Source organism: Hymenobacter tenuis (assembly GCF_054780495.1).
Map to the genome: position 1 here is coordinate 624,727 of NZ_BAAGWF010000004.1, position 57,671 is coordinate 682,397.

General features: G+C 57.1%; 39 protein-coding genes and 2 tRNA genes (2 of these 41 only partly in view). 10 read left to right on the plus strand and 31 right to left on the minus strand.

The window, feature by feature from the left end; all coding sequences use genetic code 11:
• From ACYVGU_RS16265 to ACYVGU_RS16275, 3 genes are all read right to left on the minus strand, one after another.
• On the minus strand, nucleotides 1–425 hold the 5' portion of the coding sequence (locus tag ACYVGU_RS16265; protein WP_460622930.1) for a hypothetical protein. Its footprint begins 4 nt before the window's first position; the window shows 425 of its 429 coding nt (coding positions 1–425); it begins with the start codon at nucleotides 423–425; the stop codon falls past the left edge of the window.
• 105 nt (nucleotides 426–530) lie between these two features.
• A complete protein-coding gene (locus tag ACYVGU_RS16270; protein WP_460622931.1) occupies nucleotides 531–3,233 on the minus strand; it encodes a T9SS-dependent M36 family metallopeptidase in 2,703 nt (900 codons plus the stop codon).
• A 149-nt stretch (nucleotides 3,234–3,382) separates the two neighbouring features.
• The gene (locus ACYVGU_RS16275; protein WP_460622932.1) at nucleotides 3,383–3,934 is read right to left on the minus strand and encodes an RNA methyltransferase; all 552 of its coding nucleotides are present in this window, start codon (nucleotides 3,932–3,934) and stop codon (nucleotides 3,383–3,385) included.
• Nucleotides 3,935–4,197: 263 nt separating this feature from the next.
• Between ACYVGU_RS16275 and mutS the strand changes: the two genes are divergently transcribed.
• From mutS to ACYVGU_RS16290, 3 genes are all read left to right on the plus strand, one after another.
• Nucleotides 4,198–6,909, plus strand: a complete 2,712-nt coding sequence (gene mutS / locus ACYVGU_RS16280) for a DNA mismatch repair protein MutS (RefSeq protein ID WP_460623402.1) — start codon at nucleotides 4,198–4,200, stop codon at nucleotides 6,907–6,909.
• 274 nt (nucleotides 6,910–7,183) lie between these two features.
• Nucleotides 7,184–7,259, plus strand: a tRNA-Gly gene (locus ACYVGU_RS16285).
• A gap of 229 nt (nucleotides 7,260–7,488) precedes the next feature.
• A tRNA-Leu gene (locus ACYVGU_RS16290) sits at nucleotides 7,489–7,571 on the plus strand.
• Nucleotides 7,572–7,644: 73 nt separating this feature from the next.
• Here ACYVGU_RS16290 and ACYVGU_RS16295 read toward each other — a convergent pair.
• Nucleotides 7,645–9,288: a T9SS type A sorting domain-containing protein gene (locus tag ACYVGU_RS16295; RefSeq protein ID WP_460622933.1), complete on the minus strand. Its 1,644-nt coding sequence runs from the start codon at nucleotides 9,286–9,288 to the stop codon at nucleotides 7,645–7,647.
• Between the two features lie 352 nt (nucleotides 9,289–9,640).
• Between ACYVGU_RS16295 and ACYVGU_RS16300 the strand changes: the two genes are divergently transcribed.
• Complete coding sequence (locus ACYVGU_RS16300; RefSeq protein WP_460613693.1) at nucleotides 9,641–10,624, plus strand: AAA family ATPase; 984 nt, start codon at nucleotides 9,641–9,643, stop codon at nucleotides 10,622–10,624.
• An 18-nt stretch (nucleotides 10,625–10,642) separates the two neighbouring features.
• On the opposite strand, the gene ACYVGU_RS16305 is transcribed toward ACYVGU_RS16300, so the two are convergent.
• On the minus strand, nucleotides 10,643–11,914 hold the full coding sequence (locus ACYVGU_RS16305) for a lipopolysaccharide biosynthesis protein (RefSeq protein ID WP_460622934.1): 1,272 nt from the start codon (nucleotides 11,912–11,914) through the stop codon (nucleotides 10,643–10,645).
• Between the two features lie 22 nt (nucleotides 11,915–11,936).
• Nucleotides 11,937–13,148 (minus strand): glycosyltransferase family protein, encoded by a 1,212-nt coding sequence (locus tag ACYVGU_RS16310; protein ID WP_460622935.1) that lies wholly within the window; start codon nucleotides 13,146–13,148, stop codon nucleotides 11,937–11,939.
• 422 nt (nucleotides 13,149–13,570) lie between these two features.
• On the opposite strand from ACYVGU_RS16310, the gene ACYVGU_RS16315 reads away from it, so the two are divergent.
• Entirely contained in the window at nucleotides 13,571–14,467 is an 897-nt protein-coding gene (locus tag ACYVGU_RS16315; protein ID WP_460622936.1) for a YicC/YloC family endoribonuclease, read from the plus strand.
• A gap of 337 nt (nucleotides 14,468–14,804) precedes the next feature.
• The gene (locus tag ACYVGU_RS16320) at nucleotides 14,805–15,350 is read left to right on the plus strand and encodes a hypothetical protein (RefSeq protein ID WP_460613697.1); all 546 of its coding nucleotides are present in this window, start codon (nucleotides 14,805–14,807) and stop codon (nucleotides 15,348–15,350) included.
• Between the two features lie 363 nt (nucleotides 15,351–15,713).
• On the opposite strand, the gene ACYVGU_RS16325 is transcribed toward ACYVGU_RS16320, so the two are convergent.
• The 12 genes from ACYVGU_RS16325 to ACYVGU_RS16380 form a co-directional block, all read right to left on the minus strand.
• The gene (locus ACYVGU_RS16325; protein ID WP_460622937.1) at nucleotides 15,714–16,982 is read right to left on the minus strand and encodes a M28 family metallopeptidase; all 1,269 of its coding nucleotides are present in this window, start codon (nucleotides 16,980–16,982) and stop codon (nucleotides 15,714–15,716) included.
• Between the two features lie 92 nt (nucleotides 16,983–17,074).
• Nucleotides 17,075–17,482 (minus strand): VanZ family protein, encoded by a 408-nt coding sequence (locus ACYVGU_RS16330; RefSeq protein ID WP_460622938.1) that lies wholly within the window; start codon nucleotides 17,480–17,482, stop codon nucleotides 17,075–17,077.
• Between the two features lie 26 nt (nucleotides 17,483–17,508).
• A complete protein-coding gene (gene gcvH, locus ACYVGU_RS16335; RefSeq protein WP_460613700.1) occupies nucleotides 17,509–17,889 on the minus strand; it encodes a glycine cleavage system protein H in 381 nt (126 codons plus the stop codon).
• 170 nt (nucleotides 17,890–18,059) lie between these two features.
• Nucleotides 18,060–25,541 (minus strand): cell surface protein SprA, encoded by a 7,482-nt coding sequence (sov, locus tag ACYVGU_RS16340; RefSeq protein ID WP_460622939.1) that lies wholly within the window; start codon nucleotides 25,539–25,541, stop codon nucleotides 18,060–18,062.
• Between the two features lie 136 nt (nucleotides 25,542–25,677).
• Nucleotides 25,678–26,283: a Holliday junction branch migration protein RuvA gene (ruvA, locus tag ACYVGU_RS16345; protein ID WP_460613702.1), complete on the minus strand. Its 606-nt coding sequence runs from the start codon at nucleotides 26,281–26,283 to the stop codon at nucleotides 25,678–25,680.
• A 292-nt stretch (nucleotides 26,284–26,575) separates the two neighbouring features.
• Nucleotides 26,576–27,139 carry a Riean_0653 family protein gene (locus ACYVGU_RS16350; protein WP_460622940.1) on the minus strand — a complete coding sequence of 188 codons (564 nt, stop codon included), beginning with the start codon at nucleotides 27,137–27,139 and terminating at the stop codon, nucleotides 26,576–26,578.
• 315 nt (nucleotides 27,140–27,454) lie between these two features.
• Nucleotides 27,455–29,731 (minus strand): NADP-dependent malic enzyme, encoded by a 2,277-nt coding sequence (locus ACYVGU_RS16355; RefSeq protein ID WP_460622941.1) that lies wholly within the window; start codon nucleotides 29,729–29,731, stop codon nucleotides 27,455–27,457.
• A gap of 174 nt (nucleotides 29,732–29,905) precedes the next feature.
• Nucleotides 29,906–30,508, minus strand: coding sequence for a hypothetical protein (locus tag ACYVGU_RS16360; protein ID WP_460622942.1), 603 nt, complete (start codon nucleotides 30,506–30,508; stop codon nucleotides 29,906–29,908).
• A 163-nt stretch (nucleotides 30,509–30,671) separates the two neighbouring features.
• Nucleotides 30,672–32,672, minus strand: coding sequence for a LysM peptidoglycan-binding domain-containing protein (locus ACYVGU_RS16365; RefSeq protein ID WP_460622943.1), 2,001 nt, complete (start codon nucleotides 32,670–32,672; stop codon nucleotides 30,672–30,674).
• Nucleotides 32,673–32,885: 213 nt separating this feature from the next.
• Nucleotides 32,886–34,325, minus strand: a complete 1,440-nt coding sequence (gatA, locus tag ACYVGU_RS16370) for an amidase (protein ID WP_460622944.1) — start codon at nucleotides 34,323–34,325, stop codon at nucleotides 32,886–32,888.
• A gap of 12 nt (nucleotides 34,326–34,337) precedes the next feature.
• Nucleotides 34,338–34,706 (minus strand): Sec-independent protein translocase subunit TatA/TatB, encoded by a 369-nt coding sequence (locus tag ACYVGU_RS16375; protein ID WP_460613709.1) that lies wholly within the window; start codon nucleotides 34,704–34,706, stop codon nucleotides 34,338–34,340.
• Between the two features lie 12 nt (nucleotides 34,707–34,718).
• Entirely contained in the window at nucleotides 34,719–34,943 is a 225-nt protein-coding gene (locus ACYVGU_RS16380; RefSeq protein ID WP_125435627.1) for a Sec-independent protein translocase subunit TatA/TatB, read from the minus strand.
• Nucleotides 34,944–35,278: 335 nt separating this feature from the next.
• Here ACYVGU_RS16380 and ACYVGU_RS16385 point away from each other — a divergent pair, with 335 nt between their 5' ends.
• Nucleotides 35,279–36,235 carry a GAF domain-containing DNA-binding protein gene (locus tag ACYVGU_RS16385; RefSeq protein ID WP_460613710.1) on the plus strand — a complete coding sequence of 319 codons (957 nt, stop codon included), beginning with the start codon at nucleotides 35,279–35,281 and terminating at the stop codon, nucleotides 36,233–36,235.
• Nucleotides 36,236–36,474: 239 nt separating this feature from the next.
• On the opposite strand, the gene ACYVGU_RS16390 is transcribed toward ACYVGU_RS16385, so the two are convergent.
• The 7 genes from ACYVGU_RS16390 to ACYVGU_RS16420 form a co-directional block, all read right to left on the minus strand.
• On the minus strand, nucleotides 36,475–37,842 hold the full coding sequence (locus ACYVGU_RS16390) for a murein hydrolase activator EnvC family protein (protein ID WP_460622945.1): 1,368 nt from the start codon (nucleotides 37,840–37,842) through the stop codon (nucleotides 36,475–36,477).
• Complete coding sequence (locus ACYVGU_RS16395) at nucleotides 37,826–38,599, minus strand: DUF4292 domain-containing protein (protein ID WP_460613712.1); 774 nt, start codon at nucleotides 38,597–38,599, stop codon at nucleotides 37,826–37,828. The genes ACYVGU_RS16390 and ACYVGU_RS16395 overlap by 17 nt, the downstream gene beginning before the upstream one ends.
• A complete protein-coding gene (locus tag ACYVGU_RS16400) occupies nucleotides 38,592–40,397 on the minus strand; it encodes a tetratricopeptide repeat protein (protein ID WP_460622946.1) in 1,806 nt (601 codons plus the stop codon). Before ACYVGU_RS16400 ends, ACYVGU_RS16395 begins: the two co-directional genes overlap by 8 nt.
• Before the next feature lie 115 nt (nucleotides 40,398–40,512).
• Nucleotides 40,513–41,523, minus strand: a complete 1,011-nt coding sequence (locus ACYVGU_RS16405; protein ID WP_460622947.1) for a sugar phosphate nucleotidyltransferase — start codon at nucleotides 41,521–41,523, stop codon at nucleotides 40,513–40,515.
• Between the two features lie 112 nt (nucleotides 41,524–41,635).
• Nucleotides 41,636–42,070 (minus strand): dUTP diphosphatase, encoded by a 435-nt coding sequence (dut, locus tag ACYVGU_RS16410; RefSeq protein ID WP_460613715.1) that lies wholly within the window; start codon nucleotides 42,068–42,070, stop codon nucleotides 41,636–41,638.
• Nucleotides 42,071–42,241: 171 nt separating this feature from the next.
• Nucleotides 42,242–43,741 (minus strand): lipopolysaccharide biosynthesis protein, encoded by a 1,500-nt coding sequence (locus ACYVGU_RS16415; protein ID WP_460622948.1) that lies wholly within the window; start codon nucleotides 43,739–43,741, stop codon nucleotides 42,242–42,244.
• Between the two features lie 113 nt (nucleotides 43,742–43,854).
• The gene (locus tag ACYVGU_RS16420) at nucleotides 43,855–44,643 is read right to left on the minus strand and encodes an enoyl-CoA hydratase/isomerase family protein (RefSeq protein ID WP_460622949.1); all 789 of its coding nucleotides are present in this window, start codon (nucleotides 44,641–44,643) and stop codon (nucleotides 43,855–43,857) included.
• Nucleotides 44,644–44,875: 232 nt separating this feature from the next.
• Here ACYVGU_RS16420 and mscL point away from each other — a divergent pair, with 232 nt between their 5' ends.
• The 3 genes from mscL (at nucleotide 44,876) to ACYVGU_RS16435 (ending at nucleotide 46,958) form a co-directional block, all read left to right on the plus strand.
• On the plus strand, nucleotides 44,876–45,298 hold the full coding sequence (gene mscL / locus ACYVGU_RS16425) for an MscL family protein (RefSeq protein WP_460622950.1): 423 nt from the start codon (nucleotides 44,876–44,878) through the stop codon (nucleotides 45,296–45,298).
• A gap of 84 nt (nucleotides 45,299–45,382) precedes the next feature.
• Nucleotides 45,383–46,384, plus strand: coding sequence for a DUF3078 domain-containing protein (locus ACYVGU_RS16430; RefSeq protein ID WP_460622951.1), 1,002 nt, complete (start codon nucleotides 45,383–45,385; stop codon nucleotides 46,382–46,384).
• A gap of 109 nt (nucleotides 46,385–46,493) precedes the next feature.
• Complete coding sequence (locus ACYVGU_RS16435) at nucleotides 46,494–46,958, plus strand: hypothetical protein (RefSeq protein WP_460622952.1); 465 nt, start codon at nucleotides 46,494–46,496, stop codon at nucleotides 46,956–46,958.
• 108 nt (nucleotides 46,959–47,066) lie between these two features.
• Here ACYVGU_RS16435 and ACYVGU_RS16440 read toward each other — a convergent pair whose 3' ends face one another.
• The 6 genes from ACYVGU_RS16440 to ACYVGU_RS16465 form a co-directional block, all read right to left on the minus strand.
• Entirely contained in the window at nucleotides 47,067–47,678 is a 612-nt protein-coding gene (locus tag ACYVGU_RS16440; protein ID WP_460622953.1) for a hypothetical protein, read from the minus strand.
• Nucleotides 47,679–47,877: 199 nt separating this feature from the next.
• The gene (gene infB, locus ACYVGU_RS16445) at nucleotides 47,878–51,012 is read right to left on the minus strand and encodes a translation initiation factor IF-2 (RefSeq protein WP_460622954.1); all 3,135 of its coding nucleotides are present in this window, start codon (nucleotides 51,010–51,012) and stop codon (nucleotides 47,878–47,880) included.
• Nucleotides 51,013–51,136: 124 nt separating this feature from the next.
• On the minus strand, nucleotides 51,137–52,423 hold the full coding sequence (nusA, locus tag ACYVGU_RS16450) for a transcription termination/antitermination protein NusA (protein ID WP_460613723.1): 1,287 nt from the start codon (nucleotides 52,421–52,423) through the stop codon (nucleotides 51,137–51,139).
• 96 nt (nucleotides 52,424–52,519) lie between these two features.
• Nucleotides 52,520–52,993, minus strand: coding sequence for a ribosome maturation factor RimP (locus ACYVGU_RS16455; RefSeq protein ID WP_460613724.1), 474 nt, complete (start codon nucleotides 52,991–52,993; stop codon nucleotides 52,520–52,522).
• A 113-nt stretch (nucleotides 52,994–53,106) separates the two neighbouring features.
• Nucleotides 53,107–57,009, minus strand: a complete 3,903-nt coding sequence (locus tag ACYVGU_RS16460) for a DUF7948 domain-containing protein (protein ID WP_460622955.1) — start codon at nucleotides 57,007–57,009, stop codon at nucleotides 53,107–53,109.
• Between the two features lie 88 nt (nucleotides 57,010–57,097).
• Nucleotides 57,098–57,671, minus strand: part of the annotated coding region (locus tag ACYVGU_RS16465) for a T9SS type B sorting domain-containing protein (RefSeq protein WP_460622956.1) (this coding region is incomplete at its 5' end). The annotated region continues 1,108 nt past the right edge of the window; 574 of its 1,682 annotated nt are in view.

The window sequence follows — 57,671 nt, forward strand, 5'->3', positions numbered from 1 at the left end:
ATAGTTGGCAGAAGAGATGCTATGGCGGGCGTCTGGTCCTGGGCCCGCCGAATGGCCAGCTCCAGTAACCTGCGGTTCAGCTCCGCACGGTTCGCCCGGTAAAAGATAGTTTCTTCTTCGGTAAACAGGCCCACCATCAGCCCAATAATAGTATAGCGCAGCTTGGTATTGCGGCTTAAAAGCTCGGCTACCAGGCGCTGCTGCTCCGTAACGGATGCCCCGGCGTACGGTACGTGGTGGTCAGCAAGGAAATCGGCGAGGGTAGCAAGCAGGAGCTGGTTTTGCAGTTTTAGCACGGGCCGCAGCGTATGGTGCAGAAACGCGCCCACGGTATCAGCCGCATCAAGAGGTTGGGCCAGGGTGATAACGGGGCGCAGGGCTAGCAAAGCGGCATCGGCCGCCGAAAGGGTAGAAGGGTCAGACATGCCTAGATAACCCGCAGCCGGGCAAATCGGTGTAAAAAATGCCCGCCCAGCTTTCGCCGGGCGGGCAGAACGCCAGTGCAGAGGCGGTTGGGCGCACGCCAGAGCCTAGTGCTGCACTACTACTTTCTTGGTGATGATGCCCTCAGAGGTTGTCAGGCGAACAATGTAAATGCCCGCGCGCAAGGCCGCCGTGTTGATGGCAGTGCCTTCCTGCTGCAGGCGCGCCGAGCTAACCGTTTGCGTGCTTACCCGCTGGCCCAGCAACGATACTAGTTCCACCTGTACCGGCACCGCGCTGCTTACCTGCGTCCGGACCACTACTTGGCTGTTGGCTGGGTTCGGGTACACTTCCAGCAAGGCTTCGCTGAGCTGCTTGCGGTTGCTCAGAATAGCCGGCAGATCATACGCAATGGTTTGATCGGTGAGCTTATTGGCGTCGCCTTGCTTGGCGCTGAAACCCATGCCGCGCCGAGCAAATGCGCGCCAGATCAGGGCAGAGTTGGCGGCCTTATTGTTGATGGAGTCGGCCTTAAGAATGGCGTTGCGGCCGTCAATAAAGCCGGGGTTGCATTTCTGCAGTTTGCAGCCATCAATTACCAGCTGCAGAGCCAGGTTATTGCCGCCAGTGGCGGCCGTTAGGTCGGGGTTGTAGCCGTGCTTTTCAATCAGGGCCCAGTTCATGTCCCAGAGCGTAGAGGCCCAGATGTAGCCGATGTTGTGCACCTGTACGCGGGTCACATTTTCGGCGTCTTCGTAGGTGTTGTAGTTGCCGGTGCCTACCAGGGCATACGTGGCATCATTCACTTGGAAATTGGTGCTGTAAGGCTTGGGCCGGATGCCGCCGCCGGTGGTGGGCTGGAACGTGGCATATGTACCGATGCCGCGCGGGGTAGTGCCTACGTCGCCGGGCTTGGTAGTCATCCAGAGAGCAAAGAAATCACTCCAGCCTTCGCCCATTTGTTCGGCACTGGTCAGGCAGTTGGCGTTGCTGGCCCCACCTGTCAGGCGGCTCGAAATACCGTGTCCGTATTCGTGGGCGACAATGCCGTTATCGAAATCACCATCGCGCAGGTAGTAGTTACCGGCGGCGTTTATGGAAACCGTCTGGCCAGCCTGTAAAGCTGTTTTCAATCGGTCGCCATCGCTCTTGGAAATAAAAATAGACGGGATACGCAGGCCAACGGTGTCAGTGCCACCCATCGTAATCAGGGGCGCATTGGCCAAGTTATCCATCACGACCACCATTTTTGCCCCGGCGTTTTGAGCATTCCTGATTTTTACGGCAAAGCCACAGGGCGTGCCGCCGCCGCGTTCAACCAAAGCAATGTTGTTGCGAACATCCGCAGCGTTGGTAAAGGCGTTGCAGGCTAACGTAGGGGTAGCCGTGCCGTCGTTTGCCAGTACTAAGTTACCGGTGATGGGGCCTACGGCTGCCAATTTCTTGCCCAGGCTTCCCTCGCGAGCATTTAGCTTTCCGGCCAAGCTAGCCGGAGCAACAACGTTAATGACCAACTCGGAGAAATCCCAGAGGTACATCTGCATGCGGGGGCGCGCTCCTTCGGCAGGGGTAGCGAAGTTGGCATTGTTCAGGTTCACGGCTGAGGCCGACATGGAAGCGTCTTGCGCTTCGGCCTGCACGTCATCGTTGCCGGTGCCGCGTCCGGAGTAGTTTTTCACCTGAAAGTTGCCACTAGCCTCATCGAAGCCTTTAACCGCCATCACATCGTGCATGATGTTGTTCCAGTAGAACAAGTTCACGACGGCAGCCGGCAGGTTTTCGTTGGGGGAAGCGCTCAGGCTGGCGTTGAAGGGGTAATTAAAGATCAACTCAGGGCCGCCGCTGGGGCTGATGCTGGAGGCGCTGTATTTGTTGGCATTGCCCCGGTCGTCGTAGGCCTGCACGTTGTTGCCCCGCGTCAGGTTCGATTCGGCTCCGGCCACGCCATTGGTATCATGCCAGCCAAACGGCGAAACGCGGGCATCGGCCGGATTGGTTACTACTTGGCGGGCTCCATGAATGGGGCTCTCCACCGTAATCGGCCAAACGTTATAGGAGTTGGTAGCAGTTAGCTTGTTGGCCGTGGTAGACGTAGGCGTTGGTGCATCGGCGGAGGCGAGCCGGGCAATGGGCTGCGTTAGCTCCGACATGCTGAAGCTGTCGTGGATGGTGTAGTCGGTTTTGTCCAGCAGCTCGCCGGTGGCCGCATCAACCCGTGCACTCCAATAATGCTCTGCTGAGGTCGGGGCTATGGTAACATCCCACACCAGGCGCAACTCGCCATCGGGCATGGGCAGGTACATGAGCTTTACCGGAATGTTTTCCAGCGAAATGCCACCATGGCTGAACTCCATACCCTCGGCAGCAGTGCCGGCTTTTACTACTTGTAAGTTGCCGGGAGCCGGTAAGCGCAGGGCGCGGGCGGCCGCCGCTACGGCCTTTTCGGGGCTTAGAGAAGGAGTGGCAGCCCGGGCGGCTGTGGCTACGTTTGTGCGAAAGCTGCTGTGCAAGTCGGCTACCTTGCCTGCCTGGTTTACGTGCACATCAGCTACGGCTCCAAATACTTCCACGCCTTGGTGGCGCTGGCGCAGATAGATGTGCGTAATGCCCGTATGCTCGTCGGTATGCTGACTGGTGACGGCAGGTTCAGCTACATCTGTGGCCAGCAAACCCAGGCTGGTACGCTTCGCGCTTAAGGCCCCAAGTGCCCGCTCTAGCGGCGCATTCTGAGCGGCTGCCAGGCCCGGAACGGCCAGTAAAGCAGCAACCGCCAATGACCGCGCCGCAGAAGTAGTAAAAGGTGCTCTCATTCAAGGAAATCTAGAGGTGGGCAGGAAGCAGACTACAAAAACTAGCCACGGATTGTTCTGGTGGCTCGTTTCAAATTTACACAACAAACGACGGCTTTGGTTCCAAAAATGCTGGCTAAGTGTCGAGTTTGTTGCCAGGTTGTCATTTACTAGCCCTCATCGGATGCCAAACCCCAACCCATTTTGCTGATAAAATCCCAGAGTACCACTCCAGCCGCTACGCTCACATTGAGGCTGTGCTTGGTGCCAAACTGCGGAATTTCTACGGCCGCGTCGCAGTAAGCCAGCACCTCGTCTTCTACCCCAAACACCTCGTTGCCCATCACCAGCGCATACGGCCGGCCGGTTTCGGGCCGAAAGGAGGGTAGGGGCTGACTGCCCGTGGTTTGCTCCACGGCCACCAGTACGTAGCCGGCGGCTTTCAGCTGTTGCAAGGCCTCGAGGGTAGTAGGCGCATATTCCCAGGTTACCGACTCGGTGGAGCCTAGGGCCGTTTTCGTGATTTCGCGCTGGGGCGGGCGGCCCGTGATGCCGCACAGCCAGATTTTCTCGATGGCAAAGGCATCGGCGGTGCGGAAAGCAGCGCCCACATTGTGGAGGCTACGCACATTGTCGAGCACTAGGGTAAGGGGGAATTTTCGCGTATTTTTGAAGTCTGCCACCGTCAGTCGGTTCAGCTCTTCCATGGAGAGTTTGCGCATCCTGCAAAGGTAGGAACGCGCCCGGTTGCGGCTGATGTTGGGCGTACACGAACCACCGGAAAACAGCGCGAAGCTCCAGCTTCGTGCATTAGGGCGCACCACCACCCGTGCCCCAATGCCCGCCTCGGTGGTTCCCCTCTGTGCCAAGCTGGAGCTTTGCGCCACATGATCTGCTAGTGAAAACGAAAGTCGTCGACCCCAATAAAAAGCCCATCCGCACGCATGGCTCCCTCGGGCCCGCTCCCGTAGTTGATACGCCGCTGATGAAGCAGTATTATCAGCTGAAGCAGGCCCACCCCGGCGCCGTGCTCCTGTTCCGCGTGGGCGACTTCTACGAAACCTTTGGCGAAGATGCCGTTACGGCCTCCCGCATTCTGGATATCACGCTTACCAAGCGCGGCGCGGGCACTTCGTCGGAGACTCCGCTGGCGGGCTTTCCGCACCATGCCCTCGATAACTACCTGCCCAAACTGGTGCGGGCCGGGCAGCGCGTAGCCATCTGCGACCAACTCGAAGACCCTAAGCAAGCCAAGGGGCTAGTAAAACGCGGCATTACGGAGCTGGTAACACCCGGCGTGAGCCTGCACGACAACGTGCTGGACCGCCGCTCCAACAACTACCTCTGCGCCGTGCACTTCGGCAAGCACGAGGCCGGAATCAGCTTTCTGGATATCAGCACTGGCGAGTTTCTGGTGGCGCAGGGCACCATTGAGTACCTGGGCAAACTGCTCCAGAATTTTCAGCCCGCCGAGGTGCTATTTTGCAAGAAAAGCCGCCAGGAGTTTGAAAGCCACTTCGGCCCCGACTATTGCCATTTTGCCCTCGATGAGTGGGTATTCGGGTTTGATTACGGCCACGACACGCTTACGCGCCACTTTAACACCACCTCGCTGAAAGGCTTTGGTATTGACGGACTGCGCGAAGGAATTACGGCCGCCGGCTGCATTCTGCACTACCTCGCCGAAACCAAGCATACCGACGTGGGCCACATCGGCAGCATCGGACGCCTGGAGGAGGACAAGTACGTGTGGCTCGACCGGTTTACGGTGCGCAACTTGGAGCTGGTGCAGCCCCAGCACCCCGGTGGCGTGCCCCTAATTGATATTCTCGACCAGACGGTAACGCCCATGGGCGCCCGCCTGCTACGCAAGTGGGTGGTGCTTCCCCTGAAGGAGCCCGCCCAGATTCAGCGCCGCCTCGATACCGTTGAAGCCCTGCTCCAAACGCCCGAATTGCTGGAAACCCTGCTCCAGCACTTGCGCCAGATTAACGACCTAGAGCGCCTGATTTCCAAGGTGGCCGTGCGCCGCATTAACCCGCGCGAGCTCACCCAACTTGCTAGGGCTCTGGAAGCCATCAGCCCGATGCGCGAACAACTAGCTGCTTCCGGCATTCGGGCCCTGCAGAAGCTGGCCGATCAACTAAACCCCTGCGCCGCTCTGCGCGACGAAATTCAGGCCAAAATCCGCCCCGATGCCCCCATCCTGACCAACCAGGGCGGCGTGCTGAACGATGGCGTGGATAAGGAGCTAGATGAGCTCCGGGCCATGGCCTTCTCGGGCAAAGACTACCTCTTCCAGCTCCAGCAGCGCGCCATTCAGGAAACCGGCATTTCGTCGCTGAAGGTGGCCTATAATAAGGTGTTCGGCTACTACCTCGAAGTCACGAACTCGCACAAGGACAAGGTGCCAAGCACTTGGATCCGGAAGCAGACCCTAGTGAATGCCGAGCGCTACATTACAGAGGAGCTCAAAACCTACGAGGAGAAAATCCTGCACGCCGAGGAGCGCCTGTTCGTCATTGAGCAGAATATCTATAACGACTTGGTGCTGTTTGCGGCCGAGTATGTGGCTCAAATTCAACAGAATGCCCGCGCCATTGGCGTAGCCGATTGCCTGGCTTCGTTTGCGGCCACGGCGCGCCAGCACCGCTACGTGAAGCCCGTGGTGGATGATTCTACTACCCTTGATATTACGGCGGGCCGCCACCCCGTCATCGAGCGCCAGTTACCGCCCGGCGAGCAGTACATTCCCAACGACATCTGCCTTGACCAGGACCACCAGCAGATTGTGGTGATTACCGGCCCCAACATGGCAGGTAAATCGGCCTTGCTGCGCCAAACCGCGCTGATTGTGCTGCTGGCCCAGATTGGCTCCTTCGTGCCGGCCGATGCGGCCCACGTGGGTGTTATCGACAAGATTTTTACTAGGGTCGGTGCCTCCGACAACCTCAGCAAAGGCGAAAGTACGTTCATGGTGGAGATGACCGAAACGGCATCCATCCTGAACAACCTCTCCGACCGCAGCCTCGTGCTGATGGACGAAATCGGGCGCGGCACCAGCACCTATGATGGTATCAGTATTGCCTGGGCTATTGTGGAGCACTTGCACAACAACCCGAAGGCCCGGGCCAAAACGCTGTTTGCTACCCATTACCACGAGCTCAACCAGCTAGCCGACGACTGCCCACGGGTGCGCAACTACAACGTGGCCGTAAAGGAAGCTGACGGCCGCATTCTGTTTCTGCGTAAGCTACGCGAAGGTGGCTCTGAGCACTCGTTCGGCATTCATGTGGCGCGTATGGCTGGTATGCCTACCTCAGTCGTGTTGCGCGCCAACGAAATCATGCACCACCTGGAGCAGGAGCGCACCTCAACCGGCGTGGATACAGAGGCAGCCACGGAGTTTGATGAAGTGCTGGCCGGCCTGGATGAGGAGCCTGGAACGGGGAAAGTAGTACCGCTTAATGGGCATTCACCAGCCTCAGAAGCCGCTCGCCGAGGCCCAAAAGCCCAGCCCGCTGCGGCCGTGCACAACGCCCCGCGCCCCAGCCTGCAGCTCAGCATGTTCGAGCCCGCCGACCCAGCGCTGGAACGCGTGCGCGAACTACTGGCCGCCCTGGATGTGAATACACTCACCCCCATCGAGGCCCTGTTGAAACTCAACGAGCTGAAGCTGGCGGCTGGCAGCAAGTAAGCACTCCAGAAAGCCAAGCTGCCGTATCAGGTGGCTTGGCTTTTTGCGGGACGTTTGCCAGTCACTAGGTTGGTTACAGGACGCAACCGGCAGATAAAACTTGTAATGCCGAGCAAAATCAAGGTTTTCAGGTGAAATTTTTCTGACTGAGAATCAGCTGGAAAGGGCTGAAAACAGAATTTTCTAGCGGTTTTTTTAGGGCTGGCTCTTGACTTCAGGATTTCCTGTATTACCTTTGTCACATCAAAACGCCACTACGGCGCCAAGATCAAAAGCGAGAGTAGCTCAGTTGGTAGAGCGCGACCTTGCCAAGGTCGAGGTCGCGAGTTCGAACCTCGTCTCCCGCTCCAAGTAAAGACCCTGCTAAACGGCAGGGTCTTTTGCTTTATAGCAGGCTGTGTGTGGTTGCTCGCAACTGCTTTCAGTACGTAACAGGCCCGCCAAAACTGTGTTACCTGCTCTTTAGGCCTGTTCGGGGCCAGAAAAGGAAGCGTTGCCTTCATCGTTTGCTGATTTTGCAGTTACTTTGTCGTGCTATCCTGCTGCTAGGTGCCTGTGCAGGCAAAAGCAGCCTCACCTGCCAGAGTGGTGTAATGGTAGCCACGAGGGACTTAAAATCCCTTGTCTTCACGGACGTACGGGTTCGAGTCCCGTCTCTGGTACTAAAAAGCCCCTTTGCAGCATGCAAAGGGGCTTTTTTATTGCGCGTTGGCCTAGCAATTTCTACTGCATTCGCTAGCGCACCTCTACTCCTTTAGTATAGATGGTGCCATCGGTGGTGCGCATGCGCAGTACGTACAACCCTTTGGGCAGCTTCGAGCAGTCAAACAACGCCCGAACCTGAGACGAAGTGGCGGCTAGCAATGGTTGGGTAGCTACGGCGGCCCCCATGGCGTTGTGCAAGGTAGCCTGGCCTGCGAGCAGCATGCCGGCTTTGTTCCACGTCAGCTCGGCCACAAGCCGTTGGCTGGTTGGATTCGGAAACACTTCCACTATGGCATTGGCCCCACCATTGTTGCCGGAGCGAGGCGCTAGTATATGCAAGCGGGCAACAAAGTTGATCGGGCTGCTGCCAACGTTAAAGCCAACCCGGCCGAAAGAGCCTTTCCCGGAAAGCTCACCTAGTAAATACAGTTTGCCCGATTGGTCCTGCGCAATGCTCTTGGCTTTGGTGTCGCCGCTGGAATCTAGGTTTTCAGCATAGTACACGTCGCCATCGGGCTGGAAGCTTTGAATAAAGGAGGAAACCTGAGGGTCGGTTGACGTGCGCCACCCGATGAGCGTGCTGTATCCTTGCTCGTCTGTGGTCAGGCCGGTAGCCGATTCGTTGGAGCTGGTCCCGACTGAGGTAGTCCACTGCACATCGCCCGCACGGCTGTAGCGGGCCAGAAAGGCATCGGTGCCCCCGGCACTATTCAGTGGCTGCCCCCCAAAAGAGGTGCTGCCGGAGTACGTGCCAGCTACATAGATATTGCCTTGTCGGTCGGCGCCGAGGGCATTGAGCAGAGCAGTACCCCCGCTACGTTTCAGCCAGCTTACATCTCCTGTTGCTGTTTTCAAACTAGCCAGAAATTCATCCCCCCCACTAGTTGTCAGGTAATGCCCGCCTAGCTCCATCTCAGCACTAAAGTGTCCCCCTACAATGCAGTTTCCCCGGCCATCAAGGGTTATATCGGTACCAGATGCACCATAACTATTGCGGTTAGACGATACCTTAGCCCACGCTACGGCCCCGGTAGTGGTGTAGCGTACCACGTACATTACCCGCCGGCTGTGGCCTACCACTATGTCGCCGAACCGGATGCCGCCATAGGCGGATAGGCCGGTTATATAGCTATTGCCGGCCGCATCGGTCGCAATGGCAGTGGCTATACAACTATAATCCGTAATGCCAAAGGCCTGAATCCACTGCACCTGGCCTTTTCGGTCGAATTTGGCCAACATAGCGGTGGTGTTGTGTTCGCTGATGCCCGGTACGATAACGTTGCCATACGATACCTCGCGTTCAAAATTCCCGGCTACGTACACGTTCCCGGCCGCATCCACCGCTACATCGGCCCCGGAGGCAGAGTAATTCCGGTAGGGCTGCGGGTTAGGGCCGCGCCCAATTTGTGAGGCCCACATCACCTTACCACCGGGGTTATACTTCACCAGAAACAGGTCATTATCGCCCCGGCTGGTGAGCGTAGTGCGGCCAAAGCTGACGGTGCCAGAGAACTGGCCCGTTATAAAGCTGTTACCCGACTTATCGGTAGCAATGCTATTGGCCCGAACGTTTGTTCCGGCACTGTTGAGCTTCTGAAGCCAGTGCCAGTTGGCTTGCGCGCTGGCATTTAGGTAGCTCAGCAGCAAAACGAAAGAAAGAAAACATGCTTTCATAGCGGATCAGATAAGAGTAAGAAGTGACAAGAGCCGGCAAACGTTTCGAAGACGCGTTTGGGAACCAGAATAGAGTGGCAATGGGGCGCTGCCACAGATGTGACAGATAGATAGAGCAGCACAGAATCAACAGCACAGCAATAAGTGCTTCAGTAGTACTAAGTTAGTTTTAATTATTTCTTATCAAAGAATAAATATGGTTTACTTAATGATGATCTATGTCATGAACTAGGGATAGCGGGCCCGGAAATACGAGCGTAAAATATTCAGGTAAGCGGGCCTGACCCCTGAAGACGCCAGGAATGAGCGGGTTTCTCTACCTTTAAGCGTATTAGACCTGTTTCGCTTCTGTATGATGCCTCCGCAGCCTGCTTCGGCACCCGATTACCAGCACAAAATCAAGCAAGTATTTGCCGAGGTAGGCAAGGTGGTAGTAGGCCAGCATTACATGCTGAACCGCCTGCTGATCGGGCTTTTCACGGGAGGACATATTCTGCTGGAAGGGGTGCCCGGGCTAGCCAAGACGCTTACTATCAGTACACTATCTAAGGTGCTGCACCTGCACTTTCAGCGCGTGCAGTTCACGCCCGATCTGCTGCCTTCAGATTTGGTGGGCACTATGATTTACAATCAGAACCAGTCGCAGTTTGAGGTGAAGAAGGGACCCATCTTCGCGAATCTGGTGCTGGCAGATGAGGTAAACCGCTCACCAGCGAAGGTGCAGAGTGCCTTGCTGGAGGCGATGCAAGAAAAGCAGGTGACTATTGGCGAAACCACCTATCCGCTGGATCTGCCGTTTCTGGTACTGGCCACCCAAAACCCGGTGGAGCAGGAGGGTACTTACCCCTTGCCTGAGGCCCAGGTTGACCGCTTCATGATGAAGGTGTATGTGGACTACCTCAAGAAAACTGATGAACTGGAGGTGATGCGCCGCATGGCCAACATGAGCTATGTGGGAGAAGTTAGCCCGGTCCTGACTAAGGAAGATATTTTTGGTATTCGCCAGCAGATCAATCAGGTACAGATTTCAGAAACGCTGGAGAAGTATATTATTGAGCTGGTATTTGCCACCCGCAAGCCAGCGGAATACGATCTGGCGGAGTTTCAGCAGTACGTACAGTTTGGCGTGAGCCCACGGGCTAGTATTGCGCTGCACCGGGCGGCCAAAGCCGTGGCCTTTTTCGATGAGCGCGACTACGTGTTGCCGGAAGACATTAAGGAAGTTGCTGCCGATGTGCTCAATCACCGCATCTTGCTCAACTATGAGGCCGAGGCCGATGGCATCCGAACCCAGGATATGATAGACGCCATTCTGCGCAAAGTCCCGATCAGCTAGTTATTATATAAGTAGCACCTAGCGGCCCGGCTTGCGCACAAGGTGCCAGTAATACGCCATATCGGAGAGGCGCGGCAGGAAGGCTATTGGGCTCAGGCCTGTGGCTCGCTGGAACTGTACCAGTAAATACGCGCAGGAAGTAAGGTAGGAGAGAGAGGAAGCCAGGGCCACGCCCCGAATGCCCAGGCGCGGCACCAGCACCGAGCACGCTACCAGCGTAACGCCCAGCCCCAGCACCGAGGCCCAGTTGTTGATGCGGTAGCGCGCCAAGCCGGCAAAATAGCTGCTTAGAAGCAACTGAACGGCAATGGCCAGGGTGCCGGGCACCAGCAGCACCATTAGAGGACGGGCGGCCCCGAATTCCGGCCCGAAAACAGCAGTTAATAAATTTGTAGGGAGGCTTACTAGGGTCATCGCTGCCGCAAAGGTGCCCAGCAGCGTTAGCCGGCTGACGCGTAAGGTCGAATCGGACAAAGGGCCAGCAGAAGCTGTGTGCACCAGGTCAACGTATTGTACCAGAGCCGTACTGCGCGGAATCAGCCAGATAGCCTCCATCAGCGCTACCCCCACCGATAGCACCCCCACGGCCCGGATATCGGCGAAGTGAGCCAAAAAGTAGTAGCCCAGCCGGTAATTGGCAAAGGTGATGATGTTGGAAAAATGGGCTCCTCGGCTGTGCCGAGCCAACTCGCGGGCCGTAGCACGGAGTCGTAGGCGGCTGTGGCGCTGGTAGTTGGGTTGCCGAAGTAAAGCTACTAGGCTCAGCAGCAGTGGCAACCCGAAAGCCACGTAAGCAGCCGTATAGTATGTGCTTATAGTGCGCGCGGCAGGACTTGAACTGAAAGCCAGCCCCAACCCCACAGCCAACAGCGCCACCTGCAAAAGCAGCAAGTTGTTATAGGTTGCCTCGCGCCGGCGGCCTAGTAGCAGAGACGTGTTTATGGAGAAAAAAGCCTGGAGCACACTCAGGGCGCCCAAATGCTGGAGGTACGCTGCCTCAGGGTGTCGGAGCCACGCTATGGTTGCGGTTCCAGCCAGACACACTACCACGGCCCAACCGTAAGCGGGCCCCAGCAAGTGCCACAAGTTGCGGCGCGGTGCCAAGTATATCAGGGAAGAGCCGCCAAACAACCCGATAAAGAGCAGCAGCAGCGCACAATCCGTAACGAACAGACTGATAGTACCCCGCCCGGCGGCGCCTAGGTAATGCGCCGTCAGCCACACTATCCCGAAGCTCAGGAAAGCCGTGGCTAGGCGGGTAGCAAAATTACGGACGATGCGGCGCAGCATAGGTCGGGGGAGGGGTTTGACGCTAGCGCCGGCCTAGTACCTGATGGTATAGCTGCCGGAAGGCAGCCCCTACCGCCGGGTAGCTGAACCGGCTGACTGCCGCCTCGCGCAACTTCGTGGCATCATACTGATGCGGCGGCGCCTGCAGAATATTCTGAATGGCATGAGCCAGGGCGGCTTCGTCTTGGGGTGGCACCAGCAGGCCCCGGGAGCCATCATCGGGCAGCAGTTCAGGTATGCCGTTCACGCGCGTTGCCACGGCCGGCAGTCCGCTTGCCTGGGCTTCAATCAGGACGCAGGGCAGGTTTTCGTAATTAGAAAACAGCACTAGGGCCTGCGCCCGCTGCATTTCCAGGGCCACCTCGGCTGGACTCAGCTTCCCCAGAAACGTAACGGTTCCATCTGAAAGCAAACCTAGCGCTGAAGCCAACTGGTGTAGCTGCGCTTCGGCCGGACCGTAACCAGCTATGCGCAACTGCACGTGTAGCTCAGGGTACGTTATGCGCAGAGAAGCTACTGTGCGCAGAATGCCACTGAGGTTTTTGGCCTGCTCATTAAACGCTGCCACATGCAGCAGCCCATGCCGCGGTTCCGGAGTTGCCGGGAGCCGAAACACGTGCATATCAACCGCATTCGGAATAACGGTGGTGTGCAGATTGGTGGCACCTAACCCGGCCAAAGCCTGGCGCAAGTCTTCGGATACGGGCGTAACGGCATCGGCTTGGCGTACCAGAAACCCAGCCATCTGGCGCCGAAACCACCCTAGGCGCCCCGAATTTACAGGCAGAAAAGCCGTCCAGTGCTCCGTTAGCAGATACGGGATTCGGTGCCGGCGCTTAAGCCACCACGCCAGCACGGCCGTGCGAAACAGAACATGTGCGTGCACCACCTCGGGTCGTTTTCCGTGCCAGTACTGGTGTACCGCCCGCAGGCCGCGCTGCATGCACACGAGCCATAAAACAAGCTTCAGCAGTTTATCGAGGTATCGTATTCCCGTAATGCGCGAGCGATAATAGTAGCGCCACGTGGGTATGTTATTTTCGACAACCGCTTCAAATTCAATGAAGTGTGGTAAGGGGCTGCGGGCAACAGCGGCAAATACAACGGCCATGGAAAGTGGAGCGGTGCCGAGGGCGCTACCCTGCTCGATGGCCTGAATATGCTGAGCCACAAAATTGCCATCCTGGTCGTCGTAGCGGTTGGGGTACCACTTAGGCAGATGCAGGATGCGCATGGCAGGCAAAACAGGTTGGGGCAGATGTGGGGGCTAGTAAAAGTAGTGCCGGGCAGCCCAATTAGGTGCGGCCCTGCCAAATCACTAGGTGCCGCTAGGTGGCAAACCGCCGCAACGGCCTGCGCAAGCGTCGCCATTTGCAACGGTTAGTTTGAATCGTAATATTGTAGCTATCAGTCTGTGTTTTGCGGCTGCACCTAGTAATAGGCACGCATTGCTGGCTTTGCTCAGTTGAGAGAGCTAGCACTGGGTGTATGCCCGGCCGCCAACGGTGCCACAAAGCTGCTAGCCCCACCCAGCATGCGTGAGGTGCTGTAGAAAAGCAGCAAGTTCTGGCTGTTTGGCTGCTTAGCAACTTACGCCGTACACTCCTCCCTGCCCAAGTAATCTTTATTTTTGAGTTCCATTTGCCCCTTTCTACCATGCTCCAGTCCATGACCGGCTACGGTATCGCTCACCGCGAAACCGACCGCTATTCCGCAACCATCGAAATCAAGTCGCTCAACTCCAAAACGCTTGATCTGAGTTTGCGCCTGCCCCGTTTCCTGCAAGACCGGGAGCTGGAAATCCGCAATCTGGTGACCAAAAGCCTGATTCGGGGCAAGGTGAACCTGAACTTGGACTTTGTGCGCCCGCGCGCTACCAGCGCCCAAGGTTCCATTGTAAATACCGAAGCCCTACGGGTAGCCAGCCACGAGTTGCTGGAGTTGAGCAGGGTAGTGGGCTTATCCCTGGAGCAGCTGACGGCCATTGCGCACGCTTTGCCTGGTGCCATGCGTATCCCCACTGATGCCACCGCCGCGACGGAAGAAGAGGAGGAAACGCCCTGGGAAGAGCTGCTACCGCTGCTTCAGGAAGCCCTCGACCGGGTACACCAGTTCCGCCGCGACGAAGGACAGGCGCTTACCAGCGAGATTCTGGGCTACATTGACCGTATCCGCATTCAGCTGGCCGAGGTAGAGCGCTACGACCCCACCCGCATTGAGCTAGTGCGCCAACGCCTGCAAACCCACATGGCCGATATTACGGGCAGCGAGCATTTCAACGCCATTCGCTTCGAGCAGGAGATTCTTTTCTACATCGAGAAGCTAGACATCGCCGAGGAAAAAGTGCGCTTGGTCAATCATTTACACTATTTCACCGAGACCGTAGGGCTACCTGAGCCCACAGGTAAGAAATTAGCCTTCATATCGCAGGAAATAGGCCGCGAAATCAACACCATTGGTTCCAAGGCCAACGACTCTACCGTGCAACACCTAGTGGTGGGCATGAAGGAGGAGCTTGAAAAAATCAAGGAACAAATCAATAACATTCTGTAAGTACCACGGTCTATAGAATGCTTGGTTTTTGCGGCTGTAAATAGAACTTTGCCGCTAGCATTAACTATTGACTATTCCCAATATATAATTGGGATTTTTCAGGCATGGCTTGGTTTGATAAAAAAAATCTATATCGCCTAAAAACCTTGTTTAAAGGTTGTATTTGATGTTTTTGAGCGTTGAATAGTTCTGGCTTTTACCTGAAGTGGAACTATTATTTTGTAAAATACTTGCATCTGCTAATTTTGTACGTAAATTGTGTTATCCAAACAGAGCGGCTTTTCACTCTGCGGACCACAGTTTGCTTTTGATATCCACCTTTTTTCAATCCATACTTATGAAAAAAGTCTTACTCGCTGCCCCTGTTTTCTGCCTGATGCTTTTGCTGATGGCTGCCCGTCCCTTCGCTGAAGTGGAGCTGATAAAAAAGCGCGTGTTGAGCGAGCGGGTGGAAATTCTCATTCCCAAAGGGTTTGAGGTGATGAGCGAACAGCAAATGGACTTTAACTACGCTAAAGCCCAGAGCCGTCCGAGCGTAATCTATACCAACAGCAAGGAGGCCAGCATTGCCTTCTCCTACACTGACAACACCGCCGATCAGGACATGATCGAGATGTACTCGGATAACTTCTACAAGACCTACGCCAAGCAGTTCAAAGAAGCGAAGTGGTTCAACCACGGCGTGAAAGAAGTGAACGGCCGCAAGGTTGGCTACATGGAGCTGATGAAGCCTGAGTTGGGTCATGAGGTATACAACCTCATTTTCTTCACCGACGTGGAAGGCAAACTGCTCATGTGCACCTTCACCTGCGCTGACCGTCAGAAGCCTGAGTGGGAAAACGTAGCCAAGCAGATCATGGCTTCGTTCAAAGCCAATAGCTAGAACAATATCTCTGCCCCGGCCCTAACCGCGGTAGATATAGGAAAGCCTGCACATCCTAGCCACGCTAGCATGTGCAGGCTTTTTCGTGTTCAAGACTCTGCTAATAAAAGAAGCGAGGACTACCTGCAGTTTACGCGTGTTGCAAGGATAGGAGATGAGGCATTAGACCTAGGCGCGCGAGTCGGCCTAGTTTGCCTTGTTGGAGTGCCTAGTACGTATGCATCGTCACGTATGCATGACTAGATGAGTCCGTCTGGCAGAGCTGGAGGTATGGATTACTGTTTCAATGTCCGCACGCGAGATGCCTCGCCTACCATTTCTGTTTCCAACAGTTCACACTACTTGGTATGATAGACCAGTAGGCTACCGCGCTCCTTGCTGATTCAGGAAGTCGCGCAGGAGCTGGAAGACGTTGGAAAAGGCCGTTAAGGGTAGCGTCTCAGCTTTATCGTGCACATCGTGGTAGGCACTGATTCCGCCACGGGTATAGACGAAAAAGGCCGGCACGCCGCGCTCCGAAAAATAGTAATGGTCGGAGTTGGCCGCGCGGCCGCGGGCCGCTACTGAAGGTACGTAGTTGCCCGCCGCATTAAGTTGGCTGAGCTGCTGAAACTGCGGCTCGAATACTCGGCCATTGACCACCGTGATGCCATCTTGCCCCGTACCCAGCAAATCCAGGTTCAGCAGAAACCTAATTTGGCTCAGTGGCACTAAGGGGTGCTCCACAAAATATTTCGAGCCTAGCAGTCCAGCTTCTTCGGCTCCAAAAGCAATGAAGGCTACGGAATACGCGGGGCGGTTTTCGGGGCGGGCATAATGGGCGGCCAGTTCCAGCAGCATAGCTATGCCACTGGCATTGTCGTTGGCGCCGGGAAACAGGGCGCGCCTGCCCTGGCGACCGAGGTGGTCGTAGTGCGCGGAAACCACCAGAAATGAGTCGGGTTGGATACGTCCCGGCAGGTACCCTACTAGGTTTTGCGTGGAGTACGCGGCTTTTAGCTCAGCATCTACCCGCAGCTTGGCCGTAGCAGCAGGCGGGCTCCCAGCATTATTAACCCCGGTTAGCCATGGGTGCGGCAGCGCCTCCAATCGTATCTGTCGGCTTTGGCTGGAAGATAAGGAAGCGGTCAGTTTCGGGACCAGCGTAATTACCGCCGCAGCCGAATCGAGACGCTGGCGGATTTCAGGCGGGTACTGAGCCAACTGAGTTTTAGTGCGCGCCGAGACTACTACCGTGCCTGGATAACTGGTGAAATGCAGAAAACGTTGCTGGGCGGCACCATCAGTGAGGAGCGTACTATCCAAATAGGCTAGGGTTCGACCGATGCCTAGTCGGCCTGGGCCACAATCGGGAGCCGCAATGAAATCGAGGCCAGGACGGAGGCGACGCTGGTTGCTCAGCAACGGAAACGGAAACAGGGCACGATTCAATCGGAGTTTAAGCGCGCCCGGGAAGGTGTTAACGGTAAGAGGAAAGGGCTGCCGAAAACCGGAGCCAAGCGGCTGAAGTCCAATTTTGCGGAAGCGCTGCTCCAGGTAACGGGCCGCTTTCTGGTCGCCGCCGCGCACGTACCCTCGGCCTTGGAAAGCTGGAGAAGCCAGTGTAGCAATCGTGCTTCGCACGCGAGGCATGTCCTGCGCTAGGCTCGGTACGGCCGCCAACCACCCCAGGCTAGCCCAGGCTAAGAGGCGGAATTGCCGGTGTATAGCGCTCCGGTGCCACCTCATTGCCAGAAGCGCCGCAGGCCCCACATCAGCAGCAACCCACCCACGGCACCAATAGCATCACTGATGATGTCCGACCATTCACCGTTGCGGCCTAGGTCCATCCACATCTGCAACACCTCAATGCCGGTGCCCATTACCAGCGTAAACACCAGCACAACTCGGAACGCATTCGCCTGCAACGCCGGAAACCAACGTTGACGTCGGGCCGAGAAAACCGTCAGGACCGACTGCACTAAAAAGACAAAAGCATGCGCGCCGGTGTCAAATGACAATAGCTCCCAGTGCGGCGTTTCGGGCATGGAGCGCGCTGGGGTCAGGGTTAGAGCAAACACCAGCGCCGCCCACGCCAGCGGCAGAGCCACTAGGGCTCGGCGACGGGTCGGGGGCGGCGCGGTAGTTAGCACGGCCAGTAAAACAGGGGTAAGGCCGCTTACGCGCCTACCAGTTCGCCGTAAGCTTCTGAGTTCAGGAGGCCCTCCAGCTCAGCAGGGTTCGAGATGGAAATTTTCACCATCCAGCCATCGCCATAGGGGTCCGAGTTTACAAGCTCCGGGCTGCCATCAAGCTGCTCGTTTACTTCCAGTACGGTGCCAGTGATGGGGCTGAACAGGTCCGAAACCGTTTTCACAGCCTCCACCGTGCCGAATACTTCGTTTTGAGCTACCTCTTTATCGAGGGTGTCAATGTCCACATATACGATGTCGCCAAGTTCCTTCTGAGCGTGGTCAGTAATGCCGATGAAAGCAACGTCGCCTTCAATCCGGATCCATTCGTGCTCTTTGGTGTACTTCAGGCTAGCGGGCAGATTCATGAGGGTGCGGTTTGGGTAACAATGAAAGAAGGCGCGCCGGGGCGCCGGACCAAAAGTACAGGTTAAAAAGGGAAAAGGTAACAAAGTGGGCGGGGGAGTTTGCTGTTTTACTAGCCCTAGTAAAACAGCAAACTCCCCCGCCCACTTTGTTACCTTTTCAGGCCTAGTACTTATTGCGACAAGCTGTAGCGCAACTGAATGCCGCCCTCGGTAGCGGTGTTACGGAACGCATTCTGTACGCGCGGCGCCGTAATGTTCTGGGTGAAGAAGAACTGCAGGTTCAGGCGCTGGTTGAGCACATAATCTACAGTTGGGCGCAGCTGTACTTGGCGGGTGCCGTTGGTAACCTGGCTCGAAGAACGGCCTGGGTCGCCAGTGCTCGTAGCAGTGGGTTCTACCACATCCAGAATGGTGCGTTGTATCGTGAAATTGTCGCGGATGCTTAGGTCGAGGCGGGCCGTGAGTTCATTGCGCAGTATCCGCTGCTCGCCGCCCACCCGGAACGGCAGCTTAAGGCGGTTGGTGGCAAAGCCCACGCCTACTACCATCTCCGTGGAGTGCAGTTCGGTTACCTGTGCGTTGTTGGTATTTAAGCCTAAGTTCCGGTCGATGCGGTACTCCAGGCGGCCGGTTAGCTTGCCCGTCGTCTGGAAGTTAACGCCAATCAGGGGCGCCAACCGCTCGGCAATCGTCACCTGCCCGATGAGGTAGTACGGAATGTACTGACCGTTGCTGTTCGTGATATCCGGTAGCTGTTCCGGCTCCCGAATGTAGTCGGCGGCGGTGGTGTACCCGTTGATGTTGTAAGTAGAGGCGTAAGCGTGATTCAGCGTGAACGAGCGGAAATACCGCTGCACCAGCGGCAGCTCGGCCAGGCCATTATAGTCGATGCGCCAGTTCGGGATGGGCAGGAACGAGAACGGATTGAAGCGCTTGGCCTGGTACCCATCCGACGACTTACCGCGGTACGCATCCAGGAAGGCCGGCAGCAAGACATCCTGCGAGTTGTAGCTGTATGTGCCGAGGTTGCCGTTCTGGTCGGTGTTCTGGTTGGCCCGCGCCAGCCGCTCGCGCACTACCACGCGGTTGCTGAGGAAGCGGTCAAACGCTTTTGAGGTTTCGCCCTGGCTTCCTAAGTCGCCAAACAAGGTCTGGATAGAGATAAACGACGTGCTGAATGTGCCCGAGCCTAGCGCATTGCTGGCCGTTGGTACATTCGAAATTGGCGTCAGCTTCTGTTCATCCAGCAACAGGCGGTAAAACACCTCCCGGTTCCGGACTAGGTTGCGCCGAGCGTCCAACTGAATAATAAAGTCTCTGAAGGGTTCCAGAGAGGTCCGCAACGTCAGCGCCTCCGTCAGCAACGAGCTAAGCGGCGTGTTCAGGTACTGGCTGCTGTCGGTGTACCAGCCGCGGCTGTAGGCCCGCTGAAATAGATTGTCTAGGTCATACTGCCTGCCCACGATGAAGGGAACACCCGGCGCATCAAAATCACTGTTCAGCCCAAAGAAGCGCGTGCCGGGCAGGTAGCCGGGCAGCAGCGTGCCGTTTGAGCGGGTGTAGGTAAAGTTGATGGAGCGGGCCGTCATCAAAGACCGGAGCACGGCTTTCAGCACGCGCAGCTCCGGACCCTTCGCCGAGTCGGCGGGGGTAGGGGCCGCGCCCGGAGCACCGGGTACGCCCGGCGTGGTGGGGGCGGTAGCGCGGGCCTGCGGAGCGGGCGCGTTGTTGATGATGTTGAGGAAGCGAACCTTGTTATACAGCTTCACCAAGTCAATGCGGCCGTTACCGCTGAACTCGCCGTTGTTCTGAATGGTGTTGCCCAAATCCAGCGGAGCCGTGGTGGTGTCAGCGGGGTTACCGGGGTTTGTAGGCGCCCGCAGCGCCGTAGAAGCCGCCTGCCAGCTGTAGTTAGCTGCGTACCGCACATCAGCCGAGATCCAGTCAGTGAGCGGAAACTTGTCGAGAGGCAGGCGGTAGGTAAGCGCTACGGTTTGGTTAAAGTTGGTGGTGCGGCCGCCGCGGCGGAACAGGTTGTCGCGGAGCTGCTCGCGGTTGCGCCGGGCCTCGTCCGTGTCGCCGATGCTGCGGCCAATGCCTTCATCTACAACGGCGCGGTTGGTTGCCGTGTAGTCGAGGGCTAGTGCTTTGGTCAGGTCCCAGCGCAAATCATAAATACGGTTGAAGAAGAACGACTTCTGGAACACGCCCGGAATGCCTTCGGTGGTAGGTACCTGGCCGGGCTCTAGAGTGCGTTGCAGGAACCGCTCATTGTAGCGCCGGTCTAGGTCGGCCCGGAAGCTAAACCGCGAGGGCAGGGGAGTGAAGTTCACTTCCTGCAGCATCTTCAGGTACGGCGAGTCAAAGGCTTTCACCTTGGCCAGCGGCGTGTAGCTCTTGGGGGTTGTCTGGTACACGTAGGCTAGGGCGCCGGTGTAGGTGCGAGTGTAGTCGCGGTCGGTGCGGATATCGGTGTGCAGGCGCTCCGTGAGGGAGTAGCTTACGGCAAAGTTCTCGATATCGTAGGGCCGTACTTTCTTCTCGGTATTGGTGCGTTCCTTGCGCACGTTCAGCACCGAAATGCTGCGCTGGCTGGTTTGGTCAATCACCTCCTTGCGGTAGGCGGCGCGCTCTTCCGAGGTCCGGAACTTCTCCAGTGATTGGGTAAGCTCGGTATCGGGATTGAGCGGGTCGTATTTTGGAGCTCTCGACTCCACCCCGGCCTGCACCAGCACGGGCACGCGCAAGCCCAGCTTCTCCGGGAAAAACTTATCGGCGGCCACGGTAGCGTTCAGGTCGCCGCGGGCTACGTTGTCGAGGGAGCGTTGCTGAGCTTTGTCCTGCAAGCCGCCAAAGCCGGTGGTTACATAGCTGCCGGTAGCCGTAATGTTGGCCACATCGGCCAGCTTGGTGTTGAAGCGAGCCGTAGCAGCCCACCCGCTTTCGTTGTCGAAATCGAGCACGCGCAACTCATCGGCCCACAGCGTGAGGTTTTTGTTGGCGCCGTCGTCGCGTGGGTTCAAAATGCCAATCATGGCGCCCTGCACCGCCGAGAGGTCGGGGTTGCCGACAACCGTGATGGTAGCCCCGTCCGGCAGCGTCACGATAAACGGCCGGGCGTAATCAATGCCGCTGGTGGCTTGGCCGTTGCGCTGAGCTTTGGCATCAATAAACGCCTGCAAGGGCAAATCAATGCGGTTTTCCACGGGCCACACTTCCTCTTCGCGGCTCTGGCCCACACGCGTCAGCGCCAGAGGTTTAGAGTACTCGTAGTAGTTTTGGGTATAGTCGGTGCCAATGCGGACGAAGCCGCGCAGCTGGCCGTTCTGCACCGTGCGATCGTCACTTTCCGCATGCATAAACATGCGCAGACGCTTGTAGCGCAGCATGCTCAGGTTGATGTTTTTGTAGGCCGCCTTGGCAAAGCCGTCGCGGAGGCCTTCCACCACCAAGCGCAGGCTTTGCTCGTTTTGCTGGCGATTTACCGTGCTGGAGCCATACTCCCGGTCGCGGCGAATATCGGGCGGTAGCACATACGGAATGGCGTCGGTGCCTACCACAGAAGCAGGGCCGTTTTCCTCGATGCTAACCGTAGAGATATTGAAAGCGTCGGCGTCCGTGTCGGGGTTGATGACGGGCTGCGTTGGGTCAGCAATTTTGGTCAGGAAGCGGCGCCACTGGTTGGCCACGAATTGCGGCTGCACCATACGCAGTACCACCGGCTGCTCCCACTGCGTAAGGTACATGCGCAAAAATCGAATCGACTTAAAGCCGAAATCCTGGCCGGGCGGCACGCCTACTACTCCCGTGGGCTGGCGCACCGGAATCCGGAACTGGTACCAGGTTACTTCCTCGCCGCCCGTGTCGTTGTTGCGGTTCGTGATTTTATCCACGATGAAGTTCTGGCCCACTTCCATCTGGCCGGGGCGCAGCTGCATGCGGTACTCGTAGTAGCGCTCCGTATCGGAAAGCACGTTGTCGCGGTTCAGGTCCTCCTTGTCGGGGAAGGCCGTGGAGCTGAGCTGGCTGCCCTCGGGCGAGTTGCCCTCCATGCCGTTGAAGTCCTTGTAACGGGCTAGTACTTTGGCATCGGCCTGGTCGTAGCTGGGGTCGAGGTGGTGGCGGAAGTTATCGGCGGCTGGGTCCGGTACCGTCTGGTACACGGGTGCAATGGTGGGCAGCGTCTTTTCCTCATTATCCGTTACGCCATCGAGACCAACATCCTGGCGGGCACGGGCGCCGGAAGTGGCACTGAACGCATCGGTCAGGAAGGGCTGGCGCGAAGCCCGGCCGTAGGGCGTGGGAGTCGTCTCCAGCGCAATATCAGCCGGGTCAGTTGGCAGGCCGTTCTCGAACTCGTAGCGGTTGTTGTCCTTCAGCACATCCTCTGAAACCGAGCCTAGGTTGATGTACAGCTCGCCGCCGGTGCGGTTGTTATCCTGGTGCCCGTCGGAGTCTGTCACGCGGCCGTTGTCGGTCGTGATAAAAGGGTCCATCATCCAGAATTCCAGAAACTCGACGTTGGCGTTGTCGAAGTCGGTATCGAAGGTGATTTCGCGCGAAATACCACCGTAGCGCGCGAGGTTGTCGGGCCGGGTGGTGCTAGCAAACCGCTTGGGTTGGCTCGGGTTTACGTTGGGCGTATAGTTGTACTGGCCCCGCTCATCGGGGAAATACGCTAGGTCCAGCGTCGACTCGAAGGAGTTGCCGGTGGTACCTACGTCGCGGTTCGGGAATACCTCCGTGCGCTTGATGCCGCGCACATAGTGGTTTTTGAGGTCGTTGTTCCCGATGTTGCCGGGCTTGCTCTGGCCGTTCGTGTAATACGTCTGGTCGATGGTATACCACGCCAGCTTAGCGCGGTTGAAACCCACCTCCAAATCCTGGGCCGTGCCAATCAGCGGCTGCGGGGTAGAAGCCAGCCGCCAAGTGGTTGCCGAGTTAATACCCCCTAGCGTGTAGGGCGTGCGTGCGTTCTCGAAGTCATCGAGGTACGAGACGCCATTTTCGCCGCCGCTATTCTTGGTGCCGAGCTTCGACTGGCCCGGCAGCAGCTGCGCAAACTCCGCACTGAACGCTACCGACGAAGGCTCTTTCGTGGAAAGCAGCGGCAGCATGTCCAGGTACTTGGTTAGGGCCCGCGAGTCGCGGCGCATGTTCAGGTCGAAGCCGTAGAGCGTGTTGTTAATGGGCTCGTCGCCGATGTTCACGCGGTTGATGCCCGGCGCTTGGTTTTCGCGCAGGTGCAGTACCGTGGCGCCAAAGTTGATGTCCGGCGACACGCGGTAATCGAAGCGGGCCCCCAACAGCTTACGCGGCTGCACTTGCACTAGGGCGTTTTTCTCGAACTCTACCCGCAGCTCATTAGCCGAGTTGAGGTAGCTCGGGTTCAGGATTTTTACCCGGGCCTGGTCATAGAATACCTGGTAATCAACGCCTTCCTGAAGCAACGTGCTGCCGGCGCGTACCCGCACCGAGCCTTCCGCAATACCAATACCGGGCAAGCTGATTTCATCCGTAGTGGTGGCCTGAAAGCGCCCGCGCAAGAAGAACTTGTCTTTTTCCTGACGCTGTTGGGCGTCGCTCTGCACCTGATTGTACAGCTCGCGGTACACGTACTTGCGCGCTAGGTCTCGCTCGGTGGTAGATGTAGCAGTATCAAACTGCGCGGCCAGGTAGTTGCCGAAAGGCTGAACCTGCGGAAAAATTACCTTGCCTAGCTCGGTATCAATGGTGATGCCGGGGAAAAAGTCAAAGTTACCGTCGGGGTTGCGGTCGTTGTTGGGGTTTACGTTGTCGAGGTTGAGCACCTCAATCAGCGGCCGGTTAGCAATGCGCGCACCCTCCTTCAATGAAATCAGATCGACGCCGGTTACGTCGTCTTTGTAGATGAGCTGCAGGTTGAAATTGTCGCGGTTGAGCTGCGAGGCATTCAGGGGATAGATGTTTTTCATCATCAAATCCCAGGTCGGCAGGTTGCGCGTCTGCAGATTTTCGTTGGCGGGGTTCTCTGCGGGGTTGGCCAGCCCTACGCCGGGATTGGTGGCCTTCAGCATCTTCAGGAAAATTACCTGGTCCTGATTAACGCTGGCGTAATCCTTGGTCAGCTCGCCTACCTGGTAGGTTTTGCCGTTGTAGATGTACTGATACGCTACCCCCAGTACCTGCTCAGGCAGCAGTTGGGTGTTCAGGGAGAGGTAGCCAAGCTGGGCATTATAGGTGTACTCGCGCGGATCGAGCTTACGGGCTCGAATGTGCTCATAATCCGCGTTTTTGGCTAGGCCCAGGCCATTCAGGTAGGTGTCGGTGGTAAGCTCGCCGCGTGCGGCACCGCCCCCGGCCAGCACCTGCCCAAACAGCGTATTGGCGGCGTTATCGGCTAGGGCGTTGGGGTTGGAGCCTGCCCCAGACAGAAACTGACGGCGGTACACGCGGCGGGGTTCGGCCACGTCCATAAGGGTTACCACGTTGCGCAGGTTGTCGCTCTGGCGGTTGTCGTTTGTAACGTATACTTCCAGGTAGGTAATCTCGACGCCGCTTTGCACCGTGGGCAGGTTGCGAAGTGCCGCATCGTACCGGTCGCGGAAGGCCTGGGAGAGGAAGTAGTGTCGGTCTCGCTCGTACTGGCTGGCTTTCAGCTCAAACTGCCGGCTCTGGCCGCCATTCTGAATACGCACTTCATCGGCCTGGCCGCGCAGGGTACTTGCCACCGCCGTAATGCCTAGGCGCCCAAACTGCAGCTGGGTTTTGATACCAAACAGGTTCTGACCGCCTGTGATTAAGGAGTTATTCAGAGGCAACGACACATTGCCCAGCTCCACTTTACGGATGATATCGGTTTCGTAGCCCGTGTAATCGAGCTTCATGTTGTTCTCGAAATCGAAGGCCGCGCGGGTGTCGTAGTTAAAGGTCAGCTTGAGCTTCTCGCCAATCTGGCCCGTGAGGTTCAGGTTGAGGTTCTGGTCGTATTGAAAGTCGCCAACGCGCTGCTGGCGTAGCGTGAGGGTTGGATTCTCGTTGCGGTTGCCGCGGTAGCCCATGCGCAAGGTCACAGAGCCCTGGGGCCGGATATCCACATAGCTACCCCCGAAAATACGGTCGGCCATGGGGCCTAGGTAGATTTTGGGGATAACCCGGCGGCTGGCGGCCGAGTTGGAGTCGCCGGCAATGCCGCCGGCGGAGCGCTGGCGGAAATAATTGCGCACGGCCTGCTGCTGCTGCCAGCGCGAATACTCCTCAAACGACATCCGGCTAGGGTCGCGGTAGTCCAGCTCGGGGCCTAGCCGCTCCCGGATGTCAAAGTTCTGGAGGCTGTCATCGGGCTGCACTTCCAACTGCACGTTAGAAGGCAGCGGCAGCACCAGCGGCGAGCGGCGACGCTGCGGCGAGAGGGGCGTGCCAAGCCGATCAGAAGGGGCTACGCGGGGGCGGCGGCTGGGCCGGTAACGGGTAGTATCGGTAAGGGGGGTATCGGGGGCAAACGCGAAGGGAAAGCGCGAGGCATCGGCTCCTGCTGGCAGCCAACCGGCCCACAGCTGGCGCATAGCAAACGGCGCCGCCTCGCTGCCCGCCGGCATAGCCTGCGACCACCACGCCACCAACGATACAACAGCTACCAGAGAGGCAGCCAGGGACTTCTTACTGGTATTCAAGCGTCAATAACCGTCGGGAAAGGAGGAATAAGAAGCTAGCGGAACGTGAGCTATCAAATTGCTGCTGCCGGCTCCTAGGGAAGAGGCCGGCGGCAGCAAAAAAAGCTCCTAACTACCATCTGGTAGCCAACAGCTTCTAATGAGACTTAAGAGCGAATTTAATCAATTCCTCTATGCTCAGGTCGTTGCCATGCTTGTGCTGAATCTGGTCGAGGGCTTTCTCGGCCGCAGCCCGCGCAAAGCCTAGCGTTACCAGAGCGGCTAACGCTTCGGAGCGGTTGGTATTGTGTGCTTTGGCCAGCGGTACGGTATCAATTCCGGCTTTGGCCATCAGCTCCTCTTTGCGCAGCTTGTCTTTCAGCTCCAGAATCACGCGCTGGGCCGTTTTGGGACCTACGCCTTTGATGCTCTGGATGGAACGCACATCTTCCTGCACAATGGCCTGCCGGATTTCACCCACCGACATCGACGACACCATCACGATGCCCGTGCCTGGCCCAATGCCTGACACCGAAATCAGCTGCATGAACAACGCCTTTTCATTCGGGTCGAGGAAGCCGTAAAGTGTCTGGCCATCCTCTTTGATATGCTGGTAAGTATAGAGCTTAGCTTTCTCACCATCGGCCGGAAGCTTGGAGTAGGTGGCCAGGGAAATCCGGACTTCATAGCCAATGCCGCTCACATCGAGAATGGCTTGGGTGGGGTCTTTATAAGCGAGTTTACCGTCGACGTAGGCAATCATGCGGGGTGGTTTGGTTGATGAAGCTAGAACAAGCCGAACACCTCCGGTCACGATTTTGTGCCAAAGAAGTTAGAAGTTCTAACAGGCTTAGCCAGCAGTTACTGCCAGCGCAGGGTAGACAAGCAAGTTGGTGCGAATTTGCCCGGAATCAAAGCCTAGGCCGTAAACCTCTGAAAAGCAAAACGCCCCGCACCAAAGGAAGCTGTGAGGTAGGTTGCGGTTTGGAAGGAATGGACACCTAGTATTTCATGCTAGACCACTCTGCCAGGAAAAAATGTGACTGTTCGCTCGTTTAGCGCCGCTCCATTTGCATATCGAAGCGGCCTTCGCTGACCTGCACGGTGCTACCTTCATCTGTGCGGCCTGTGAAGGCGAAAGTTCCTGATACAATGCGTGCCGTCGTGTCGAAGCGAGTGATGGTAAGCTGGCCGGTGGCTGTCGGTCCGGTTAAGTAGTATAAATCCGGAGTTGCATCATGATTAATAAAATTACCGTAGGCCGGATTTGCGGATGTCTGACTCGGGGTACCCGGCTGATCCAGCGTGATTGTACTTGGCCCTTTTATATTGGGGACATAGAAATAAATGCCTGAAGCAATGAGCTTAGGCTGACTGTCCCGACTAAAAGATAAGGTCAAGGCAACGTGCCCTTGGTCTCGAAGACTCCAATACACGGTGAATGGGTCTTTGGCTCCAAGTTGCGGGGCTTCGTACGGCTTCCAGGCCTTGCCATCGACTAGGCAGCCCATTTTGTTTTTGCCTTCCTGGGTGGCTTCAGGCAGCGCATCTACACCTTCTTTCTCGCAGCTGCTGAGGGCGAGCAGGAAGCCTAGCATCGAGAATAGGAGCCGGTTCATGGTGGAAGAGGGAATAGTTGTAACCAGCGTTGTGCTGAAATGTGCTGCCGCAAGATGGCAGGAAAAGTATAGCCGCAATAGGCTCAGCCAAACCAACATGCAGCTACTTCAGACTTTATCCGGCAGGGTTTGACCCCTCAAGCGACCTAGTAAAACAGCGCTATTTGCATTGACTGCTTGTAGCAGAAACTCTATTGTGGGCGGTAAAGCAGACTTTGCGTGAGCACAAAAAAGCAGCGCAAGCAACCTGGGCAGCTTCCTTGCGGGGAAGGCAAACCCAGACTTCTTGCGCTGCTGGAAATGAACGGAAGAAGCTTACAGCCCTTTGCCGTACGGGTGCTGGGCATCGACCACCGCAATGGAGGCCATGTTCACGATTTCACGCACCGAAGCACCTAGCTGCAGGATGTGCACCGGCTTGCGCATGCCCATCAGTACCGGCCCGATTACCTCCGCGCCCCCAATTTCCTGGAGCACTTTGTAAGCAATGTTGCCGCTAATCACGTTCGGGAAAATGAGCGTGTTGGCGCCGCCTTTGTCGGCGAGGGGCGAGAAGGGGTACTGCTCGCGCAGCAGCTCCGGGTTCAGAGCGGTGTTGGCCTGCATTTCGCCGTCCACAATCAGTTCGGGGTAGCGCTCCTGGGCTAGCACGGTGGCGCGGCGGGCTTTGTCGGGCAAGTCGCCGGGGTTCGAGCCAAAGTTGGAGTAGCTGATAACGGCTACTCGCGGCTCCGTATCGAAGAACTTCACGGCCTGCGCCGTGAGGCCGATGATGCCTACCATTTCCTCGGCCGTGGGGTCGATGTTTACGGTGGTATCGGCGAAGAAGAATGGGCCTTTCTTGTGCTGAATGATGTACATGGAAGCCACACGCTTCACGCCATCAGCCACGCCAATTACTTGCAACGAAGGAACAATGGACTTACCATAGTCTTTGCTCAGACCCGTAATGAAGGCGTCGGCTTCACCTGTTTCCACCATCATGCTGCCGAAGTAGTTTCGCTCACGCAGCAGGCGGCGGCCTTCGTAGAGTGTGATGCCGCGGCGCTGGCGCTTTTCATACAGCTTCTGGGCGTACTCTTCGCGCTTGGCCTCATCCTGCAGAATGTCGATGATCTGGCAGCCTTCCAGGTCTAGGGAGTTTTCAGCGGCGATGCGTGCAATTTTCTCGCGGTTGCCCAGCAAGATGGGCTCGGCAATGCCTTCGTCATGCAGAATCTGGGCCGCTTTCAGGATTTTGTAGTTGTCGCCTTCGGCGAATACTACACGCTTGGGGTTGCTGCGAGCCGCCTGCGTGATGCGGTTCATCAGCTTCTGGTTTACCCCCAGGCGGGCGCGCAAATCATCTTCATACCCCATCCAGTCTTCAATCCGAAGCCGGGCTACGCCACTTTCCATAGCGGCTTTGGCTACGGCGGGGCTTACGGTGGTAATCAGACGCGGGTCGAGAGGTTTCGGAATCAGGTAGGTGCGGCCGAATGCCAGTGTATTATCACCGTAGGCCTTGTTTACCATATCCGGTACGGGCTCTTTGGCTAGGTCAGACAGGGCCTTTACGGCCGCCAGCTTCATGGCCTCGTTGATTTCCGTGGCCCGCACATCTAGGGCACCCCGGAAAATGTAGGGGAAGCCGAGTACGTTGTTTACTTGATTGGGGTGGTCGGAGCGACCCGTTGCCATAATGATGTCGGGGCGGGTAGCCATGGCCACCTCGTAGGCAATTTCCGGATCGGGATTGGCCAGCGCAAATACGATGGGGTTGTCGGCCATTTTCAGCAGCAGCTCAGCGGGCAGTACGTTGGCCGCTGAGAGACCCAGAAACACATCGGCGCCTTCCATGGCTTCGGCCAGGGTAGTGATGGGCCGGGTAGTGGCAAAGCGCAACTGCATATCGGCCAGGTCGGTGCGGGCCGGCGTGATGATGCCGTCCTTATCGAACACTACTACGTTTTCTACCTTCAAGCCCAGCTCCAGGTACAGGCGCAGGCACGAAATGGCTGCAGCACCCGCGCCGCTTACCACTACGTTAATCTCCTCGATCTTCTTGCCCACTACCTCCAAACCGTTCAGCAGCGCCGCCGACGAAATGATGGCCGTGCCGTGCTGATCGTCGTGCATAAGCGGAATGTTCATCTGCTCCCGCAAGTCCGTTTCGATGCGGAAACACTCCGGAGCTTTGATGTCCTCGAGGTTGATGCCACCAAACGTAGGCTCCAGCGACTTTACAATGCGGATAAACTCGTCGGGGTCCGTGGCGTCGATTTCAATATCGAAGCAGTCGATGCCCGCGAATTTCTTGAACAATACGCCTTTGCCTTCCATTACGGGCTTAGAGGCATCGGGGCCAATGTTGCCCAGACCCAGTACGGCGGTACCGTTGCTGATAACACCTACTAGGTTGCCTTTGGCGGTATACTTATATACGTCGTCCTTGTTGGCTGCAATGGCTTTGCAGGGTTCGGCTACGCCTGGCGAGTAGGCCAGGGCCAAATCAAGTTGGGTACTGACGGGCTTGGTTGGGATTACCTCAATCTTGCCGGCGGGGGTGCGGGAGTGGTAATCGAGGGCGTCCTGTTTGTTTATTTTCAGCATTGTGTTGCTCGGGTGGGCTTTCTGTGAAAAGGCAAGAAAGCAATATGGGGCAAAATCGGACCGCCGCAAAGGTACTACCCACCGCCGGGATAGAAAAAATGCCCCGACCATTGTATAGTCGGGGCTTGAGGACGAGCGAGGGCCTAGGGCCAGATGGCTACTTACGGCCGTAGCTTACTGCACGGGCACATTCGTGAATTCGCCATTCACCATGATGTCAGCGCTGCGAGCAGGCCGGTTAGGCGTCAGGTCAGCGTAAGGGTCCGGCACTTCGCTCATGGTGAGGGCATAGGTGCCACTAATGAGGCCACGGCGAGCATCATAAGCGCTGATAGTTAAGTCGCCGGTAGTTTTATGAAGGCTGGCCCGGTATATTTTGCCCACAAGTGAGTTCTGGTCGCTCGAGTAAGTGAGCGTGTAGGTAGCCTGGGCAGGGTTAGCAGTGGCGGCAACGGATTTCAGCGGGTACTTGCCCACCCGGCCCGGCGTAAGCTTGGTGTAATCGAGTAGGAAAACAACGTTATCCTCGGATGGGTCGCCGGAGCGAAACCGCAGCTCCAGGCCGCCGCCACTGTGCTTCACGGTGCCGGTTATGGCTGAGGGAGAGTGGCTTACCCCCGATGACTCGAAGCTGGCGGGGTAGTGTACCATCCGATCGAGCTTGTACTGAGCAATAACCGGGGCTTCGGGGGTTGGCTCGTTGTCTTCTTTCTGACAAGCGGTGGTGCCTAGCACTACTGCACTTAGGGCTAGAAATACGGGTAGAAAGGGGCGCATAGTAATACAATAAGAAGTAGAAGTGTACAGGTGTAAACCCAACAGTCGTGCCGAAAATCGAAAAATAAGTTCCCGGCTTTTTTACTTTTTCTGTTGGAGGCAAAAAAGAGCGAGCACCCTAGGGTGCTCGCTCTGCTAAACCTCGTGAAGAATAGTTAAGATACTAGCTGCGCACAATCAGCTTTTGCCCGGGCTTCACTTCATCCGACTTCAGGTTGTTCAGCTCTCGAAGTTTCTCCACCGTCAGGCCCTGGTAGCGCCGCGAGATGTTGTAGAGCGTGTCGCCGGGTTGCACCAAGTGTACCTCGGGCACCGGCAGGTTGGGGCGCGCGGCAGGGGTAGCGCGGGCGGCTTGTCGCACGGGTGCCTGAGCGGCGGCCGCTACTTCTCGGGGCGCCGCAGTCAGCTCAGCTACAGTTTCAGTGGTCTGGCGAAGATTCAGCTTTTGGCCGGGCGTGAGGGTAATGCCGTTGAGCTTATTCCAGGCCCTGAGCTGAGCAATGGTCACGCCATGGGTCCGGGCTACTTTTTCCAGGAAGTCGCCGCGCTGCACCACATAGGTGGCTGGGGCTGTGGAGTCCTCTTCGGCTACAGGAGCTATAGGTGCCTCTGCTGCAGGGCGGGGGCTAGTGCGAACGGTAGCGGGCTGCGTGCGCGATGTTGGTCGGCGGGCCACTACTGCCGGAATCGTATCCTCCTGGGCAGTGGCAGGAGCACTCGACCGAGAAGCACTCACGCGAACGGGAGCTACCGCAACTACCGGTGCCATAGGAGTACCGTCGGAGGTGCGGGGGCTTACGCTGGGCTGCTGCGCGGGAAGCGGTAAAAACACCACTAATTGCCGACGCGGCGCTAGGGCTGCGCTTTTGCCCAACCCATTCCAGCGCCGCACTTGCGCCGGGCTTACATCGTAGCGGTTCGCCACGGATGCCACCGTTTCGCCGCGTTTTACGGTGTGGCGTACTCGGCGGAAGCGCGGTTGCGACTGAGCGGATGCTTCGCGAGGGGCACCATCGGCTACTAGGTTGCGGCTGGGGAAGGGCGTAGTACCGGAAAGCGCCACCATGCGCGGAGCCAGCGGGGAGGGCAGCTCCGCCAGAGGGCGGCAGTATTCAAACAAGGTTTCCCGGTCCACGACGGCCAAGGAAGGACGAGCAGCGGCAGGCAACTTTACAGCGTAGGGCCGGTAGCCGGCCGGTAGCCACGGCTTGCGCATTTCGGGGTTGAGCCGCACGAGTGCCATGGAATCAGGTAACCCGCAGGCGCGGGCCAACCGGGTCAAATCAAAGGCGCGGCCGCCAAGCTGCAGCGTGTCCATCGGCTCGGCATACTGGTAGCGGAGGGCAGGAGAATGCAACTGGTGCTGCTCGGCATACTTCATGGTGTACATGATGGCCGTGAAGGTGGGCACGTAATTGCGGGTTTCGGCAGGAAGATGGGAGTGTACTTCCCAGTAGTTGTTCTTGCCGGTGCGCCGTACTACCTTTTGCATGTTGCCAGCGCCCCAGTTATAGGCTGCCAGTACCATTTCCCAGTCATGAAATACGCCATAGAGGTAGCGCAAATGCTTGCAGGCCGCCTCGGTAGCTTTCTCCGGGTCCATGCGCTCGTCCACCCACTCGTCGCGGCGCAGGCGCAGGTCGTTGGCGGTGGGGCCCATGAACTGCCAGAGCCCGGTAGCACCCACCCGTGATTTAGCCGTTGGAATCAGGGCCGATTCTACTACAGCCAAATACTTCAAATCGGTGGGCAGATTGTACTTAGCTAGATATTTCTCGAAGAGCGGGAAATAGAGGTTTTCGCGTTCCAGCACGCGCTGCGTGTACGCGCGCTGCCGCTCCGTAAATAGCCGCACAAAAGCCATTACGTGGGAGTTGAACACATGCGGCACGTCGGCTTCGATGCAGCCAATTCGGTCACCTACAAGGTCGCGCAGCTCTGGAGGCGTACGCAGCCACGCCAGCCGTACAGAGTCAATCTGGGCCGGAGCGGCTACCAGTGAATCGGGGAGTAGCTCCAGGTTTACCCGCAAGGAGTCGGTGGGGAGCAGGGGCTGTTCAGCGGGAACCGTGGGAAGTTCGGGCCTTACTTGGGCGGCGGCGGGGCGCGCTACCGAAGCGGCAAACAACAGGACAACAACTGCACGCAACAACGACTTCTTCATCTTACATATAAACTGGAGGAGGAAGGCTAGCACCTCAAATAGCTGAGCATCAGCCCGGCGTGTGCCCAAAAATAGCACTGATTCAGTTAAAAGCCAGCCCTGAAGCCAAAACGAGTACTCCGAAACAGCACTTCGGCAGGCGTAACAGCGGCTACTAGGTAGGCTGTCGGGCCAAAGTGGCGCTTCGGAGTACTCGTTTTTAAAGCCGAAATCTTATACCGTAGCGGGCGCTAGGGTTTCGGTTACGGAGCCGGCAAAGGCTAGTAAATGCTCTTCGCGGAAGGCTCCGCTCAAAATCTGCAAGCCAATTGGCAAGCCCTGCGAGTCGTGCCCGGCAGGTACTGAAATGGCCGGTACACCAGCCAAGGAGGCCTGCACCGTGAAAATATCAGCCAGATACATGGCCAGCGTATCCTTGTTTACATCGCCAATACGGAAGGCAGTAGTAGGAGTGGTTGGCAGCACCAAGAAGTCGTATTCGCGCAGCAGCTCGTCGGTCTTTTCCTTGATGAGCCGGCGTACTTTCTGGGCCTTAGTGTAGTAGGCATCGTAGTAGCTGGCGCTAAGCACGAAGGTGCCCAGCAGAATCCGGCGCTGTACCTCGGGGCCAAAACCCTGCGCGCGCGTCTTCTTGTACAATGACTCCAGATCCGTAGCGTCGGGGGCGCGGTAGCCAAACTTCACACCATCGTAGCGGCTCAGGTTAGAGCTAGCTTCAGCGGTGGTGAGGATGTAGTAGGTCGGAACGATATAGTCGAGGTAGGGGAACTCTACCGGCTCTACTAGGTGCCCTTGGCTGCGAAACCGTTCCAAGGCTTGCTCGGTAGCTTCTTTAATCTCGGGGTTCAAACCGGGGCGCTCCAGGCAATCTTGAATGTAGCCGATGCGATAGTGCGGTGCCGGTGCCAGATGCTGACTATACGCCGGAACCTCGCGCTGGCTAACAGTACTGTCGAACGTATCAGGGCCGGCCATCACTTCCAGCAGCAGCGCAGCATCTTCCACTGAGCGGGTCAGCGTACCAATTTGGTCGAAGGAAGAGGCATAAGCAATCAGGCCGTATCGGGAGATGCGCGAATACGTTGGCTTAAAGCCCACAATGCCGCAAAATGCCGCCGGCTGCCGCACCGAGCCGCCCGTATCGGAGCCGATAGAGGCCAAGCACATATCGGCCTGCACCGCCACCGCCGAGCCACCCGACGAACCGCCGGGCACACGCTCCGGGTCGATTTCGTTGCGGGCCGGCCCGAAATAGGATGTCTCGTTCGAGGCGCCCATCGCAAATTCGTCGCAGTTCTGGCGGCCAACCAAAATGGCATCCTCATCGAGGAGGCGCTGCACTGCCGTGCCCGTAAACAACGACTTAAAGCCATCCAGAATACGGCTGCTGCTTTGCAACGCGTGGCCTTCGTAGGCCAGCACATCTTTAAGCCCGATGACCATACCCGCGAGCTTGCCGGCCGTGCCGGCTGCCAGCTTGGCGTCAACGGCCTCAGCCTGGGCTAGGGCTTCTTCGGGCCACACCTCCAGAAAGGCGTTGAGGTGTTCTTTGCGGCGGATGTTATCCAGATAATACTCCACGAGCTGACGGCAGGTCGTGGTGCCTGCCGTCAGCTCGTGGCGAACTTCCGTGAGAGAGGTAAAGCGTCTCAAGACGAATAGGGTTTAGTTCATTTGGTCGAGGCGGGGGCGCTCCTCGGGGGTAGGCGTAACGGGAGGCGTTATACCACCGTCCATGGGCGGGGCCACCGGCATGGCAGCCGGGGCTTCAGCTACGGGTGCAACGGGTGCTACCGGAGCCTGGTAAGGCTGCTGATTGAATTGCTGCTGATACGGCTGCTGGGGCTGACCGGAATTCTCGATTTCGCTGCGGATTTCGCGCGAAGCATCTTTGAATTCGCGAATGCCTTTGCCTAGGCCGCGCGCTAGCTCAGGAATCTTGTTGGCGCCGAAGAAGATCAGAATGACCACCATGATGAGCATCAGCTCACCACCACCAAGGTCACCCAAAAACAGGAGTGTGGGCGTGTTCATCGTCGAAAAAACTTAAAGGCGAGGAGCCGTAGGATCGTTCGGATTTACTGGCCGGTCGCGGAACTCAGGCTTTTCTTCCTTGGAAGCATCCTTGAACTCCCGAATGCCCTGGCCCATGCCCCGGAACAGCTCCGGAATGCGTTTGGCGCCAAACAAAAGGATAATAGCAAGACCGATAAGCAGAAGCTCGGTGCCTCCGAAGTTACCGATTCCTAACAGCAGGGTGGCAAAGTTCATAGGGGGAAGGCCAGAAGGCCAGTTTAATAGGTGGCAAAGCTACGTATACGCAGCTTAGTGTGCTTCGGGATTGGTAAAGGTACCGCATAATTTCAAAATCAGTTCCCTTAGCACCCTCGTTACTGTTTAGTAAACGCAACTCACAGAAGTCCGGCAAGATCAATAGTACGCCCTGAGGTGTAAATGAACAGCTTTAGCCAGATAAGTACCTAGTCCGACGAGCGAAATGGGCTGTTTAACGTTTTAATTAGGTAATTTGAAGAATTTACAGCCTATTTTGGTGATAGTCCTTTTGCCGCCTGTTTAGGTGTGCGTTCCTTTGTGTTTTCTTCGTAATGCCTACCAAACAGTCTAGTTCCGCACGAGCTGCCAAGTCCGCAGTTGGCTATCCTGACGAAACAGCCCGACTAGAAGCGCTGCGCAACTATCAGATACTGGATACTCCCCCCGAGTCTGCCTTTGACGACTTAGTGCGGCTAGCAGCGTATATCTGCGGTACCCCTATTTCTCTGGTGTCGTTAATTGATGCCGAACGACAGTGGTTCAAGGCCAAAGTAGGCTTGCCCGGGATAGACAGCACGGCACGGGAATTGGCTTTTTGCCAGCACGCCATCCTATCGGATAAAGTGTACGAGGTAGAAGACGCCACCCAGGACCCCTTGTTTCGGGATAACGACCTAGTAACCGGCAGCCCTGACATTCGCTTCTATGCCGGAGCACCCCTCATTACGCCCGATGGGCAGGCGCTGGGCACCATCTGTGCCATTGATAAAGTGCCCCGCCGGCTTGATGACTCGCAACGGGAAGCCCTGCTGATACTGGCCCGGGAGGTAGTGTCGCACCTGGAGCTACGCCGGGCACGCATGCAGCTAGAGGAGGAAAAGCAAAAAATGGAAGGCTTGCTGCAGATGGCCAACGACACCGCCCAATCGCTCTACCTCAGCAGCGGGCAAAATGAAATTTTTATCAAGCAGGACCACAAGCTGGTGCGGGTAAATGCCGTTGAGATCAGCTATGTAGAGGCCCTAGGCGATTACGTGAACATCTATACGGCGCGCGAGCGGTACACCGTGTACAGCACCATGAAGGAGCTGGAAACCAAGCTGCCTCTTCGGGATTTTGCCCGCGTACACCGCAAATACATTGTGCGCCTCGACCGCATAATGGCCATTGAAAACGATGCGGTAATTGTGGAAGCTGGCCGGAGCGCGGAGCGTGCTACCAGCCTGTTGCCGGTGCCCATTGGCAGCTCCTATAAGGCTACTCTACTCAGCCGTCTGAACTTGGTGTAGCTCCTGGGTTGGGGCTGCATTCAAATGTTTATAATTCGCCGAGTTATTACGTTCGTTCAGCGAAATAGCTAGCATGTATAGTACTATCTACGTTATCTTTCGTCATGTTATCGGGGATTACCCTGGAAGTGACTACTGCCCTAGGGCGGGTGTTATACCAGGGGAGGGATTCTGATAGCTAAGTTTGTTTTCATAGCTTAGAAAGACACCGCACTTTGTGCGGTGTTTTTTTGTGCTAATTACTTTTGGCCCAGCCAGTTTTCAGGGTTGAGGTTGGAGCTGTTATGCCACACCTGAAACTGCACCTCCGAAGTGCCTTCCGCGTCCGTAGAAACCGTTCCAATGGTCTGGCGGGCACTGATGGTCTGGCCCTCGCTTACGCTCACATTGCGCAGCTTGGCGTACACGGTAAAGTAGTCGCCGTGCTGCACCATCACAATAGTGTTCATGCCGGGCACGCTGGCTACGGTCAATACCTTGCCACTGAATACGGCGCGCACTGGTTCACCGGAGTTCGTCTGTATATCAACGCCCCGGTTTTCTACTACCACATTCTTTAGCACCGGATGGTTGTGGCGCCCAAAGTGCTGGCTAATGAAGCCGCGCCCAACGGGCCAGGGCAGGCGGCCACGGTTGTCGCGGAAGGAAGCGGCCAGCTCGGCAGATTCGGGTGTCAATGTTACCCGGTCTACGCGTTCAGCAGCGGCCTCGGCGGCCTCCGTTTCGGCGTTGGCCCGGGAGGTAGCGCTAGGGCTGCGAGTGGGAGCGGTACCGGCGGCCGCCCGGGCCGCGGCTGCTTTGGCCGCTGCTGCCCGCTTGGCCGCCGCAATACGAGCCGCGCGGGCAATTTCTTCGCGCACACGTTGGGCAATCAGGTTGTCCAATCGGCTTACGGCCTGCTGGCGCGCGGCCAGTTCCTTGCGCAGGGTTTCTTCCTGTTGGGTGAGCTTGGTTACTACCTGGTCTTGCTGGCTTTTTAGGGTTAGCAGGTTTTTCTTTTCCGAAAGCTGCGATGAAAGCAACGAGCCTTTCTCTTCCTGCTTTTCCTTGAGGCCCGTCAGCTGGGAGTTAAGGCGCTGCTGGGCCTGTGTAATTTGGGCGGCCTGAGCCTTGCGCACTTCCGTATACTGCCGGATATAGCGCAGACGCAGCATAAACTGGTTAAATGATTCCGAGGCAAACAGGAACATGACCCGGTTATAGCCGTTGGCCGTTTTGGAACCCGTGTAAATCAGGCGGGCATATTCGGCTTTCAGCTGCTCCAGGCTCTGGCGCGTGCGCTGAACTTGGTTTTCGGTCTGGCGTACATCAGTTTCAAGGTAACGCAGCTCGTTGCTGATGTTCTTGATGATTCCCTGCTGCGACGTAAGCTTTTCTTTTAGAGCGTTCAACTGCCCCACGGAGGCCTGTTTCTGCTGTTGGGTTTGCTCCAGAATGCGGCTGGTTTCCTGAATCCGCTTAAGAGTCAGGCGCCGCTCGCGCTCTAGCTGGGCCTTCGTTTTCTGCCGGCCTGCGCTGGCACGCTGCGCCCATACGGAGCTACTGCTGCCAAGCCATAGCAGCATGCCAATCACCAGCCACAGCCAGCGCTTACTTTTTCCGAACATAGCCTTTGGGTACCGAGAACGGGAAAGCTAGTCTTTCTTTATCTAAGTCTATGTTTCGGAAGCTCACAGAGGCCGTGGCCGGAGCCGTACTTTTCGCTTGCTTCAAGTTAAGCAGCATAGCGTGCGCGAAAAGCTGCATGTTGGGCGTCAGGGGCTGAAAGTCAGAGTAATCAACCGTGATGCTGTTTTGCGAGGACTGCTCTAGCACTGAAAGCTGCTGGACCCGGGCTTTAGCTACATCAATAAGCTGCTTTACCAGTAAGCCGCTCTGCTCATACGTTACATTCTGCATGTCGCCTTCTGTGGCAACTTGCGGCGTTACTTCACTGCCCGGGCTAGCAGGAAGGTAGTCGCCGAGAAGCAAGGCCTGAACGCGCTCAAACGTTACGGGTACGTTCAGCAGGCGGCTCAGGTAGGCATAGTCGCCGGCATAATACTCGCGCTGCAACGGAAACAGCACCTTCACTGAGTCGCGGGTAATGTAGGCCCGGAAGCCCTCGATGCCGAGAGAAGCGGAAAGCCAGATAACACTGTCGCGGCGCACGCGCACGTTTAGGTTGGCCGTTTGCTGAAGCCCCGGAAAGTCAATGGCTACTTTGCCCTTGGCTTTCAGGTAGCGAAAGTCCACGTTGGTGGCCTTCACCATTTCGGGCGTTTTGGTGCGGGTAGTGGCAGATCGGCCAGTGAGCAGTTTGCGGTTACAGCTGCCTAGCAGCAATACGGCGCTCAACAGCACCAGCACGAGGCGGTTACTCATACAGTTTCTTGTCTTTAATCTTCCGATCAATAAGCGGGGAAGCGCCGCCAGTTTTCTTAGCGCGTTGCCATTCCGCTAGCGCTTTATCTTGCTCGCCAAGTTGGAACAGCACGTCGCCATAGTGCTCGATAACGGTGGCGTCTTTGGAGGTTTTGAGCGCTTTCTCTAACTGCTGCCGGGCACCGGAGTAGTCTTTCATCCGGTACAGCACCCAGGCGTAGGTATCGAGGTACGTGTCGTTGTCGGGGTTTTGCTTTACCAGCTTGCCCGACATTTCTTTGGCCTTGTCCAGCTTTTCGCCCCGCAGTGAGAGGTAGTAGCTGTAGTTGTTCAGGGCCTGCGCATTGTTGGCGTCAAATACCAGCGCCGCTTCATACGCCGCATCCGACTTCGGATAATCTTTCAGCTCATGGTATACGTCGCCGAGTTGCGTGTCGAATTGGGCTAGTAATTCGGGGTTGTCGGTGGCGAGTTTACGGCCGTACTCCAAGGCTTTCAGGGCTTTGGAAGGCTGCTTTTTCAGCTGATGCCCCACGCCATTGTAAAACCACAACGAGGCCTGGTTTGGGAAAAGCTCCAGAGCCTGCTCCGTGTGCAACAGCAACGAATCAACCTGGTTTAGCTCGGCATCAATGAGCACTACCTGCTGCCAGATCTGATACCGGGAGTTATCAAGCTTAATGGCTTTCTGATAGTTAGCGCGGGCCGCTGCCCGGTTGCCCGTCACAGTCTGGATGTCGCCGGCAATGGAAAAGGCCTTGGCCTCGCGGGGGTGTACACGGGTAGTAATGGCGGCCAGATCCTGCGCGGTCTGGTTAAGGGCTGGGTTAGGAAGCTGCCGGATGTAGTCGACCAGAATCCGCACTTTGTCATCAATATCCAGCAGGGGGCTCGCAAACGCCAGCTTAATCTGCTTTTCTGATTCCTGGGGATTGTTCTGCAACCGGTACACATCGGCCAGAATCATGCGGGCCCGGGGGTTGTCGGGGTCTTGCTTCAGAGCCAGCTCCGCCGACCGGATGGCATCGGGGAAGCGGTTATTGGTAGCGTACAGTTGCGCCTGGGCTAGCACGTAGCGCACCTGGTCGGGGTTGGCCGTAATCAGCGACTCACCTTCCCGCAGCGCCTTGTCGAGGTTGTTTTGCTTCAGATAAATCTGCTGCTTTTTGAACGATACCTCATCCAGCTGGCCGAATTGCTTTTCCGCCTGATCAAAGGTGGCCAGCGCCTCATTCAGCTTGCCCTGAGCGATGTACAGATCAGCCAGATTAAAGAGGTAGTAACCTGAGTTAGGCACCTCTTTGATAAGCGTATTATACACCTGCGCGGCTTGGTCGTACTGCTTCTGCGACGTGTAGATCTGGGCCAGCAGCAGATGGTAGTAGGCGTTCTTAGGGTCCAGCTTCACGGCAATTTGCCCGAAGTTGGTAGCATCCTGCAGGTTGCCGCTTAGCAGGTTGGTTTCGGCAATTTTGTAGTTGACGGCAGCATTGGTCGGGTTCAGGGCATACGCCTTGAGCAGGCGCTCCAGAGCCTTGTTGTAGTCTTCCAGCATTAAATACCGAACCCCGTCGACAAAGAAGGACTCGCTCATTTCGCGCTCCTTTTCCGACAGGGTTGGTTTTTGCTGGGCCGCCGTAGCCAGCGCAGCTCGCCGCGCCAGCTCTTTACGCTCTTTGCGCGTTAGCTTGCGGGGTTCCTCCTGTTTGGGAGAAGGGCTAGCTGTTTTTTGGGCGTACGTCGGCCCGGCCAGAAACAGGCCGAGCAGAAGTACCGAAAAGATGCCAAATCGACTCATGAATAACAGTAGCGCAAGCCTTGCAGCCGCGTTTTGGACAAGAGGAAACCTAACCCCCAACAAACCAGACCTGAAAAAGGCCCGCGCTACTGAAACGCCAGGAGACGCAAAATTATCACACGCGCAGCGTGTTATAATCACCTAGGCTCAGGTCGTGAGGGGTGCCGGCTACGGTAGCGTGGTTTCCAACCATGGAGTTGGTCAGGCTGGAGTTCAGTACCGAGGCCGACTGCTGCACGATAGAGTTTGAAACGACTGACGCGCGTACGTTGGTATGGTTGCCTAAGGAAACGTGCGGGCCCACCACCGAATCGGTGATGATAACGCCTTCCCCAATATACACTGGCGGAATCAGTACGGAATTGGTGATGGTAGCCGATTTGGATACCAGCTCCTCGCCGCGTTCCTGCAAATACTCCAGGTAGCGCTGGTTGGTGAAGACGGTAGCATCCTTGTTACCGCAGTCAAGCCACTCGGTTACGCGGCCGGGCACGAAGGTGGTGCCTTTGTTCTTCATGTTCTCGAGGGCATTGGTGAGCTGGTACTCGCCTTTGTCCTTGATGTCGTTATCGAGCAGGTACTGGAGCTCGTTTTTCAGGTACTCGCCATCTTTGAAGTAGTAGATGCCGATGATAGCCAAATCAGAAACGAACTCCTGGGGTTTCTCCACGAAATCCGTAATCTGGCCCTGCTCATCCAGCTTCACTACGCCGAAGGGCTTGGGGTCCTCAACACGCTGTACCCAAATAGTGCCTTCGGCTGAGGAGTCGAGGATGAAATCAGCCTTAAACAGTGTATCGGCAAAAGCTACTACCACGGGGCCATCGAGGGCCGACTTAGCGCACAGAATAGCGTGAGCAGTGCCCAGGGGCTCGTCCTGGTAATGGATAGTGCCTTTGGCGCCTACTGATTCGGCAATTTGTACCAGGCTTTTCTCTACCTCCGCCCCAAAGCGCCCGATGATGAAGGCCACTTCTTCTACCTGTTCGCCGCACACTTTGGCAATATCCTCCACCAGCCGTTGCACAATGGGTTTGCCAGCAATAGGAATAAGAGGCTTAGGAACGGTAAGGGTGTGGGGGCGCATGCGCTTCCCCATGCCAGCCATCGGGACGATGATTTTCATAGATGTGGACTAGTAAGGGTGTACTGTTGAATTGGAAAGGGTAGAAAAAGCCGTGCGTTTACTAGGTCTGAATGAGAGGCAAACCCCTTGTAACCTTTTTCGCGTCAGCTGCTTAATGAACTCCGGTGCTGCCGTAGCCGCCCTGGCCGCGCTCAGTTTCGCTGAGCGTTTCCACGGGCTGCCACTGTACGGTTTCATGGCGGGCGACAACCAACTGGGCAATCCGCTCGCCATCCTGTACTACGAACTCCTGGTCGGACAGATTCACGAGCAGCACTTTCAGCTCGCCACGGTAATCTGCATCGATGGTGCCGGGGCTATTTACTAGGCCAATGCCGTGCTTGAAGGCCAACCCGCTGCGGGGCCGAACCTGCATTTCGTAGCCAACCGGAATTTCCAGAAACAGGCCCGTAGGTACCAGGGCGCGTTGCAAGGGCTTCAACGTAACGGGCGCCTCGAGGTTGGCCCGCACATCCATTCCGGCGGCGTGGGCAGTCTGGTAAGCGGGCAGCGGATGCCGGGAAGTATTGATAATAGGAATCTGCATGTACTAAGGGCCAAAACGGGTGGCTAGGCGGCAAAGATACGAGTCGGCCGGCCGGTTGCGCGTAAATGTTGCCGGATTGCCGGGAAATACAGGACGATTCTGAGGCACTAGGCACTCTGAGTCGTCCGAAGCTACTGAATTCTGGAACTTTCGGGTACCAAGCTCATCAAATTAGATGGTGCGCAGGCGGCGGCCTTCTACTAGGCCTACTAACCCCACAAATCCCAGGGTAAGCGCCGCATGGAACCCATAGCGCATCCAACCAGCCTCCACCGGCGTCCACCAGCTGAGGGCCACTACCCCCACGGCCACGGCCAACCATACCAGGAGGCGCGCCACGGGGTAAGGCACCGGAAAGTGCCGCTCGCCCAGCCACCAGCACAAGGCCGCCATCAGGAAATAGCAGGCCAGCGTGGCAAGGGCCGAGCCCATGTAGCCCAGGAGTGGAATCAGCAGGAAGTTGAGGGCAATGGTGAGGATGGCGCCCGCAAAGCCCAAGTAGGTGCCGTAATAGGTTTTATCAGTGAGCTTAAACCACACTGAGAGGTTCCAGTACACACCCAGAAACAGGTTGGCCAGCAGCAACACCGGCACCACGGCCAGCCCTTCCAGGTACTCGGGGCGCCGCAGGAATATTTGCGCCACCAGGTCTACGTTCACGCTCACACCTACAAAGAGCATGGCGCAGCACAGCGTAAACCACTTCAGGACCAGCGCAAAGGTGCGGGGCGAGTTTTTGTCGGTGCTTTGGGCGAAGAAGAACGGCTCGGCAGCGTACCGGAACGCCTGTATTACGAGGCTCATCAGAATGCTGATTTTGTAGCAGGCCCCGTAAATGCCCACTGCCGCCAGATTGCTTTTGCCGGGGTAGAAGCCCTCGGGCAGCCAGCGCGGCAACAAAATCCGGTCGAGCGTTTCATTGACCATTCCGGCCAGTCCCATCAGCATAATAGGGTAGGCGTACTGAAGTAGCGGCCGCAGAAACGCTAGGTCTAAGCGCGGCTTAAAGTCCAGCAGCTCGCGGCCCAGCAACAGCAAGGTGAAGGCGCTGGCAGCCAGGTTGGAAATAAACACGTAGCCCACGCCCAGCGTCGGGTCATATATGCTTTCCACCAAAGGGCGCAGACCGGTGAGGTACTTGCCTGCCAGTACATCAGGGCACAGCACGATAAAAAACAGGTTCAGCCCCACATTCAGCAGGATATTAGCCAGCCGAATGCCTGCGAATTTCTTGGCTTTGTTTTCCAGCCGCAGCCTCGCAAACGGAATAGCCGCCATGGCATCAAGCCCCAGAATGATGGCAATCCAGATGGCGTAGCGTTCTTGGCCGGGCGGCAGGGCTAGCAAGCTCATCAGGGGCCGGGCTAGCATGGACAGCACGGCCGTCAGAACAATGCTTGTGAGCACGAGCAGCGTCATCACCCGATCATACAACTCGCGGCGGTCGGTGCCTGGGCGGTTGGCAAAGCGGAAGTAGGTTGTCTCCATGCCGTAGGTGAACAGCACGTTCAGAAACGAAACGTAGGCGTATAGCCCCGTCACGATGCCATACTGCGCCGCCGCAAACCGATTGGTATAAATCGGAACTAGCAGCGTGTTGAGCACTCGGCCCACAATGCTGCTGATACCATACACGGCCGTTTGGGAAGCCAGGCGCTTGGCTATACTCATGCTATTGTAGTCGTCAGAAATGGGATGATGAACGCCTGTTCATCACAACGTCATGCTTCAGTGGGCCAGAGCCCGTTGAAACATGACGTGTAAAAAAAGCTGTTTACTAGGGCTTATTTGCCGCTAAACACCGCCGGGCGCTTCGCTAGGAAAGCGGAAGTGCCTTCGCGGAAGTCCTCAGAATCAAAGCAGCGGGCAAAACCGTTAGCCTCGCTCTGGTAGCCGTTGCGGTCCTTGTCGTAATAGGCATTCACGCTGTCGAGGCACAGGCCAATGGCAATGGGTGCTTTGGTCAGGATGCGGGCTAGCAACTGTTTGGTAAAGCTCAGTAGCTCGGCCTGGGGCACTACATGGTTCACGAGGCCCAAGCGCAGGGCTTCATCGGCCTTGATCATGTCGGCGGTCAGCAAAAGCTCAATGGCCTTGCCTTTCCCGATGAGTTGCGTGAGGCGCTGGGTGCCGCCGTAGCCCGGAATCAGGCCTAGGTTCACCTCCGGCTGCCCGAAACGGGCGTTATCGGAGGCAATACGCATGTGGCAGGCCATAGCCAGCTCGCAACCGCCGCCCAATGCAAACCCATTTACGGCTGCAATAACGGGCTTCGAGCTTTCTTCAATCAGGCGGAAGGCGTCCTGGCCGCTTTCTGAGGCCCGGCGCGCCGAAATATCATTCAGCTTGGTGAGCTCGGCAATATCAGCTCCGGCCACAAACGACTTTTCGCCGCTCCCGGTCAGGATGATGCCACGCACGGCGCTGTCGTCGAGGGCGTGCTGCACCGCCGCCCGAATTTCCTCGATGGTGGCCGCGTTCAGCGCATTCAGCTTATCGGGGCGGTTTACAGTCAGGGTCAGGATGCCGGACTCGGCTTCCAGCTGGTAGAGCACGTTGTTGAAAGAATCCATAAGGTAAGGCAGAAGGTAGCGGTAGGAACGGGGTAAAGATAGCCGGTCCGGTTTAACTGCCGATGCGCTGTTTTGGCAGCCTAATGATTACGCTCAGTTACTCAACGCACTAGGTCATCGGGAAGCCATAACCGCTGCGTGTCCGGTTTCTTCCCGCAACCTTCGCATCAGATTCGAAAATTTATATATTTACCTGAACAGTACCTCCCATTTCAACCTCTATTCCATCATTATGGGCTTTGTTTCCGAGTTCAAAGAGTTTATCTCAAAGGGCAATGTGCTCGATCTGGCCGTTGGCGTTATTATCGGTGGCGCTTTCGGCAAGATTGTCTCATCGTTGACGGACGATATCCTGATGCCCATCCTGAGCGTGTTCACGGGCGGTATGGATTTTAAAGACTGGTTTCTGGCTCTGGACGGTACCACCTACAAGACGCTGGAAGAAGCCAAAAAAGCTGGCGCCGGCACTATCAATTATGGCTTGTTTCTGAATGCGGTTATCACGTTTCTGCTCATGGCCTTTGCTATCTTCTGGATTGTGAAACTGGCCAACCGCTTTAAAAAGCCGCAGGAAGTTATTGTAGCCGACCCCGGCCCCACCAAAGACCAAGTACTGCTGATGGAAATTCGGGACGCCCTGCGCAACCGAGCCTAGCCAATCTCCTGCTTACTTTTGACCGGCCTTTGCTCCATTACCGGAGTGAAGGCCGGTTTTTTGTATTCAACCATTCGGCTTTCTATGACTAAAATTTACGTGCGAGCAGCCGCCGTACTCTGTGGGCTGCTAGGAGCATTACTGGCTCCAAGTGCCCTGGCTCAAAGCCCCGTTCCGTATCGGCCGCCGGTGCCACAGCCTACCTACAAAATATCGGCTGAGGTAGATACGGCGCAGGGGTGGCGACGCGGTGGGGCCGGTACGCTCAACTTCAGCCAGGTAAGCCTGAGCAACTGGTCGCCGGGTGGCCAAAGCTCGCTTTCTCTGCTGGCGGTCGGTAACCTGTATCTGCACTACCGCGGCCCTGAGCACACCTTTGACCTCTCGGGCAACCTAGTGTACGGCCTGCTCAAGCCGGGCAAGTCCAGGATGCGCAAAAACGACGACCGGCTGGAAATAAATGGCCGCTACGGCCGCCAATTCAGCGAGAAGTTCTCGTATGCCGCCCAAGTCAACCTGAAAACGCAGCTTACTCCCACCAAATCCCTGGAAAAACCCGATTCGCTCTTGTCGCGGTTTTTTGCGCCGGCCTTCATTCTGGCTTCAGTTGGTATCGAATACAAGCCTAGTGCTGACTTCTCCCTGCTTTTGTCGCCCCTTACTGGCAAGTTTACGGTAGTAGCCGATCAGCAACTGGCCGATGCGGGGGCCTTTGGGGTGCGCCCGGCCGGCCTCGGTCCTGATGAAGTGCCGATTCCAGGTACCGGCGAGCGGTTGCGCGAAGAAGTAGGTGCGTACCTGAATGCTCGCTACCGTCGCCAGCTCGGCACCAACGTTACGTATGCTACTAGGCTGGAGCTGTTCAGCAACTACTTTCACAACCCCCAAAACGTGGATGTGAACTGGGAAAACCTGGTTGATTTCAAGGTCAATAAGTTTATTAGTGCCAGTGTAACCACTAATCTGGTGTACGACGACGATATTTTGGTGCCGATTGACTGCGACGAAGATGGTACTCCCGAAGAGCGAGGGCGGCGCATTCAGTTTAAAGAAACCTTGGGTATTGGCCTGACCTACAAGTTTTAACTTGATTTGAACTAACTTTACTCACTGCCCGTTAGGCGCAACAACCTACCGCAACGCTACATCCCGGATGTACGTTAGTGGGGGCTGCTTTTCCCCTCTTTCCTGCTCTATGAAGACGTTGCTTTCTGCCCTGCTAGTTGCCGCTGCCGGCCTACTGGCTGCTCCTGCTGCTATGGCCCAAAGTACTGCCAGCACTACCCGCACCGATGTGATAGGGCAGGCTCCGCGACCTACAGAAGAAGGCGCCCGGAAAAAGCGTAAGTCTTCGGCCTCGGATATTGCCCGCATGCAGCAGCGCATGAGCATGAACCCCGACGAAGCTAAGCGCGACCAGCAATTGGAAGTTCTAGAGGCTCGCTCGGGCATGAACACCGGCAACACCAGCTTTGGGCGCGCCGCCGGCCCGGCCCGGCAGTTCGAGAAAGGCTCCGGCGGATTCACGGTGCGTAAGTTCAAAGAGAAAGGCGTCGGGACTGCCCGTCAGAAGCGCGGTCAAACGCGCGCCTCTGGCTACGCCGAGCCCAAGGGCAAGCCGCTAAACCATAATAAGAAGAAACACTTCCTGTTTCTTTAGTAGAACAGCTCCCCAACAAAAAAGCCCCGGCACAGCGTGTCGGGGCTTTTTTGTTGGCAGTACAGGCAGAAGGTACTAGGCCTCCTAGGCTCCGTAACCTCCCGGAAGTTAAAAGCTGGCCGTGAGGCCAAACTTAAGGTAGGTCATATCGTAGCCGGCTTCAGCAAACGCCCCAATACCATCAGTTACGAAGTAGCGGGCACCTAGGAAAATGCCTCGTTCAAAACGCAAGCCGCCATACGATTCGTTGTAGCGTTGCTTGAGCGCCTCGTCGTTCTGCGGGTTCTTAAACGACTCCACCCGGAATCCGAGGCTCACTCCCGCGTACGTATCGAGCTTGCTTACTTCCAGCAAATCATAGTGATAGGTGCCTCTGGCTAATACAATGACGTTGGTCCAGCGGGCTTTGTCGGAGGTGCCAGCGTAGTCATAGTGGTAACTTTTGTAGCCAATTAGGCCGCCCACTCCAATCACGCCCGGTCCAATACCTTCTACTAGGCCTTTTTCCGCCGAAAGGCTGACGGCGGGGCTTGACTCTAGAGAGTTGCCGAACCCGTATCCGGTGCCCAGCCCCAGCCCCAGATTGACGGCCGTGGTGCCCTGCCGAAACAAAACGCCCGGCGCCACCGGTGTGCCCAAGGGAATAGGTGATTTTACCTGCGCTAGGGCAGAGGTTGTCAGCAAAGCCGAAAGCAGAACAAAGGCACTGGTTTTTTTCATAGGAAAGTAGAAAAGCAGAAGCTACACGCAAGGCAGCAACGCAGGCTAGGCCCAAAATGATACAGCAGACCTATCCCTAGGTGGCACTTCAGCCCGAAGTACAAGGTAGTAACAGGTGCGCAACGGCCGGAAAACACAACGGGCCCCGACCGGTGAAAGTCGGGGCCCGCTAGGCTACTATATGCTTCAAAGCGTTTGCTTACAGCGTCCGCTTCACTTCCTGCTCTTCGAAACCTTCGATGTTGTCGCCTTCGCGCAGATCGTTGAAGTTCTTCAGCGAAATACCGCATTCGTAACCCTGACGTACTTCCGACACATCGTCTTTGTAGCGCTTGAGGTCCTGAATCTCGCCTGAGTACACCACGATACCGTTGCGCACCAAACGAACTTTGGTTTTCCGAGTAAAGGTACCGTCCGTCACCATACAGCCGGCAATAGTGCCCACTTTGGTGATGTTGAACACCTGACGAATCTCGGCGTTGGCTACTACCACTTCCTTCACCGTTGGGGCCAGCATGCCTTCCATGGCATCCTTAACCTCATTAATGGCGTTGTAAATGATAGAGTAGAGGCGAATATCAATCTGCTCCTGCTCAGCCAACTTGCGGGCACTCAGCGAAGGACGTACCTGGAAGCCGATGATGATAGCGTCGGAGGCGGATGCCAGCAACACGTCGGATTCCGAAATAGCACCCACGCCTTTGTTAAGGATGTTCACGGCCACTTCCGGCGTGCTCAACTTCAACAGGGAGTCGGCCAGTGCTTCCACCGAGCCGTCCACGTCACCTTTCACGATAACGTTGAGCTCCTTAAACGAACCGATAGCCAGACGGCGACCAATTTCGTCGAGGGTAATGTGCTTTTTGGTGCGCAAGCTCTGCTCACGAGCCAGCTGCTGGCGCTGGGTGGCCAGTTCGCGGGCTTCGCGCTCCGTCTCCATCACCTGAATCTTGTCACCAGCCTGGGGGGCACCGGTCAGGCCAAGAACCTGAACTGGAGTAGCCGGGCCGGCTTTCTTCATCTTTTTACCGCGGTGGTCGGTCATGGCCTTTACACGCCCAAAGTGCGGGCCTGCCAGTACCATGTCGCCTACCTGCATTGTGCCGGTTTGCACCAGTACCGTAGTTACGTAGCCACGGCCTTTGTCCAGCGAGGCTTCAATAACGGTACCTACCGCGTTGCGGTCGGGGTTGGCAGTCAGTTCCAGAATTTCTGCTTCCAGCAATACCTTCTCCAACAGATCATCGATACCGAGACCCGTTTTAGCCGATACTTCCTGGCTCTGGTACTTACCACCCCATTCTTCCACCAGCACATTGATGGCCGATAGCTCTTCCCGCACTTTGTCGGGGTTAGCGCCGGGCTTATCAATCTTGTTGAGCGCAATAACAATCGGAACACCGGCTGCCTGCGCGTGATTGATGGCTTCCTTCGTCTGCGGCATCACCGAGTCGTCGGCTGCTACCACAATGATGGCAATGTCCGTCACCTTGGCACCACGGGCACGCATAGCGGTAAATGCTTCGTGACCCGGTGTATCCAGGAAGGTGACACGCTTACCAGATTTCGTCATTACGTCGTAGGCGCCGATGTGCTGGGTAATACCCCCGGCTTCGCCTTTCGCTACGCTGGCATTCCGAATATAGTCAAGCAGCGAAGTCTTACCGTGGTCAACGTGACCCATGATAGTCACGATAGGAGCACGGGGCTGCAAGTCTTCCTCGTTGTCTTCAATTACGATGGTCGTATCTTCTTCCTCTGCGCTCAGGAATTCGATATCAAAGCCAAACTCATCCGCAATTACGGTGATGGCTTCGGCGTCGAGGCGCTGGTTGATGGATACGAACATGCCCATGTTCAGGCACACCTTAATTACCTCGTTAACCGAGACATCCATGAACGACGCTAGGTCGTTGGCCGAGATGAACTCCGTAACCTTGAGGGTCTTGGCGTCCAGTTCATTCTGGGCGCGCATGGCCTCACGGTCTTCGGCGGCGGTGTTACGCTTGTCACGGCGATATTTAGCACGGTTCTGCTGCTGACCGCGGCCACCACTGAGTTTTGCCAGCGTGGCTTTGATCTGCTCCTGAATTTGCTTGTCGTTTTGCTCAGGCGTAAGGGCTGGAGCCGGCTGACGGTTGCCACCACCTTGGTTCTGGCCCGGACGGCTATTGCCACCCTGACCACCACCTGGACGGTTGCCAGCTGGGCTGGTCGGACGGTTGCCACCTGGGCCACCCTGTCCACCGCTTGGGCGGTTACCACCACCTTGCTGGCCAGGAGCACCTTGTCCTCCACCTTGCTGACCAGGAGCGCCGGGGCCTCCCATCGGGATGCGCTGGCGCTTCTTCTTATCAGCCGGGTTCAAACCGCTCTTGCGTACATCAGATGAAGCCACCGGGCGAGCCCCGCGGCCTCCTCCTCCACGCCGCGACGAGTCGAGGGGAAGTTCAATTTTGCCTAGCACCGTCAGGCCTTTCAGCTGATCGGCTTTAGCTACGATGGTTCCTTCCTCCGCTTGTGCCTCAGGAGAAGCGGCAACGGGAGCTTCCGGAGCTGGGCTGGCAGGAACAGGAACACTAGGGGCCGGAGCCGAAGCAACAGGCGCAGGCGCTTTTGGCGCTTCAGCAACGGGAGCCGGAACAGCAGGTGCCGGAGCTGCAACCGCCGGAGCAGGTGCTGGCTTAGGAGTTTCTGCTACCGGTGCTGGAGCTGCCTTAGGCACTTCGGGAGCTGGTTTAGCTTCTGTTTTTGGTGCTTCAGCTACGGGAGCCTGAGCGGGCTTTGGCGCTTCTACTACCGGGGCCGGCTGTGGAGCAGGCTTGGCTGGTTGCGGCGCTGCAGCAGCGGGGCGGGGCGGAACCGGACGGCCTTTCGAGTCAAGCTCGATTTTGCCCATCACTTTCAAGCCAGGCACGCGTGCCGGTTCCTCAACAGGAGCAGGCGCGGGGGCAGGCTTGGGTGCTTCAGCTGCCGGAGCAGGCTGAGGGGCCGGGGCAGCGGGTTGCGGAGCAGCCGGCTTGGGAGCCGGAGCGGGCGCAGCAGCCACGGGTTTGGGCGCAGCCTCGACACTACGTGCCTGAGCAGCTTGTGCTGCGGCTGCGTCTAACTCACTCTGGCGCTTGGCCTGACTGAGTTTTGCGGCTTCCATCTTATCCTGCGCCGACGACGCAAACGCCTTCTCGAGCAGGGATACCTGCTCAGACGTTAGCTTCGTCGTCGGTTTATTTTCGATGACATGCCCTTTTCCCGTTAGAAAATCCACAATTGTGGAAAGGCCAACGTTCAGGTCTTTGGCCGCCTGATTCAGCCGTTTGGTTGCTGCTTCCGCCATTCTATGCTCGCGAACGATACTCTTATTCAGTTGCAAAGGTACTACATTAAATCTTGCCGGGCGGGGTCAAAATCAAGCCACCCGGCCTGATTTTAACGCCCTTGCCGTACCGGCCGCCGCGCACTCATTGCGCGCCGCCGGAATTTGGTGCTTCGTCGTTCTGTTCTTCGCTGTCTTCGAACTCCTGGTTGATCACACGGAAGAGTTCTTCCACAGTTTCTTCTTCCAGTTCCGTCCGACGAACGATGTCTTCTTTGCTGACAGCAAGTACGGAACGCCCGGTGTCAAGGCCGATTTTCTTCAGCTCGTCCAGGATCCAGCCTTCGATTTCGTCCTGGAACTCGTCCAGAGCAATATCTTCCTCGAAGTCGCCGGCATCCCGGAAGACGTCGATTTCCATGCCCACTAACCGCGAGGCCAGCTTGATGTTCGCGCCGCCCCGTCCGATGGCCAGTGATACCTGGTCAGGCTTTAAGAACACGGAAACCCGGCCAGTTTGTTCGTTTATTTTCATCGACGTAATCTTCGCCGGCGACAAGGCCCGAGCAATGTACAGCTCCAAGTTGTCGGTGTAGTTGATGATGTCGATGTTTTCGTTTTCCAACTCGCGCACCACTGCGTGGATACGAGAGCCTTTCATGCCTACGCAGGCGCCTACCGGATCGATACGGTCATCGAAGCTTTCAACAGCTACTTTGGCCCGCTCGCCTGGTTCGCGCACAATGTTCTTGATGGTGATAAGGCCATCGAAGATTTCAGGCACTTCCTGCTCCATGAGGCGCTCCAAGAAAGCGGGCGCCGCACGGGAAAGGATGATTTTAGGCGTGCCGTTCAGCACATCTACGCGGTGCACAACGGCCCGGATGGTGTCCCCTTTACGGTAACGATCCTTCGGGATTTGCTCGCCCTTAGGCAATACTAGCTCGTTTTCGTCCTTGTCCAGGATAAGGGCTTCGCGGCCCCACACCTGGTACACTTCGCCTACCACGATTTCGCCTACCTGGTCTTTATAAGCCTGGTAGAGGTTGTCGCGCTCCAGGTCTTTCACCCGCTGAATCAGCGTCTGACGGGCCATTAGCACTGCCCGACGACCAAAGTCCTCGAGTTTTACTTCTTCAGCTACCTGCTCACCAATCTCAAAGTCCGGCTCAATTTTCTGCGCCTCTGACAGCGGAATCTTGTCGAAATCCCAGATGTCCTCGGAGTTGTCGTCAACGATTTCGCGGTTACGCCAGATTTCCAGGTCGCCCTTATCGACGTTCAGGATGACGTCGAAGTTCGAATCATCGTCGTACTTCTTCCGAATCATGGTGCGGAATACCTCCTCCAGGATGCTCATCATCGTGGGGCGGTCGATGTTCTTCGACCGGGCGAATTCGGCAAATGATTCAATCAGGACGTTGCTGTTCATACTGATTTGCTGTTGATTATCGGTTGATGAGTGTGAGGTAGGGAGGCAAATGAAAGGCTCATTTGGGGTAGTGCCTTACCCACAGCGCTCAGCTAGTTATTTAAACGAAATCACCACTTTAGCTTCGCTGATAGCAGCAAAAGCAACGAAAGCGGTGGGGAGGGTCTTGGTCTTGCTTTTCTCCTTCACTATTTCCGTCAACTGAATGCCTTCGGCTTCAGTTGCTTCCAGAGTGCCGGTTTTTTCGGTGCCGTCTGTGAGCTTGAGGCTCAGGTTGCGGCCCACGTGGCGGGTGTACTGGCGCGGGTCGCGCAGGGGCTGATCGGCGCCTGGCGAAGTCACCTCCAGCGTGTAACTGGCGTCCTCCCCGTACTCCTCATCCACCCGGCGCGCCAATCGGCGGCTAACCTGCGCGCATTCATCAATGCCAACCCCCTCTTCACCGTCGAGTGTGACGGTAACTTTAGGGCGAATAGCGTCAGAAACAGTCAGGTCTACTACAAACAGGCCGCCGTCGGTGGGCAGGCTGTCTTGGAGTAGCTCCGAAAGGCGGGCGCGGTCAAGTTTCATAGGTAGGACAAGGGTGATAAAAGAAAGAGGGGACTGTCCGTCCCCTCTCATTGTCTTCTAGTTTGCTGGTGCAAAGATAATACAATTACTGCCCGAAAGCAAGCCCTGTTGCGCTACCGCTGTACGGTAAGCCAGCCTTTCAGGGTGGTGCCATCGGTAGCCCGCAGCAGGTAGTAATAAACTCCGCCCGGAAGGCCTGCTCCGTTCCAGTTGTTTTGGTACTGAGCCGCCTCAAATACCTTGGCTCCCCAGCGCGAGTAGATTTGGATTTGGGAAGGACAGGCGGTACTCACCACGAAAAATTCATTTTTTGGGTCGCCGTTCGGAGTGATGATATTGGGGGGCAGGACGGACGGAACAACCGCAACCGTAGGCAAGGCCTGCGCCTCCGTACAGCGCCCCTCGTTGTAGGCTGTAACGAGGCGGGGCTGGTAGGCGCCAGGTTGGGCATACGTATGGGTGGTAGTAGCGCCCGTAACCGGAGGAGTTCCGTCGCCAAAATCCCAGGTGGTGGTACTAGCCCCTCCTGAGAAGGTAAGTGTAAGCGGAGCCAAACGATTTTCAGGGCAGCCGGCAGGTGTCCAGATAGGAGCGGTAGTAGGAACCAGCGCCACGCTTACTTGCCGGGTGCTGGTGGTCACGCAGGCATTGGGTATAGTATAGGTAAGGGTTACGGAGCCGGTAAAGTTAGCAGGCGGCGTAAACACCCCGCTTGGGCTGACATTAGGGCCACTCCAGATACCACCAGCCGGGCTGGCTCTTACCTGAAACGGCTGCCTCGTGCCCGGGCAGAGGGTAGTATCGGGGCCGGCGTTTACCGTTAGCGGGAGCCCCACTTTCACGGAAACAGTGCCCGCAATATCACACAGGCCGAAGCCAGTGCGGTAGTTTAGGGTATGGGTGCCAGGGCCGGCTAGGGCCGGTGTAAAGGTAAACACACTGCCAACAGGCCCATTTACGCCGGGGCCGCCCCAGATTGCTCCTTTGGGCAATGGTACGGGAGTGTTGGTATCGGTACAGTAAGGGGGAAGGACAGGAGCTGTAAAGGTGGGTGTCGGCTGTACGCTCACGTTTACCGCGCTGGTGCTGGAGCAGCCACTAGGCAAAGTAATAGTGTAAAGCAGCGTGTGGTAGCCAATGAGATTGGTCGTCGGCGTGAACACAAAGTCAGTTGTCAGGTTGCTGGAAACGCCTGGGCCCGACCAGAACCCGCCCGCCGGGATGCCCACCAACTTGCGGGGGGCAGTACCGGTGCACACAGTGAAGTCAGGACCCGCATCGGCCTGCGTTACGGTAACCTTGAGCGTCGTCTGGAGCTGACATCCGGCCGCATCTACTGTATATACCAGCGTGTGCGTCCCGGGGCCGGCCTCCGAAGGAGAAAACGCGCCATCCCTCACGCCTGGGCCAGAGAAAGTACCGCCCGCAATTGAGGCGACTAGCAGAACAGGAGGCTGCGGCGGCCCAGGGTTCAGGCAGAAGTTGGTTTGAGCGGGCTCGGTAAACGCTACGCTAGGAGCCGGTACTACCGTCAGGCGCAAGTCAGAAACGCCTCCGCAGGGCCCAATGCCGGTGACGGTATACGTTAGGTTTTGGGGGCCTAGTAACGCTGCGGTAGGCGTGAAAACGTAGCCAGCCGCTACGGAGCCCGATACACCGGGCCCGGCCCACACGCCCCCAAGTGGGCTGCCGGTGAGCTTTACAGGCGCGGCGGCCACGCATACATCCCGGTCGGTGCCGGCTAGTACGTTCACGGTTTCAAAGTTGTATTTGAAGGCGGCGTTGTTGCAGTTGGTGCTGTTATTGACGGTAGAGTAGTACCCTGCGCCAGGCGGAATGGGCCAGCTACTGGAGCCGCCGCAACCGCCGCACACCGCCTGGTACACGGCGCCTCGCGGATCAAAGCGAGAGGTGCCGCCATCTACGTGGTCTTGGCCATTGCCCCCAAAGAAGGTGGCATAATCTAGGCTCCAGGCGCCGCTGGAAAGCTGCATCAGGTAAAAGTCGCTGCCATCGGTGGTGCGCTGTGTGGCGTTAGCGGTGGTCGGGAGCTTGCGCACGTTGCCGTTGCCGTAGCCTACGTTATTGCCGCCGCCCCAGCCCGCCACGTAAATCCGCTCGCATTGGTCTACCAGAAAGGCCGTGGGGGAAATGTCAATCCAGGGTTCACCGCTGCCGAAGGTGGTAGCAAATTCTGTTACGCTCAGGTCGGCGTTCAGCTTGTGAATAAACTGTCGCCCATTCTCGACGCCGTAGCGGCCGCCTATTGTCGGGTAGTTGCCTAGGGTCTGGCCAAGCACATACACGCTGCCTGCCTTATCCAGCTGCACAAAATACGCTTGGTCGTAAGCCAGCGTACCCAGCACCGCCGCTTTTTCCAGCACCGAGCCATCGGCGCTAATGCGCACAATAAAGCCGTCGGTTCCCTCATGCTGCGCAGGCGTTACGCTGCCCGGGGTAGTTGGAAAATCGGGGCTGGTAGTGCCGCCGGCTACATACACGCGGCCGCTGGCATCTAGCTGGAGCGAGTACGCTGCATCGGGTTGGTTACCGCCCAAGTGGCTACCCCAGGTAAGCTGGTCAAGGCTGGGGCTAAGCTTGCAGACTACACCGTTCTGGCCAGCTATGAAGGGCTGAAAATTATTGCGAACTGGGAAGTCGCCGGAAGGTGAGTTCGAGGCGATGTAGACGTTGTCGCGGCTGTCCACCAAAATGTCGCCCCGCAGCTGGTCGCCGTAGTTTTGAATCAGCTTAAACACACTATTCGATACGAGGAGACCCTCATTGCCCCCGCCGCCTAGGTAGGTAGAGCCAATCAACCGAGAGCCATCGGCGCTGAGGCGCGTTACGGCCAGGTCGGAGCCATTATCCATGCGCGTGGCCGGGTGCGAAAACGGGTTCACCGCGTAGCCTCCATTGAAACTGGCATCAATAGCGCCGGGCGTGGTGGGGAAGTTGCTGGAACCAGTAGTGGCCAGAATCAGCAACTCATTGCGGCTGTTAACCACCAAGCTTTGCGGAAACTCAGCACTGCTGCCGCCCAGGTACGTGGCCCACACGCGGGCAGCTGGGCCGGTAGCCGTGGTGCGGTACTTAATGAGGGCGATATCAACACCACCCTGGTACGTTTCGTTGTAGGCGCCTACGCTGGCCGGATACCCCACCCCAAACACAATGCCGCCCGTGTAGAGGTTGCCTTCCTGATCATAGGTGGCCGTGAAGCCCCAGTTATCGGCGGTAGAGCCTGTGAACGAGGAAAACACCACGGTCGGGTCGATGGTAAGGGCGCGGCGGTGGTCATAGCGGCCGAGGCGGAACTGCACCTGCTGGCCCTCCAGCACATAGGCGCAGGGTACGGGCTGGCGCTTGCCATTGGCATCGGTTTGCCAGGCTTTTGGGGCTAGCTCTTTCACCAAACCCACGGACGTGCGAATCTCTAGGGTACCTTCAGAAGTAAGCCGCATGCTCTCGGCGCCACGGTAGCGCAGCCGAATGGCCGCCGCATTGGCTTCGGGAGCCAGCTCGAAGTCGTATTCCAGCTGCTGCTGCTGGTTTTCATAGAGCTGCGCACTGATGCCCGGCCATATGTGCTGGTAGCGCACCCGGCGGAAGCTAGGCACCGCATGTGCCCAGCGCTTGGGGTCGTTGCCGCGCAGGTAGTTGCGCACTTCCTGCGTGGGCTCTGTGGCGGTTACTACGGGCCCGGCGGCAGCGCCTACAAACTCAACCCGGAAGGCGTGTGCGGGTACGGGGCGGTTGGGGGCCGGAGCAGGGCTAGTAGCACGAGCCTCGGCACCATGCGCGTGCGGAACGCCGGCCGTTAGTGCGTAGGTCAGGCCAGTAGGCTCCAGAAACAGGCGGCCGCCCGGAACATCGGCAGAAAAAAGTACGGGAGCGGGCCACTGGCCACGGTTTTCAATAAATTCTAATTGCTTATCTGAGGGGGTTGGGCTACTAGCCCTGGCGGACACTTGAACCGCACACAACAGACATAAAAACAAGTAGAGTTGCTTCATATAGCAAGAGGCAGATAACGGGTAGTTTCGCAAAGCTACGCGTTATCTGCCTCCTCTTTAGCCCAAGTTGGCGGGGCCAACGCACAATTTAGCGCTGCACCGTAAGCCAGCCTTTGGCCGTGCGCCCGTCGGCATCTTTCAGGTGGTAATAGTAGGTGCCCGCCGGCAGATTATCGGCCTGCCAGTCGTTGCGGTAGTTATCGGTTTCGTACACCTTATTGCCCCAGCGCGAGAAGATGCGCAGAGAAGCCGGCCGGCAGCTGAAGCGCGGCACAAACGTATCATTCTTGGTGTCGAGGTTAGGCGTGATGATGTTCGGGACAAATACATCCCCCACTATGACCGGCGCAAAACTGGTTTCCACGGTACAATCGGAGTAGCGGGCTGTGAGCTTCACATTGAAGGTGCCGGCTGCGGTGTAGAGGTGCGTTGGGCGTTCTTCTTTGGAGATGGGGCTACCATCGCCAAAATCCCACTCATAGGTGCCGCCGGTTAGCACTGGCTCGAAGTTGACTGTGAAGGGGGCCAGGCCCGTGTATTGCGGTGCAGTTGAGCACTCCGGTATGTTCAGCGGAAAATTGACGGTAGGGGACGGCGTGACTACAATGCGGCGGGTGGCCGAAGCGGTGCAGCCATTCACTTCTACGGTGTAGCGAAGCGTA

Bases quoted from the DNA above. Each gene is read 5' to 3' on its own strand.
- ACYVGU_RS16270 (WP_460622931.1), bottom strand. From the start codon at position 3,233: ATGAGAGCACCTTTTACTACTTCTGCGGCGCGGTCATTGGCGGTTGCT.
- ACYVGU_RS16275 (WP_460622932.1), bottom strand. From the start codon at position 3,934: ATGCGCAAACTCTCCATGGAAGAGCTGAACCGACTGACGGTGGCAGAC.
- mutS (WP_460623402.1), top strand. From the start codon at position 4,198: ATGAAGCAGTATTATCAGCTGAAGCAGGCCCACCCCGGCGCCGTGCTC.
- ACYVGU_RS16295 (WP_460622933.1), bottom strand. From the start codon at position 9,288: ATGAAAGCATGTTTTCTTTCTTTCGTTTTGCTGCTGAGCTACCTAAAT.
- ACYVGU_RS16300 (WP_460613693.1), top strand. From the start codon at position 9,641: ATGATGCCTCCGCAGCCTGCTTCGGCACCCGATTACCAGCACAAAATC.
- ACYVGU_RS16305 (WP_460622934.1), bottom strand. From the start codon at position 11,914: ATGCTGCGCCGCATCGTCCGTAATTTTGCTACCCGCCTAGCCACGGCT.
- ACYVGU_RS16310 (WP_460622935.1), bottom strand. From the start codon at position 13,148: ATGCGCATCCTGCATCTGCCTAAGTGGTACCCCAACCGCTACGACGAC.
- ACYVGU_RS16315 (WP_460622936.1), top strand. From the start codon at position 13,571: ATGCTCCAGTCCATGACCGGCTACGGTATCGCTCACCGCGAAACCGAC.
- ACYVGU_RS16320 (WP_460613697.1), top strand. From the start codon at position 14,805: ATGAAAAAAGTCTTACTCGCTGCCCCTGTTTTCTGCCTGATGCTTTTG.
- ACYVGU_RS16325 (WP_460622937.1), bottom strand. From the start codon at position 16,982: ATGCCTCGCGTGCGAAGCACGATTGCTACACTGGCTTCTCCAGCTTTC.
- gcvH (WP_460613700.1), bottom strand. From the start codon at position 17,889: ATGAATCTGCCCGCTAGCCTGAAGTACACCAAAGAGCACGAATGGATC.
- ruvA (WP_460613702.1), bottom strand. From the start codon at position 26,283: ATGATTGCCTACGTCGACGGTAAACTCGCTTATAAAGACCCCACCCAA.
- ACYVGU_RS16350 (WP_460622940.1), bottom strand. From the start codon at position 27,139: ATGAACCGGCTCCTATTCTCGATGCTAGGCTTCCTGCTCGCCCTCAGC.
- ACYVGU_RS16355 (WP_460622941.1), bottom strand. From the start codon at position 29,731: ATGCTGAAAATAAACAAACAGGACGCCCTCGATTACCACTCCCGCACC.
- ACYVGU_RS16360 (WP_460622942.1), bottom strand. From the start codon at position 30,508: ATGCGCCCCTTTCTACCCGTATTTCTAGCCCTAAGTGCAGTAGTGCTA.
- ACYVGU_RS16365 (WP_460622943.1), bottom strand. From the start codon at position 32,672: ATGAAGAAGTCGTTGTTGCGTGCAGTTGTTGTCCTGTTGTTTGCCGCT.
- ACYVGU_RS16375 (WP_460613709.1), bottom strand. From the start codon at position 34,706: ATGAACACGCCCACACTCCTGTTTTTGGGTGACCTTGGTGGTGGTGAG.
- ACYVGU_RS16380 (WP_125435627.1), bottom strand. From the start codon at position 34,943: ATGAACTTTGCCACCCTGCTGTTAGGAATCGGTAACTTCGGAGGCACC.
- ACYVGU_RS16385 (WP_460613710.1), top strand. From the start codon at position 35,279: ATGCCTACCAAACAGTCTAGTTCCGCACGAGCTGCCAAGTCCGCAGTT.
- ACYVGU_RS16390 (WP_460622945.1), bottom strand. From the start codon at position 37,842: ATGTTCGGAAAAAGTAAGCGCTGGCTGTGGCTGGTGATTGGCATGCTG.
- ACYVGU_RS16395 (WP_460613712.1), bottom strand. From the start codon at position 38,599: ATGAGTAACCGCCTCGTGCTGGTGCTGTTGAGCGCCGTATTGCTGCTA.
- ACYVGU_RS16400 (WP_460622946.1), bottom strand. From the start codon at position 40,397: ATGAGTCGATTTGGCATCTTTTCGGTACTTCTGCTCGGCCTGTTTCTG.
- ACYVGU_RS16405 (WP_460622947.1), bottom strand. From the start codon at position 41,523: ATGAAAATCATCGTCCCGATGGCTGGCATGGGGAAGCGCATGCGCCCC.
- dut (WP_460613715.1), bottom strand. From the start codon at position 42,070: ATGCAGATTCCTATTATCAATACTTCCCGGCATCCGCTGCCCGCTTAC.
- ACYVGU_RS16415 (WP_460622948.1), bottom strand. From the start codon at position 43,741: ATGAGTATAGCCAAGCGCCTGGCTTCCCAAACGGCCGTGTATGGTATC.
- ACYVGU_RS16420 (WP_460622949.1), bottom strand. From the start codon at position 44,643: ATGGATTCTTTCAACAACGTGCTCTACCAGCTGGAAGCCGAGTCCGGC.
- mscL (WP_460622950.1), top strand. From the start codon at position 44,876: ATGGGCTTTGTTTCCGAGTTCAAAGAGTTTATCTCAAAGGGCAATGTG.
- ACYVGU_RS16430 (WP_460622951.1), top strand. From the start codon at position 45,383: ATGACTAAAATTTACGTGCGAGCAGCCGCCGTACTCTGTGGGCTGCTA.
- ACYVGU_RS16435 (WP_460622952.1), top strand. From the start codon at position 46,494: ATGAAGACGTTGCTTTCTGCCCTGCTAGTTGCCGCTGCCGGCCTACTG.
- ACYVGU_RS16440 (WP_460622953.1), bottom strand. From the start codon at position 47,678: ATGAAAAAAACCAGTGCCTTTGTTCTGCTTTCGGCTTTGCTGACAACC.
- infB (WP_460622954.1), bottom strand. From the start codon at position 51,012: ATGGCGGAAGCAGCAACCAAACGGCTGAATCAGGCGGCCAAAGACCTG.
- nusA (WP_460613723.1), bottom strand. From the start codon at position 52,423: ATGAACAGCAACGTCCTGATTGAATCATTTGCCGAATTCGCCCGGTCG.
- ACYVGU_RS16455 (WP_460613724.1), bottom strand. From the start codon at position 52,993: ATGAAACTTGACCGCGCCCGCCTTTCGGAGCTACTCCAAGACAGCCTG.
- ACYVGU_RS16460 (WP_460622955.1), bottom strand. From the start codon at position 57,009: ATGAAGCAACTCTACTTGTTTTTATGTCTGTTGTGTGCGGTTCAAGTG.